The sequence below is a fragment of the Streptomyces tritici genome (genome assembly GCF_048500665.1).
Classification (GTDB): domain Bacteria; phylum Actinomycetota; class Actinomycetes; order Streptomycetales; family Streptomycetaceae; genus Streptomyces; species Streptomyces tritici.
Genome location: NZ_CP183183.1, coordinates 221825 through 278156, shown reverse-complemented (window position 1 = coordinate 278156; position 56332 = coordinate 221825). Strand labels below are relative to the sequence as shown.

General features: G+C 73.5%; 48 protein-coding genes (2 of these 48 cut by a window edge). 31 read left to right on the top strand and 17 right to left on the bottom strand.

The genetic code is table 11. From position 1 onward, the window contains the following. Window positions 1–590, top strand: the 3' portion of a protein-coding gene (locus ACNJ93_RS01335; RefSeq protein WP_418955430.1) for an acyl-CoA dehydrogenase family protein. It extends 589 nt beyond the left edge of the window; only the last 590 of its 1179 coding nucleotides appear in the window; its start codon lies beyond the left edge, outside the window; its stop codon occupies window positions 588–590. 28 nt (window positions 591–618) lie between these two features. On the opposite strand, the gene ACNJ93_RS01330 is transcribed toward ACNJ93_RS01335, so the two are convergent. The 4 genes from ACNJ93_RS01330 to ACNJ93_RS01315 form a co-directional block, all read right to left on the bottom strand. Beyond that, window positions 619–1389, bottom strand: coding sequence for a hypothetical protein (locus tag ACNJ93_RS01330; protein WP_418955429.1), 771 nt, complete (start codon window positions 1387–1389; stop codon window positions 619–621). After that, the gene (locus ACNJ93_RS01325) at window positions 1373–2596 is read right to left on the bottom strand and encodes a hypothetical protein (RefSeq protein WP_418955428.1); all 1224 of its coding nucleotides are present in this window, start codon (window positions 2594–2596) and stop codon (window positions 1373–1375) included. Before ACNJ93_RS01325 ends, ACNJ93_RS01330 begins: the two co-directional genes overlap by 17 nt. Before the next feature lie 172 nt (window positions 2597–2768). Continuing rightward, window positions 2769–5999, bottom strand: a complete 3231-nt coding sequence (gene icmF / locus ACNJ93_RS01320; protein WP_418955427.1) for a fused isobutyryl-CoA mutase/GTPase IcmF — start codon at window positions 5997–5999, stop codon at window positions 2769–2771. Between the two features lie 102 nt (window positions 6000–6101). Next, window positions 6102–7025: a LysR family transcriptional regulator gene (locus ACNJ93_RS01315; protein ID WP_418955426.1), complete on the bottom strand. Its 924-nt coding sequence runs from the start codon at window positions 7023–7025 to the stop codon at window positions 6102–6104. A 79-nt stretch (window positions 7026–7104) separates the two neighbouring features. Between ACNJ93_RS01315 and ACNJ93_RS01310 the strand changes: the two genes are divergently transcribed. Together ACNJ93_RS01310 and ACNJ93_RS01305 are read left to right on the top strand one after the other, a co-directional pair. Further along, on the top strand, window positions 7105–8010 hold the full coding sequence (locus ACNJ93_RS01310; RefSeq protein ID WP_418955425.1) for an EamA family transporter: 906 nt from the start codon (window positions 7105–7107) through the stop codon (window positions 8008–8010). Window positions 8011–8112: 102 nt separating this feature from the next. After that, a complete protein-coding gene (locus tag ACNJ93_RS01305) occupies window positions 8113–8961 on the top strand; it encodes an NmrA/HSCARG family protein (RefSeq protein WP_418955424.1) in 849 nt (282 codons plus the stop codon). 21 nt (window positions 8962–8982) lie between these two features. Here ACNJ93_RS01305 and ACNJ93_RS01300 read toward each other — a convergent pair whose 3' ends face one another. Further along, the gene (locus tag ACNJ93_RS01300; RefSeq protein WP_418955423.1) at window positions 8983–9501 is read right to left on the bottom strand and encodes a hypothetical protein; all 519 of its coding nucleotides are present in this window, start codon (window positions 9499–9501) and stop codon (window positions 8983–8985) included. A 144-nt stretch (window positions 9502–9645) separates the two neighbouring features. Between ACNJ93_RS01300 and ACNJ93_RS01295 the strand changes: the two genes are divergently transcribed. The 3 genes from ACNJ93_RS01295 to ACNJ93_RS01285 all read left to right on the top strand — a co-directional run bounded on the left by ACNJ93_RS01295 (window position 9646) and on the right by ACNJ93_RS01285 (window position 13815). Then, window positions 9646–10974 (top strand): hypothetical protein, encoded by a 1329-nt coding sequence (locus ACNJ93_RS01295; protein ID WP_418955422.1) that lies wholly within the window; start codon window positions 9646–9648, stop codon window positions 10972–10974. Between the two features lie 331 nt (window positions 10975–11305). Beyond that, window positions 11306–12571, top strand: a complete 1266-nt coding sequence (locus ACNJ93_RS01290) for an AAA family ATPase (RefSeq protein ID WP_418955421.1) — start codon at window positions 11306–11308, stop codon at window positions 12569–12571. Beyond that, window positions 12568–13815 carry a DUF2201 family putative metallopeptidase gene (locus ACNJ93_RS01285; protein WP_418955420.1) on the top strand — a complete coding sequence of 416 codons (1248 nt, stop codon included), beginning with the start codon at window positions 12568–12570 and terminating at the stop codon, window positions 13813–13815. The genes ACNJ93_RS01290 and ACNJ93_RS01285 overlap by 4 nt, the downstream gene beginning before the upstream one ends. A 34-nt stretch (window positions 13816–13849) precedes the next feature. Here ACNJ93_RS01285 and ACNJ93_RS01280 read toward each other — a convergent pair whose 3' ends face one another. The 3 genes from ACNJ93_RS01280 to ACNJ93_RS01270 form a co-directional block, all read right to left on the bottom strand. Beyond that, complete coding sequence (locus tag ACNJ93_RS01280) at window positions 13850–14809, bottom strand: LLM class flavin-dependent oxidoreductase (protein ID WP_418955419.1); 960 nt, start codon at window positions 14807–14809, stop codon at window positions 13850–13852. A 22-nt stretch (window positions 14810–14831) separates the two neighbouring features. Then, window positions 14832–15929 (bottom strand): NAD(P)/FAD-dependent oxidoreductase, encoded by a 1098-nt coding sequence (locus ACNJ93_RS01275; protein ID WP_418955418.1) that lies wholly within the window; start codon window positions 15927–15929, stop codon window positions 14832–14834. Window positions 15930–16062: 133 nt separating this feature from the next. Continuing rightward, entirely contained in the window at window positions 16063–16503 is a 441-nt protein-coding gene (locus ACNJ93_RS01270) for a MarR family winged helix-turn-helix transcriptional regulator (RefSeq protein WP_418961279.1), read from the bottom strand. Between the two features lie 310 nt (window positions 16504–16813). Between ACNJ93_RS01270 and ACNJ93_RS01265 the strand changes: the two genes are divergently transcribed. The 5 genes from ACNJ93_RS01265 (at window position 16814) to ACNJ93_RS01245 (ending at window position 24202) form a co-directional block, all read left to right on the top strand. After that, window positions 16814–19186 (top strand): tetratricopeptide repeat protein, encoded by a 2373-nt coding sequence (locus ACNJ93_RS01265; RefSeq protein ID WP_418955417.1) that lies wholly within the window; start codon window positions 16814–16816, stop codon window positions 19184–19186. 127 nt (window positions 19187–19313) lie between these two features. Beyond that, window positions 19314–20864, top strand: coding sequence for a phytoene desaturase family protein (locus ACNJ93_RS01260; protein WP_418955416.1), 1551 nt, complete (start codon window positions 19314–19316; stop codon window positions 20862–20864). Between the two features lie 167 nt (window positions 20865–21031). Then, a complete protein-coding gene (gene tdh, locus ACNJ93_RS01255; RefSeq protein ID WP_418955415.1) occupies window positions 21032–22066 on the top strand; it encodes an L-threonine 3-dehydrogenase in 1035 nt (344 codons plus the stop codon). 1 nt (window position 22067) lies between these two features. After that, complete coding sequence (locus ACNJ93_RS01250) at window positions 22068–23267, top strand: glycine C-acetyltransferase (protein ID WP_418955414.1); 1200 nt, start codon at window positions 22068–22070, stop codon at window positions 23265–23267. A 26-nt stretch (window positions 23268–23293) separates the two neighbouring features. Then, on the top strand, window positions 23294–24202 hold the full coding sequence (locus tag ACNJ93_RS01245) for a LysR family transcriptional regulator (protein ID WP_418955413.1): 909 nt from the start codon (window positions 23294–23296) through the stop codon (window positions 24200–24202). A 12-nt stretch (window positions 24203–24214) separates the two neighbouring features. Here ACNJ93_RS01245 and ACNJ93_RS01240 read toward each other — a convergent pair whose 3' ends face one another. Further along, complete coding sequence (locus tag ACNJ93_RS01240) at window positions 24215–26017, bottom strand: serine hydrolase (RefSeq protein ID WP_418955412.1); 1803 nt, start codon at window positions 26015–26017, stop codon at window positions 24215–24217. A gap of 183 nt (window positions 26018–26200) precedes the next feature. Here ACNJ93_RS01240 and ACNJ93_RS01235 point away from each other — a divergent pair, with 183 nt between their 5' ends. The 3 genes from ACNJ93_RS01235 to ACNJ93_RS01225 all read left to right on the top strand — a co-directional run bounded on the left by ACNJ93_RS01235 (window position 26201) and on the right by ACNJ93_RS01225 (window position 29801). Continuing rightward, entirely contained in the window at window positions 26201–27310 is a 1110-nt protein-coding gene (locus ACNJ93_RS01235; RefSeq protein WP_418955411.1) for an NAD(P)H-dependent flavin oxidoreductase, read from the top strand. Then, window positions 27307–28848: an acyl-CoA synthetase gene (locus ACNJ93_RS01230; RefSeq protein ID WP_418955410.1), complete on the top strand. Its 1542-nt coding sequence runs from the start codon at window positions 27307–27309 to the stop codon at window positions 28846–28848. Before ACNJ93_RS01235 ends, ACNJ93_RS01230 begins: the two co-directional genes overlap by 4 nt. A 149-nt stretch (window positions 28849–28997) precedes the next feature. After that, window positions 28998–29801 carry a hypothetical protein gene (locus ACNJ93_RS01225; protein WP_418955409.1) on the top strand — a complete coding sequence of 268 codons (804 nt, stop codon included), beginning with the start codon at window positions 28998–29000 and terminating at the stop codon, window positions 29799–29801. Between the two features lie 33 nt (window positions 29802–29834). Here the strand turns inward: ACNJ93_RS01225 and ACNJ93_RS01220 are convergent, their stop codons facing one another. Together ACNJ93_RS01220 and ACNJ93_RS01215 are read right to left on the bottom strand one after the other, a co-directional pair. Next, on the bottom strand, window positions 29835–30284 hold the full coding sequence (locus tag ACNJ93_RS01220; RefSeq protein WP_418955408.1) for a sel1 repeat family protein: 450 nt from the start codon (window positions 30282–30284) through the stop codon (window positions 29835–29837). Between the two features lie 181 nt (window positions 30285–30465). Next, a complete protein-coding gene (locus ACNJ93_RS01215; RefSeq protein WP_418961278.1) occupies window positions 30466–31740 on the bottom strand; it encodes a pyroglutamyl peptidase in 1275 nt (424 codons plus the stop codon). A 166-nt stretch (window positions 31741–31906) separates the two neighbouring features. Between ACNJ93_RS01215 and ACNJ93_RS01210 the strand changes: the two genes are divergently transcribed. Continuing rightward, a complete protein-coding gene (locus ACNJ93_RS01210) occupies window positions 31907–33028 on the top strand; it encodes a calcium:proton antiporter (protein WP_418955407.1) in 1122 nt (373 codons plus the stop codon). On the opposite strand, the gene ACNJ93_RS01205 is transcribed toward ACNJ93_RS01210, so the two are convergent. Beyond that, window positions 33018–35411, bottom strand: coding sequence for a penicillin acylase family protein (locus ACNJ93_RS01205; protein WP_418955406.1), 2394 nt, complete (start codon window positions 35409–35411; stop codon window positions 33018–33020). The genes ACNJ93_RS01210 and ACNJ93_RS01205 overlap by 11 nt on opposite strands. Window positions 35412–35566: 155 nt before the next feature. Between ACNJ93_RS01205 and ACNJ93_RS01200 the strand changes: the two genes are divergently transcribed. After that, window positions 35567–37066 carry a fatty acyl-CoA synthetase gene (locus ACNJ93_RS01200; RefSeq protein WP_418955405.1) on the top strand — a complete coding sequence of 500 codons (1500 nt, stop codon included), beginning with the start codon at window positions 35567–35569 and terminating at the stop codon, window positions 37064–37066. A gap of 82 nt (window positions 37067–37148) precedes the next feature. Next, window positions 37149–38111, top strand: coding sequence for a D-2-hydroxyacid dehydrogenase family protein (locus tag ACNJ93_RS01195; RefSeq protein ID WP_418955404.1), 963 nt, complete (start codon window positions 37149–37151; stop codon window positions 38109–38111). Window positions 38112–38130: 19 nt separating this feature from the next. Here ACNJ93_RS01195 and ACNJ93_RS01190 read toward each other — a convergent pair whose 3' ends face one another. After that, complete coding sequence (locus ACNJ93_RS01190) at window positions 38131–38511, bottom strand: VOC family protein (RefSeq protein WP_418955403.1); 381 nt, start codon at window positions 38509–38511, stop codon at window positions 38131–38133. A gap of 218 nt (window positions 38512–38729) precedes the next feature. Here ACNJ93_RS01190 and ACNJ93_RS01185 point away from each other — a divergent pair, with 218 nt between their 5' ends. Both ACNJ93_RS01185 and ACNJ93_RS01180 read left to right on the top strand, forming a co-directional pair. After that, window positions 38730–39839 carry a trypsin-like serine peptidase gene (locus ACNJ93_RS01185; protein WP_418955402.1) on the top strand — a complete coding sequence of 370 codons (1110 nt, stop codon included), beginning with the start codon at window positions 38730–38732 and terminating at the stop codon, window positions 39837–39839. A gap of 71 nt (window positions 39840–39910) precedes the next feature. Continuing rightward, complete coding sequence (locus ACNJ93_RS01180; RefSeq protein ID WP_418955401.1) at window positions 39911–40237, top strand: hypothetical protein; 327 nt, start codon at window positions 39911–39913, stop codon at window positions 40235–40237. Between the two features lie 68 nt (window positions 40238–40305). Here ACNJ93_RS01180 and paaK read toward each other — a convergent pair whose 3' ends face one another. Beyond that, window positions 40306–41595, bottom strand: a complete 1290-nt coding sequence (paaK, locus tag ACNJ93_RS01175; protein ID WP_418955400.1) for a phenylacetate--CoA ligase PaaK — start codon at window positions 41593–41595, stop codon at window positions 40306–40308. A 299-nt stretch (window positions 41596–41894) separates the two neighbouring features. Here paaK and ACNJ93_RS01170 point away from each other — a divergent pair, with 299 nt between their 5' ends. The 4 genes from ACNJ93_RS01170 to ACNJ93_RS01155 all read left to right on the top strand — a co-directional run bounded on the left by ACNJ93_RS01170 (window position 41895) and on the right by ACNJ93_RS01155 (window position 46372). After that, entirely contained in the window at window positions 41895–43328 is a 1434-nt protein-coding gene (locus ACNJ93_RS01170; protein WP_418955399.1) for a family 2B encapsulin nanocompartment shell protein, read from the top strand. A 34-nt stretch (window positions 43329–43362) separates the two neighbouring features. After that, on the top strand, window positions 43363–44565 hold the full coding sequence (locus ACNJ93_RS01165) for a family 2 encapsulin nanocompartment cargo protein terpene cyclase (protein WP_418955398.1): 1203 nt from the start codon (window positions 43363–43365) through the stop codon (window positions 44563–44565). Between the two features lie 59 nt (window positions 44566–44624). Continuing rightward, the gene (locus ACNJ93_RS01160) at window positions 44625–45482 is read left to right on the top strand and encodes a geranyl diphosphate 2-C-methyltransferase (RefSeq protein ID WP_418955397.1); all 858 of its coding nucleotides are present in this window, start codon (window positions 44625–44627) and stop codon (window positions 45480–45482) included. A gap of 98 nt (window positions 45483–45580) precedes the next feature. Beyond that, on the top strand, window positions 45581–46372 hold the full coding sequence (locus ACNJ93_RS01155) for a GNAT family N-acetyltransferase (RefSeq protein ID WP_418955396.1): 792 nt from the start codon (window positions 45581–45583) through the stop codon (window positions 46370–46372). A gap of 8 nt (window positions 46373–46380) precedes the next feature. Here ACNJ93_RS01155 and ACNJ93_RS01150 read toward each other — a convergent pair whose 3' ends face one another. After that, the gene (locus tag ACNJ93_RS01150; protein WP_418955395.1) at window positions 46381–47199 is read right to left on the bottom strand and encodes a pentapeptide repeat-containing protein; all 819 of its coding nucleotides are present in this window, start codon (window positions 47197–47199) and stop codon (window positions 46381–46383) included. A 115-nt stretch (window positions 47200–47314) separates the two neighbouring features. Here ACNJ93_RS01150 and ACNJ93_RS01145 point away from each other — a divergent pair, with 115 nt between their 5' ends. Then, on the top strand, window positions 47315–48148 hold the full coding sequence (locus tag ACNJ93_RS01145) for an alpha/beta fold hydrolase (protein WP_418955394.1): 834 nt from the start codon (window positions 47315–47317) through the stop codon (window positions 48146–48148). Here ACNJ93_RS01145 and ACNJ93_RS01140 read toward each other — a convergent pair. Then, entirely contained in the window at window positions 48145–49779 is a 1635-nt protein-coding gene (locus tag ACNJ93_RS01140; RefSeq protein WP_418955393.1) for an acyl-CoA synthetase, read from the bottom strand. The two genes, ACNJ93_RS01145 and ACNJ93_RS01140, sit on opposite strands and share 4 nt — an antisense overlap. A 181-nt stretch (window positions 49780–49960) precedes the next feature. Between ACNJ93_RS01140 and ACNJ93_RS01135 the strand changes: the two genes are divergently transcribed. From ACNJ93_RS01135 to ACNJ93_RS01105, 7 genes are all read left to right on the top strand, one after another. Then, window positions 49961–50761: a crotonase/enoyl-CoA hydratase family protein gene (locus tag ACNJ93_RS01135; protein ID WP_418955392.1), complete on the top strand. Its 801-nt coding sequence runs from the start codon at window positions 49961–49963 to the stop codon at window positions 50759–50761. 251 nt (window positions 50762–51012) lie between these two features. Then, a complete protein-coding gene (locus tag ACNJ93_RS01130; RefSeq protein ID WP_418955391.1) occupies window positions 51013–51975 on the top strand; it encodes a Zn-ribbon domain-containing OB-fold protein in 963 nt (320 codons plus the stop codon). Then, window positions 51972–53042, top strand: coding sequence for a thiolase domain-containing protein (locus tag ACNJ93_RS01125; protein WP_418955390.1), 1071 nt, complete (start codon window positions 51972–51974; stop codon window positions 53040–53042). The genes ACNJ93_RS01130 and ACNJ93_RS01125 overlap by 4 nt, the downstream gene beginning before the upstream one ends. Next, complete coding sequence (locus ACNJ93_RS01120; protein ID WP_418955389.1) at window positions 53032–54216, top strand: thiolase domain-containing protein; 1185 nt, start codon at window positions 53032–53034, stop codon at window positions 54214–54216. Before ACNJ93_RS01125 ends, ACNJ93_RS01120 begins: the two co-directional genes overlap by 11 nt. A gap of 74 nt (window positions 54217–54290) precedes the next feature. Beyond that, on the top strand, window positions 54291–54533 hold the full coding sequence (locus ACNJ93_RS01115; RefSeq protein ID WP_418955388.1) for a DUF397 domain-containing protein: 243 nt from the start codon (window positions 54291–54293) through the stop codon (window positions 54531–54533). A gap of 298 nt (window positions 54534–54831) precedes the next feature. Beyond that, the gene (locus ACNJ93_RS01110) at window positions 54832–55332 is read left to right on the top strand and encodes a hypothetical protein (protein ID WP_418955387.1); all 501 of its coding nucleotides are present in this window, start codon (window positions 54832–54834) and stop codon (window positions 55330–55332) included. A gap of 19 nt (window positions 55333–55351) precedes the next feature. Continuing rightward, the gene (locus ACNJ93_RS01105; RefSeq protein ID WP_418955386.1) at window positions 55352–55714 is read left to right on the top strand and encodes an RNA-binding S4 domain-containing protein; all 363 of its coding nucleotides are present in this window, start codon (window positions 55352–55354) and stop codon (window positions 55712–55714) included. 53 nt (window positions 55715–55767) lie between these two features. Here the strand turns inward: ACNJ93_RS01105 and ACNJ93_RS01100 are convergent, their stop codons facing one another. Continuing rightward, window positions 55768–56332: the final stretch of a terpene synthase family protein gene (locus ACNJ93_RS01100; RefSeq protein ID WP_418955385.1), read on the bottom strand. Its footprint extends 1631 nt past the window's final position; the window shows 565 of its 2196 coding nt (coding positions 1632–2196); the start codon falls outside the window, past its right edge — the gene reads right to left on this strand; its stop codon occupies window positions 55768–55770.

Here is a 56332-nt window from a genome sequence, read left to right as displayed (position 1 = left end):
GCACGCTGATCAACACCCTCGCCTCGCACGACACCACGGCCAGCTACTACGAGAACGTCAGGGTCCCCGTCTCGCACCGGGTCGGCGAGGAGAACAAGGGCTGGCGGCTGATCACCAACCAGCTCAATCACGAGCGGGTCACGCTCGCCGCGCACGGCACGATGGCGATCCGCGCGCTGCACGACGTCCAGCGCTGGGCCGCCGACACCAAGCTCGCCGACGGCTCCCGCGTCATCGACCTCCCGTGGGTGCGCGGCCGGCTCGCCCGCACCCACGCCCGGCTCGACGCGATGAAGCTCCTCAACTGGCAGATGGTCGCGGCGGTCAAGGACGGCACGCTCACCCCGCAGGACGCCTCCGCGGTCAAGGTCTACGGCTCCGAGGCCCGCCGCGACGCCTACGCCTGGCTCATGGAGGTGGTCGGCGCGGCCGGCGCCCTGAAGGAGGGCTCGGCCGGCGCGGTCCTGCACGGCGAACTCGAACGCGGCTACCGCTCGGCCGTGATCTTCACCTTCGGCGGCGGCAACAACGAGATCCAGCGCGAGATCATCTCCTGGATCGGCCTCGGCATGCCCCGCGTCCGCCGCTGACCGACCGTGCCCGCGGGCTTCGGCCGGGTCAGACGGGCGGCATCAGATCGCTCTCGCTGATCGTGTACGTCAGCGGCGGGTACACGAAATCCGTCTCGTCGTTCTCCCGGCGCCGCAGCCGGTAGAAGGCGCGCCTCTGCTCGTCGTCGGCCGGTGTGAGGGGCGTGCCCTGCGGGAGATGCGCCTGTCCGTCGCGGAAGCGGAGGAGGGTCTTCGACGTTCGGAACGTCACGCCGAGCCACCGGTTGTCGGCCGGAGGGGCGCTCGAGTCCAGCACGATCTTGTGCCTCAGCCGCCGGTTCGCGGCGACGGAGAACACGACGACACTGTGGTGGGCGAGGGGGATGTCCACCGTCTCGCCGGGGGACTCCTTCGAGGCGACGATCAGCTTGCGCGGCGGGCCCGCTTCGGGACACTCGTAGCAGGAGAAGACGGCGATGGACGAGTCGTCGGCCAGATCGAGTGCCTGGTCGCAGTGGCTGCCCATGGTCCGGTAGGCGTTCGTGTACGTCTCGATGAGGGCGTTGTCGAAGGCGACGGGGAGTCCCGCGCGTTCCCGGACCCGTTGCGCCAGCCGTTCGTGCACCGGCCGGAAAAGCTGCGGCGGGCTGCTGTAGCGCGTGGTCGTACGGACGAGAGGCACGGCGCCCGACTCGTCGGTCCTGGTGAGCACGGCGCCTCGTCGGCCCTTTCCCACGTCCTCCCACCGGGTCGACGCGAACAGCTCCGCGAAGAGGTTCTCCTCGGCGGGCACTGCGTACGTGAGGAACTCGTCCGAGATCCTAGAGCCGGGGCGCACGGTAGTCCCCCGTGTTCATGCTGAAGAGGAACCGGTCGCCGTAATCGACGAAGGACGAGCTTCTGTTCTCCTCGGCGTACAGCCGGCGCAGCTCGTCCATGCCGGCCGGTGTGGGAGGTTCCAGCCTCACCCGGTCCGCTCCCCTCGTGAGGAACGTGTGGCCGTCTCTGTGCACGGCTTCGGTGCTCGAACAGCGCACCACGTATCCCAGGCGGGTCGGGAGCAGTTCGGCGTCCAGCGCCGAGGGCCGGATCTCGTGCGTGTACAGGCGGTTGGTGGACAGCGGCATGAAGAACACCGAGCCGGGGTGGAGCGTCAGCGTGAAGTGGGAGGGCAACCCGTCCCGTTCCTCGCTCGGTTCTTTGAGGCGGAAGCGGAGTCGGGTCAGCCCGCTGGAGCCTTTCACACCGTGGTCGAAGGGGTCCTCGGCCAGGGGCTCCAGCTTGTCCAGGCCGTCGTAGAAGGTGCAGAAGGCCATGATGCCGTTGACGGGCATGTCCTTGGTCTTGTCGGCGTGGGCCGAGATCTTCGCCTTGGACTGCTTGCGCTCGGTCGTGGCCAGGGTGTTGTGGTAGATCTGCGCGAGCACGTGATTGAGGGGCGCCTGGTCCCTGAAGACGGCGGCGGCCTCGCGGTTCAGCTCCTCGACGATGCGCGTGTCGGTCGGGCCGAAGTTCTCCGTCGGGCCCGAGAAGTTGGTCGAGCAGCGGAGCAGGCGGAAACGCAGTTCGTCGCCGTGCCGGGTGACCGGCGTGAGATAGATGCCGCTGCGGCGGGCGGTGCCCGGCTTGGTGGACTCGGTCAGGGACTGGAAGGCGTGCTCCGCGCCGATCCGTCCGAAGTGATCGGCGTCGAGCCCGAAGAAGCGAGGGTAGTACACGCCGACGCCGTGGACGCGGCGGGGAACGCGGCCGAGGCCGACGACCGTCCACGGCTCGTCGGCGTCCTCGCGATACCCGTGCGCGAGCTCCCGGACGACGAACACCCGGTCGGCCGCCCGCAGTCGGTGGCCGCTGATCCCGGACAGGTCGCCACACAGGTAGACGGTCTTCCGCGCGAGGCCGGGGGAGCCGGAGGCCAGGTCCTCCGGCGTGATCACGGAGCCGAAGAAGTCCCTGATCGCGTCCTCGTCGTGCAAGGCCGCCGGCGCGACCAGGATGTTGCTCGTCTCGTCGATGCGGGCCTCTGCGAGCCCTGTCGTGTACATCGAGCGGTACCTGCCATTCGCGGATCTTGATGGATGCTCAAAACCTCTCATGGCGCTCGACGGCGGGCAACGGCCCCCGGGTGCGGGGACGGGACGAGCCCCGGCCCGGCGGGATCGACCGCGGGGACGGGGCTCGTCGTGGGCGCGCCGGACCGCGCCGGCGGCGGTGGCGTCAGACGTTGCGGCGGTACTGACCGCCGACCTCGAAGAACGCCTCGGTGATCTGCTGGAGGGTGCAGACCCGGGCGGCGTCCATCAGCACGGCGAAGGCGTTCTCGCCGCTGACCGCGGCCTCCTTGAGGGCGGCCAGCGCCGCCTGGGCCCGGTCCTGGTGACGGTTCTGGAAGTCCCGCACCCGCTCCAGCTGGGACTGCTTCTCCTGCTCGGTGGCGCGGGCGAGTTCGACGGCGCCGAGCTCGGCGGTGTCCGCGTGCGGGTTGCGGAAGGTGTTGACGCCGATGATCGGCAGGGTGCCGTCGTGCTTGCGCTGCTCGTAGAGCATCGACTCGTCCTGGATGCGGCCGCGCTGGTAGCCGGTCTCCATCGCGCCGAGCACGCCCCCGCGCTCGCTGATGCGCTCGAACTCCTGGAGCACGGCCTCCTCGACCAGGTCGGTGAGCTCGTCGATGATGAACGACCCCTGGAGGGGGTTCTCGTTCATCGCCAGGCCCCACTCCCGGTTGATGATCAGCTGGATCGCCAGGGCGCGGCGGACCGACTCCTCGGTGGGGGTCGTGACGGCCTCGTCGTAGGCGTTGGTGTGCAGGCTGTTGCAGTTGTCGTAGATGGCGATGAGCGCCTGCAGCGTCGTGCGGATGTCGTTGAAGTCCATCTCCTGCGCGTGCAGGGAGCGTCCGGAGGTCTGGACGTGGTACTTCAGCTTCTGGGAACGCTCGTTGGCGCCGTACTTCTCCTTCATCGCCACCGCCCAGATGCGGCGGGCGACGCGGCCGAGGACGGAGTACTCGGGGTCCATGCCGTTGGAGAAGAAGAACGACAGGTTCGGGGCGAAGTCGTCCACGTCCATGCCGCGGGCCAGGTAGGTCTCGACGTACGTGAAGCCGTTGGCGAGCGTGAAGGCGAGCTGGCTGATCGGGTTCGCGCCGGCCTCGGCGATGTGGTAGCCCGAGATCGACACCGAGTAGAAGTTGCGGACCTTGTTCGCGATGAACCACTCCTGGATGTCGGCCATCATCCGCAGCGAGAACTCGGTGGAGAACAGGCAGGTGTTCTGGCCCTGGTCCTCCTTGAGGATGTCCGCCTGGACCGTGCCGCGCACGGTGGCGAGCGCGTGGGCGCGCAGCTCGGCCGCCTCCTCGGCGGAGGGCTCGCGGCCCTCGGCGGCGCGGAACCTGTCGAGCTGCTGGTCGATGGCCGTGTTCAGGAAGAACGCCAGCACGGTCGGGGCCGGGCCGTTGATCGTCATGGACACCGACGTCGTCGGGGCGATCAGGTCGAAGCCGTCGTACAGCGCCTTCATGTCGTCCAGCGTGGCGACGGAGACGCCGGAGGTGCCGACCTTGCCGTAGATGTCGGGGCGCTCGCCGGGGTCGCGGCCGTACAGGGTGACCGAGTCGAAGGCGGTGGAGAGCCGGGTCGCCGGCTGGCCCTCGGACAGCAGCTTGAACCGGCGGTTGGTGCGGAACGGGTCGCCCTCGCCGGCGAACATCCGCGCGGGGTCCTCGCCGTCGCGCTTGAACGGGAAGACACCGGCGGTGAAGGGGAAGCGGCCGGGCAGGTTCTCGCGGCGCCAGAAGCGCACCAGCTCGCCGTGGTCGGTGAACCGGGGCAGAGCGACCCGCGGGATCTTGTTGCCGGACAGGGACTCGCGGGTCAGCTTGGTGCGGATCTCCTTGTCGCGGACGACCACGACCTGCTCGTCGCCGGAGTACGCCTCCACGACGGCCGCCCAGCCCTCGATCTGCTCGGCCACCTCGTGCGGGAGCCGCCTGACGGCGTCGGCGAGCAGCGCGTCGACGTTGTCGGCGTCCGAACCGGCCTGGACCAGCTCGGACTTGACCGCGTCCAGGCGCTGCACCCGGCGGGCCGCCTCGGCGAGCCGCTCGGTCTCCGCGTGGTACGTGCGCACCGTCGTGCTGATCTCGGTGAGGTAGCGCACCCGGTCGGCGGGGACCACCTGCCGGATCCCGGAGGAGTGGCGGACGTCGACCGGCGCCAGCGTGCCCTCGTCGAGGGCGAGGCCCTGCTCGGCCAGTGCGGTCTTGAGGTACTGGTGGAGCGCGGTGACGCCGTCGTCGTTGAAGGTGGCGGCCGAGGTGCCGAACACCGGCATGTCCTCCGGCCGCTTGTCGAACGCCTCGCGGTTGCGGACCAGTTGGCGCGCCACGTCGCGCAGAGCGTCCTTGGCGCCGCGGCGTTCGAACTTGTTGATGGCCACGACGTCGGCGAAGTCGAGCATGTCGATCTTCTCGAGCTGCGAGGCGGCGCCGAACTCCGGCGTCATCACGTACAGGGAGGTGTCGACGAACGGCACGATCGCCGCGTCGCCCTGGCCGATGCCCGGCGTCTCCACGATCACCAGGTCGAACCCGGCGGCCTTGACCACGTCGATCACGTCGGACAGGTGCTCGGGCAGCTCGTGGCTGCCGCGGGTGGCGAGGCTGCGGAAGAAGATCCGGTCCCCGTCGAGGGAGTTCATCCTGATCCGGTCGCCGAGCAGCGCTCCGCCGCCGCGGCGGCGCGTCGGGTCGACCGCGATCACCGCGACGCGCAGCTTGTCCTGCTGGTCGACGCGGAGCCGGCGGACGAGTTCGTCGGTCAGCGACGACTTGCCGGAGCCGCCGGTGCCCGTGATGCCGAGCACGGGGGTGACGCGCCCCGCCGCGGCGGCCCGCAGCCGGTCCAGGAAGTCGGGGGACAGCTTGCCGAGCTCGGCGCCGGTGATGGCGCGGGCGACCGCGAACCGGTCGCCCGCCACGACCGCGGCGGCGTCCGCCGGCTTGCCGTCCCAGAGGTCGAAGTCGCAGTCCCGGACCACCGAGTTGATCATCCCGGCGAGGCCCATGCGCTGGCCGTCCTCGGGCGAGAAGATGGTGACGCCGCTGCTGCGGAGCCGCGTGATCTCCTCGGGGACGATCACGCCGCCCCCGCCGCCCACCACGCGGATGTGGTCCGCGCCGCGCTCGCGCAGCGACTGGACGAGGTACTCGAAGTACTCCACGTGCCCGCCCTGGTACGAGGAGACGGCGACGCCGTGCACGTCCTCCTCCAGCGCCGCGTCCACCACCTCCTGCACCGAGCGGTTGTGGCCGAGGTGGATCACCTCGGCGCCTTGGGACTGGAAGATCCGCCGCATGATGTTGATCGAGGCATCGTGTCCGTCGAACAGCGCCGAGGCGGTGACCAGGCGGACGGGGTGCACAGGACGGTGGAGAGCGGTCATGTGGACCTTCCCGGGGGAGGAGTGGGACACGACAGATACTAGGACGTCCTACTAGTTTGGCAGAGTCCCGTGTGACCGGATGCACACCGGGCCGGGTGCCGCTCACACGGACGGTGGCTCCTGCGGCGGCGCCGGGCGGGCCTCGCCCGCCTCCGGGTCGATGCCGACGGCGGTGAGGAAGGCCGTCGCCGCCGGAGTACGGCCGTCCCGGCTCCACACCGCGTACTCCACGCGCTCGGGCGCGTCGGCGACCGCCACCGTCGTCACGCCGGCCAGGCGCGGCGCGTACCGGGAGGGCAGGAGCGCCACCGCCAGGCCCTCCCCGACGAGCCGGGCCATCAGGGAGTCCGCCGTGGTCACCTCGAAGGCGACCTCGCGCCGCAGCCCCGCCGCGGCGAACGCCTGGTCCGACTGGAGCCGCCCCGCGGTCCCGGCCGGCAGGTCCACGAACACCTCGGCAGCCAGCCGGCCCAGCTCGACCACCGGCTCGCCCGCCAGCGGATGACCGGGGGCCACCACGGCCACCAGCGGGTCACGGCCGAGTTCCCGGGCGACCACGCCCTGCGGCCGGGCCGTGGCCGGCAGGCCGAGGAAAGCCACGTCCACCGTCCCCTCCCGGACCTGCTCCGTCAGCTCGTCGCTCGGGCCCACCCGCAACCCGATGCGGACCTGCGGATACCGGCCGCGGAACGCGCGCAGCGCGCCCGGGATGTCGACCGCGGCGACCGTCGGGATCAGCCCCACCGCCAGCCTGCCGCGCACCTCGCCCACCGCCGCGGCCACCTCCGCGGCCGCCCGCTCGGCGGCCTCCAGGCACTGACGGGCGGCGGGCAGGAACGCGGCTCCGGCCGGCGTCAGCCGCACCCGCCGGCTGGTGCGCTCGAACAGCCGCGTCCCCAGCTCCTGTTCCAGCCGGGCGACCTGGTGACTGAGCGCGGACTGGACGACGAGGCACCGCTCGGCGGCGCGCGTGAAGCTGTTCGTCTCGGCGACGGCGACGACGTACCGCAGCTGCTGGAGTTCCATCGATCCATCGTGGATCACGATCGATGAGCTGACAAACATGTGTTGGACTCATTGATCGCCGCGCCGCGAGACTGCGGGCATGACCAGTACCACGGAGCAGCGGGCGGTCGCCGGGGTCGGCCCCGCCGCCCTGCTGACGGCCCTCGCACCCCTTTCCTGGGGCACCTTCTACGTCGTCACCACCGAGCTCCTCCCGCCGGGTCACCCGTTCTTCGCCGGACTGCTGCGCGCCCTGCCCGCCGGACTGATCGCGCTGGCGATCGGCCGGACGCTGCCGCGCGGCCGGACCTGGTGGGGGCGGGCCGCGGTGCTCGGCGTCCTGAACATCGGCCTGACCTTCCCGCTGCTGACCGTCGCCGCCGAACGGCTGCCCGGCGGTGTGGCCGCCACCCTCGCGGCGGCGCAACCGCTCGCCGTCGCCCTGCTCGCCACGGGCGTCCTGCGGGAGCGGCTCACGCTCTGGCGGCTCGGCTGGGGGTTCGGCGGCATGGCCGGCGTCGGACTGGTGGTCCTCGGCCCGGACGCGGCGCTGGACGCGGTCGGCGTGGCGGCCGGCCTCGGCAGCGCGGCCTCCATGGCCCTGGGCGTGACCCTCACCCGCCGCTGGGGCCGCCCCGCCGGCACGGGCCCGACGGCCTTCGCCGGCTGGCAGCTCACGGCCGGCGGGCTCTTCCTCGTGCCGGTCACCTTCCTGGCCGAAGGCGCGCCGCCCGCGATCGACGCCCCGGCCGCGCTCGGCTACCTCTGGCTCGGCCTCGTCGGCGGGCTGCTCGCCTTCGTCCTGTGGTTCCGCGGCCTCACCAGCCTGCCGGTGACCTCCGTCGCCGTCCTCGTCCTGCTGTCCCCGCTGGTCGCGGCGGTGCTGGGGGCGCTGCTGCTCGGCCAGACGCTCGGGCCCGTGCAGCTCGTCGGCTTCGCCCTCGCCCTCGCCGCCATCGTCGCGGGCCAGCTCCCGCCGCCCCGCGCGGCGCGCCCCCGTGACTGACCGCCCCGCGCGGCGCGCCCCCGTGACTGACGACCGCCCGGCCCGAGCCGCGGCAACCCGCACGACCCGAATACCCCGACCGCTCTCCGGAAGGACCGCACAGTGACCCAGGGCAGGACCATCCTCGTGACGGGCGCGACCGGCGCCCAGGGCGGCGCCGTCGCCCGCATGCTGCTCGACGACGGCTGGACCGTACGCGCGCTCGTCCGCGACCCGCACCGGCAGGCGGCCAGGGACCTCCAGGCGCTCGGCGCGGACCTCGTCCTCGGGGACCTCGACGACCCGGAGTCGCTGCGCGCGGCGGCGCGCGGGGCCCACGGCGTCTTCAGCGTGCAGCCCGACCTGGCTGACCCCCGCCCCGGCATCGAGGTCCGCCGGGGCGAGAACGTCGCGGAGGCCGCGGCGGCCGCGGGCGTCGAACACCTGGTGTACAGCTCCGTCGGCGGCGCGGACCGGAAGTCGGGCGTGCCGCACTTCGAGACCAAGGCGCGGATCGAGGCGTCCGTCGCCGCCCTCGGCATCCCGGCGACCGTGCTGCGCCCGACGTTCTTCATGGAGAACTGGACGCGGCTCGTCGCGGCAGGAGGCCGCGAGCGCGTCGGCGCGATCGCCCTGGCCCCCGACACCTCCCTGCAGATGATCGCGGTGGCCGACATCGGCCGGATCGCGGCGGAGGCGTTCGCCCGGCCGGACGAGTTCGCGGGAGTGAGGCTCGAGATCGCCGGAGACGAACTGACCATACGTCAGGTCGCCGAGGCGTTCACCCGGATCGACGGCGTCCCCACCCGCATCAGGCACCAGTCGGTGGAGGAAGTACGGCCGCACAGCCCTGAGTTGGCGGAGATGTTCGGCTGGCTCGACGAGCACGGCTACCGTGCCGACGTCCCCGCACTCCGCGAGAGGTTCCCTGAGCTGCTGTCGTTCGACGCCTGGCTGCGCGGCAACTGGTAGCCGCGGCCGGCCCCGGCCCGGTCACTGGGCCGGGGCGGGCGAGGCGTCCTGCCGGCGCGGATTCACGCAGTCGAAGAGCACCCGGCCGCTGCGCCGGTCGTAGTAGAACCTGCCGCTGTCCGCCGCGATCGTCGCATCGACCCGTGCGCTGGCCCGCCACTCCGCCCCGGCGGGCAGCAGGGCCCGCACCTCGGCGGGCAGGTCGGCGGGCGGCGTCGCGGCCTCGAAGCGCAGCGCGGGATCGTCCAGGTCCCGGCGCACGGCCTTCTCGTCCACGGCCTCGAACAGGCCGACGAACCGGACGTCGGTCGGCCCCGGGGGCCCGAGCCGGTCGCCGTCGCCGCCGCCCAGCGGGTACCCGCACCACGACGCCGACCGCAGCGGCCCGAAGGACGGGAAGCGGGCGGTGACCGGCTCGGTCTTCCGGCTGACCGCGCAGGCCGGACCCTTTTCCTCCGGCCCCCGCTCGGCGCTCCCGCAGGAGACGGCCGAGAGCAGCGTCAGCAGCGCGACCGCCGGCATCCGCAGCGCTCGTCCCATCGTGACCACCCCCTTGGTCCGCGCATCCTATGGCGGTGACGCGGAATTCACGCGACGGGACGGCGTGGCTGTGCATAGGATCGCCCCGATGACGACCTTCCTCTTCTCCGGATTGGGGGTCCCGTCCGCAACAGGTGAGTGCTGATGAACTCTCACCACGCGAACGGGGATCCCCGGACTTCCTTCTGGTCGCGCGTGCGTGCCTACGCCGTGCCGACCACCATGATCGAGACCGCCACCGCGCGCCGCCGCGTCGGGGACTGGGCGGGCGCCTGCGCCGCCGCCGGATACGACGTCGACCTCGACCTGCGGGCCGTGGCACGCACCCACGGGCACGAGCTCAAGGCCCGACTCCGCGACGACCTGCGGCACTTGGCGCCCGACCTCCTGCGCTGGCACCTGCCCAGGGTCGCCCCCGACGGGCTGCTGCGCCCCGGCCTCACCGTGCCGCTCGCCCGGTACGAGCCGCCGGAGCGGCCGGGGTCCGGGCCGCCGCCCCTGTGGCTGGTGGTGCGGACCGCGCCCGCCTGGGCGGACGCCGGCCAGCGGCTCGTCCTCACGGTGTGGGACGGTTCCCGCGACGACGCGCAGGCCGCCCGCCACCCGCATCCCCGGCCCAGCCGACGGTTCCGCCTCGACCTGCACCGGCATCTGTGGGACGCCCGCCGGGCCGGCGAACTGCGGCTCAGGGCCGGGACCGGCGACCCGTCCGACGACGTCCCGCACGAACTGTGCCGCCGCGCCGTCGACCGGTGGGCCGACGAGGCCGCGCTCCTGCTGGCCGCCGAGGGACGGCCCGACGGGCCCGTCGCCGTACGTGCCGGGAGCCGGCGGCTCGTCATCGGCGGCGACCCCGTCCCGGGGGAGTCGCTGCCCCTGCTGCCCGATGCCGCGACCTGGGTGCCGCCCGACGTGGAACTGCTCCGCGCCGGAGCGATCGAGGCCGACCGGCTGCATCCGCTGGTCGCCGCCGCCCTCGTGCCCGGCCACGGCCCGCCCACCGGTACGCGCCCGGCACCGGACCGGGCCGGCGCACCGCGCATCGTGGACTGCCGCGGCGCCCGCCACCGCATCGCCCTGGTCGACGGGGTGCTCGCACCCCTGGACCACGACCCCGCCGAACTCCGGCGCGAGGAGCTGCTCGTCGCGCTGTCCGGCACGCCGCTGCCCTGCCTGCGGGCCATCGACGAGGCCCACCGCCGCCCCGACGGCCTCAGCGGGGTCCGCGAGCGCCTGGACCACGGCGACACCGCCGGGGCGCTCGCCGTCGTCGAGGGCCTGCTCGGCCCCGACGCGGTCCTGCGCCCCGGCCCGCTGCGCGACGCGCTGGAGAACGCGGCACGCCGACGCGTCACGTACGGCCTCTACCGCGCCGGCCTCGTCGACCCACCCGCCGGCTCTCCCCGGGGCCCCCAGCCGCCACCCCGCCCCACCCGGCACCGCACACGGCCGCGCCGCGCCCACCCCGCCTGACCCGGCCCACTCAGCCTGACCGGCCCACACCGCCCGACCCGGCCCACCACGCACGGCCGCGCCGCGCCCACACCGCCCGACCCGGCCCACCGCGCACGGCCGCGCCGCGCCCACACCGGCTGACCCGACCCACCGGGCGCGCGCCGGTACCCCGGGCCCACGACCGACAGAGGAAGCACAGCAGACACCTCGGCGGGACAGCCCTCGAAGCGCACCACACCCGTCTCGACCGGACCGGGCCCGCCCGGTACTCCCCGTCCCCTTCCCTCGGCCCGGATGCCGACCTCCGGCCCCTCCGAGCCTTCCTTCTCACACCCTCAGGTGATGCCGCATGACCTCCTCCACCTCCGCCGCTCCCCCTCCCGCCGCCACACCGCCGCTCTCCCAGCTCGACGTCGCCGACCGTCTGCTGGCCCTGCTCCAAGACACCACCACCGAGCCGCGCCCCGACACCCAGCTGGAGGCGCTGACGCTGGCCGTCGCCGCGGACCTGCCCGTGCTGCTCTGGGGCGAGCCCGGCATCGGGAAGACCGCGGCCCTGACGCAGCTCGCCGACACCCTCGACCTGCCGCTGACCACCGTCATCGCCAGCGTGCACGAACCGTCCGACTTCTCCGGACTGCCCATCGTCGGCGACGACCCCGCCGTCCAGGGCGTGCCGCTCGCGCCGCCGGACTGGGCGGTCCGGCTCGTACGGGCCGGACGGGGGCTGCTGTTCCTGGACGAGCTGTCCACCGCGCCCCCGGCCGTGCAGGCCGCGCTGCTCCGGCTGGTCCTGGAGCGCCGCATCGGTTCGCTCCGGCTGCCGCCCGGCGTCCGGATCGTGGCCGCCGCCAACCCGCGCTCCTCGGCCGCCGACGGCTGGGAGCTGAGCCCGCCCCTCGCCAACCGGTTCGTCCACCTGCAGTGGACCCACGACCAGGAGGTCGTCGTCCGCGGCCTCGGCGGAACCTGGCCGCGGGCCACCCTGCCCCGGCTCGACCCCGAACGGCTCGCGGACGCCGTGGACTTCGCACGCCGCGCCGTGTGCGGACTGCTCACCGCCCGCCCTGCCCTCGTGCACCGGCTGCCCGGCACCGAGACCCGGCGGGGCGGGGCGTGGCCCTCGCCCCGGAGCTGGGACATGACGCTGCGGCTGATCGCCTTCGCGACCGCCGCCGGCTCCTCCCGCGACGTGCTGTCGCTGCTCGTCCGCGGCACCGTCGGAGACGGTCCCGGTCTCGAGATGCTCGCCTGCCTCGACCGCGTGGACCTGCCCGACCCCGAACTCCTGCTCGCCGACCCGGACAACGCCGAACTGCCGGAACGCGGCGACCGCAGGCAGGCCACGCTCGAAGGGGTGGTGGAAGCGGTCCGGGCCCGACCGGACAAGGCCCGCTGGGACGCGGCCTGGGCCGTGCTCGTGCGCGCGCTGGAGACCGGCGCCCCGGACCTCGTCGTCGTCCCCGCCACCACCCTCGCCTCGCTCCGGCAGGAGGAGTGGGACGTCCCGGAGGCGATCGAGCGACTGGCGGGCGCCGTGGAGCTGTCCCGCCGCGCGGACCGCTCCGTGGCACGGGTGTCGGAGGCCGCCGGGACGGCGGGGGCGCGCCGATGACCGGGACGGGGGCCGGGAAGCCGGCCCTGGACCGGGACAAGCTCTTCGCCGCTCGCCTGCACGCCGTCCGTGTCCGCCCGTACCTCGCCACGGCGTTGTTCGCGCTGACGGTCGTGGAGTCCGGCCGGGTGCCGACGATGGCCGTCGACCGGTACTGGCGCTGCTACGTCTCGGCCGCCTTCGTCGCCCGGACGCCGGTCGAGGAACTCGCGGGCGTCTGGGTGCACGAGGTCTCGCACCTGCTCCGCGACCATCACGGCCGCAGCGACCGCCTGGCGCGGCAGCGCGGTCTCACCGGCGCCGGCGACCGGCTGCGGATGAACATCGCCGCGGACTGCGAGATCAACGACGACGTGTACGGCGACGGCCTCGCACGCCCCGAAGGAGCCGTGGAACCGCGGCTGTTGGGGCTCGACGAGGGGGAGCTGATGGAGGACTACCTCCGTCAGTTCCGGCTCGGTCCGTGGCTGGACCGCTTCGCCGCCTGGCTCGACTGCGGCAGCGGCGCGGACGGCCTGGAGCGGGAGTGGGACCTCGGCCCGGACGGCGCCGACGGGCTCAGCGAGCAGGAGCAGGACGAGGTGCGGTTCCGGGTCACGCAGGCCATCACCGGACGGCCCGGGGACGCGCCCCGGGGCTGGCAGCGCTGGGCCGAGGAGGTCTTCCATCCGCCCCAGCCCTGGCGGCAGTTGCTCGGCGCGGCGCTGCGCTCGGCGGCCGCCGGGGCCGGGGTGGCGACGGACTACACGTACGGGCGGCCCGCGCGCCGTGCCGTCTCCCTGCCGGGCGTCGTCCTGCCGAGCCTGCGGAGCCGGCCGCCCCGGGTGTCGGTGATCATCGACACCTCGGGTTCGGTCAGCGACGCGGAGCTGGGCAGCGCGCTCCTGGAGGTCGCCGCGATCTCCCGGGCGGTGGGCGGCCGGCGCGATCTGATCAGCGTGCTGTCCTGCGACGCCGCCGCCGGCGTCGTCCACCCCCTGTGCCGGGCCGAGGGCATCCCGCTGGTCGGCGGGGGCGGGACGGACCTGCGCGAGGGGTTCGCCCGGGCGCTGCGGAGCGCGCCGCGGCCGGACGTCCTGGTCGCCCTGACGGACGGTCAGACGCCCTGGCCCACGGCGGCCCCGCCCTGCCGGACGGTGGTCGGCCTGTTCCCCCGGCCGCTCCGTACGGGGCGGCTGGAGCACTCCGGTGAGTACCGGCCGACGGCTCCACCGGACTGGGCCCGCGTCGTCACCATCGGCTGAGCCGCCCCCGCCCCGCCGCCGGCCGGACCGGTCGTCAGCCGCGCTCCTTCGCCACCGCCTCGCGCACGGCCGGGGCGACCTCCGCGGCCCAGCGGCCGAGAGTGGTGAGGTCGGCGTGGCCGTGGTCGCGGGTGAAGAGGACGAAGCCCGACGCCCCGTGCTCCAGGACCGCTCCGGTCAGCTCCTCGACCCACTGGCCGACGGAGCCGCCGATCCAGCGGCCCTCGTCGTCACGGGTCGCCGCGAGCGGCCGGTCCGTGATCGCGCCGGGGAAGTTGAACACGGTGCGGACCTCGCGCGGGTCGCGTCCCGCCGCGGCCGCGGCTTCGTCGACCAGCGGCCGGGACTCCCGGTACCGCGCGCTGAGCCAGTCCGCCGCGTGTCCGGGCAGCCAGCCGTCCGCCACCCGGCCGGTGACGGCCAGGGACTTGGGGCCGACCGAGCCGGTCCACACCGGGGGAGCGGGCAGCGGCGAGGGCTCGATGCCCACCACCCGGTAGAAGCGGCCGTGGTGGGTGACCGGCGGGCCTCCGCCCGCGAGCGACTTGACCAGGACGATCGCCTCCTCGAAGGCGGCGACCGCATCGCCGGGGGAGAGCCGGTCCACGCCCATCGCGGTGATCCGGTCCCACAGGCCGCCGACGCCCAGGCCGAGGACGACCCGGCCCTCCGAGAGCGCCGACAGCGAGGTGACCATGCGGGCCAGCATCGGCGCTGGCCGGGTCGGCAGGTTGGTGACGTTGGCGAAGCCGGTGATCCGCTCGGTGCGGCCGAGGACGAAGCCGAGCGTCGCGTACGCGTCCACCCGCCCGCCCAGGTAGGGGTGGTCCGACAGCGAGAAGAGGTCGAGTCCCTCGCGGTCGGCCTGCCGGGTCAGCCGCAGCAGGTCCGGCAGTTCGTGAATCCCGGTGGGCGTCCCGAAGCCGAAGAGCGGCGCGGGCAGCGGTGGTGCCTGCGAGGTGTGCGAGGCGTGCGAGGCGTCTGATGCGTTCAAGGGGCTGCCTTTCCGGGCTCGTTCAGGAACGGGCGGTGCCGAACAGTTCGGCGAAGCGGCCGGTGAACAGGTCGGTGCCCTTGTACGCGGAGACCGTGTCGGAGGTGACGACGTCCGGGCCGTCGGGCGAGGGCAGCTGCCCCACGCCGCCCCGCGTGCCGAGCGGCAGCAGGATCATCGGCTCGGCCGCGGGCCGGTACACCGCCGTGGGCCGCTCGCCGCGCAGCTGGGCGGCGATGTTCCGCGCCACGACCTCGGCGTGCTGCATCGCGTACCCGGCCATCTTGGCCTCGTCCAGGTCGGTGAGGTCGCCGACCGCGTACACGTGCTCGTGGCCCCGGACCTGGAGCGTCTCGGTGACCGGCACCTGGCCCCGCGCGGTGAGCCCGGTGAGCCCGCCGTCGGCGAGGAAGCCGCTGTTGACGCTCACGCCGTGCGCGCGGAACCAGATGTCGGCGGTCAGCTCGCTCCCGTCCCCGGTGGTGAGGGTGAAGGTCCCGGAGCGGCCCGGAGGGGTGGCGGGCGGCGCGATCGGCGCCGAGCCGAGGCGCAGCCGGATGCCGAGCTCGTCGAGCTGCCGGTGCAGGTCCTCGCGCAGCTCCGGCCGGAAGCCGGGCAGCAGGCGGGGGGCCGGGTCGACGACGGTGATCTCCTTGTCCGGCCAGACCTCGCGGATCTCGCCGGCCAGTTCCAGGCCGACCGGCCCGGCCCCGAGGATCAGCACCCGTGCGGAGGCGTCCAGTTCCTTGTGGCTGAGGCGCAGGGCGTCCAGCGCCTCGGCGGTGGAGTCGGCCTCGGGCTTGGCCGGGTAGGCGTAGCTCGAGCCGGTGGCCAGGACGAGGTAGTCCGCGTCGACGCGGCGGCCCGAGGCGAGGGTGACGCCGCGCGGATCGGCCGAGACGGCGCGCTCCCGGATCACCTCGCCCCGCGCCAGCAGCGTGTCGAACGGGAAGAAGGCGTTGCCCGCCCAGTCCGGCCGGGCCAGGGCCCGCAGCGAGCCCGCCGCGTTGACGAAGGCATCCCGCGGATCGATCAGGACGACCTCGGCCTCGGTGTCCAGCGCCTTGGCGACCGAGGACCCGCCGTAGCCCCCGCCGATGACTGCGACCGTACGACTCATGATGTGCTCCCCATGCAGACAAGAGTGACAGTTCGTTCCGCGAACCAGTGTGGTTCGCACTACGAACCATAGTAGTTCGTGATGCGAACTGCAATCTTTTCTGTTGTCGGGCACAAGATGCGGCAGACCGCTCTCAGCGTGCGTCGTCGGGCTCCCCGAAGAGTTCCGGAACCGCGTTGTCCCGCACCACGCGGCCGAGCAGCGCCACGAGCGTCCCGCGTTCCTCGTCGCTCAGCCCGGCCGGGAGCTCCTCGATCCGCCGGCAGGCACCCACGTAGAACTCCTCGGCGAGCCGGGCCCCTTCGGGGGTCAGCGCGACCCGCACCGCGCGCTGGTCGCCCGGATCCGGCTCCCGGCGCACCAGGCCGTTGCGCTCCGTGCGGTCGACCAGGCCGGTCAGACTGGACTTGGCGAGCCGCAGCATCGCGCCCAACTCGCCCATGCCGTGCGGCTGGGCCATCAGTACGCACAGCAACTGCCCCTGCTGCGGAGTCAGCCCGTACTCCCGCGCCGACTCCGCGTACACGGCGTTCACCAGAAACGTGGACCGCACCAGTGCGGTCGCCATGGCCATCCGGCCTTCATCATGCTTTGCCACCCCGGCACGGTAACATTCCGGACCCCGAAAATTCGTGGGACGAAGTACCGTCGCCCGCCCGTCGCCCGGCCCGCCGGACGCGCCCGCGAGGCCCGGCGGGCCGGGCAGCGCGACGTGCCCCGACGGGCCGTCCGGGAGGTCGCCGGTCGGTCACAGGTTGAGCGCGATGGCGCGACTCCGGGTCGCCACGCGGCCCGCCCCGTTCAAACTGCACAGGGCGGCGGCCATACTGGTCGGGCCGGGGAGGGCGCAGCAGGGAAGCAAGCGACGGGGGCGACAGCACGCGATGGCGGACACCAGGCTGATCCAGGGCCGGTACCGACTGCTCGAACGGATCGGGCGCGGCGGCATGGGCGAGGTGTGGCGCGCCGTCGACGAGTCCCTCGGCCGCAGCGTGGCCGTCAAGTGCCTCAAACCGCTCGGGCCGCAGCACAACCGCAGCGACGAGAACTTCGTCAAGGTGCTGCGCGAGCGCTTCCGCCGCGAGGCCCGGGTCGCCGCCTCCCTCCAGCACCGGGGGGTCACCGTCGTCCACGACTTCGGCGAGTCGGACGGGGTGCTCTTCCTCGTCATGGAACTCCTCGAGGGGCGCAACCTCAGCCAGCTTCTTGAGGAGAACAAGCAGGCCCCGCTGCCCGTGCCCGACGTGGTCGACATCGCGGAGCAGGTCGCGGACGCCCTCGCGTACACGCACCGCCAGGGCATCGTGCACCGCGACCTGAAGCCGGCGAACATCATGCGGCTGACCGACGGCGCGGTGAAGATCTGCGACTTCGGCATCGCCCGCCTCGGCGCGGACATCGGCTTCACCTCGCGCCTCACCGGCACCGGCATCGCCATGGGCACCCCGCACTACATGTCGCCGGAGCAGATCAGCGGCGCGGAGGTCGACCACCGCAGCGACCTCTACTCGCTGGGGTGCGTCCTGTACGAGATCGCCACCGGTGTGCCGCCCTTCGACCTCGACGACGCCTGGGCGGTCCTGGTCGGCCACCGCGACACCCCGCCGGTCCCGCTGCGCGAGCACCGCTCCGAACTGCCGGACTTCCTGGAGCGGCTCGTCCTCGACCTGCTCGCCAAGACGCCCGAGGGCCGCCCGGACGACGCGGCCGAACTGTGCCACCGCATCGCCGCCGAGCGTTCCGGCACGACCGGCGGCCACCCGGCGGGCGTCCCCGTCCCGGTCCTGCCGTACGTCCCTCCGCAGCACCCCCCGCGCGTCCCCGCCCAGGCCACGCCCCCCGGCCACTCCCAGCCCGGCCATCCCCACCCCGACCACTCCCACCCCGGCCACACCCCGTCGGTTCATCCCCCGGCCCCCTCGCCGGAGTCCCGGCTGCCCGACTGGACGCGGGGCATGACCACCGGGCACAAGGCCGCCGGGAGTTCCCTCGCGGCGCTGCACGCCACCCCGTACGACCCCACCGCCGGCCTCACCGGGGAGTGGACCTCCCCGGTCATGCCGCCGCCGGTCCAACTCCCGGGCGCCGCCCCCGCCGAGCGGCCCACGCCCTCGCCCGAGCTGCTGTCCGTGCTCGCCAGCCGGCACAACGCCGGGCTCAGCCTCGGCCGGCTCGGCCGCTGGGACGAGGCCGGCGAGGTGCACCGGGCCGTCGCCGAGGAACGCGAGCGGGCCCTCGGCGCCGACCACCCCGACACCCTCACCAGCCGCTACGAGGTCGGCTTCACGCTCAGCCGGACCGGCAACGCCGCGGACGCGCTCCGCGAGTTCGCCCACGTCGCCGACGGCCGCGAGCGAACCCTCGGCCCCGACCACCCGGACACCCTCGCCGCCCGGCAGGAGACCGCGTACGTGCTCGGCCGCCTCGGCCGGCACGCCGAGGCGCACCAGGTGTACGCCTCCGTGCTCGCCGCCCGCGAGCGGACCATGGGCCCCGACCACCCCGACACCCTGCGCTGCCGCCACAACCTGGCGTTCAACCTGGGCCGCCTCGGCCGCCTGGAGGAGTCGTACCGCACGGCGCAGGACGTCGCCGACGCGCGCGCCCGGCTGCTCGGCGCCACGCACCCCGACACGCTGGTCACCAAGTACGAGGTGGCGTACACGCTCGGCCGGCTGGGCCGCTGGTCCGACGCCCTGCACACGTACCGCGAGGTGGCCACCGCCCGCGGCGCGGTCTTCGGCGCCGACCACCCCGACACGCTCGCCGCCCGCTACGAGGTCGGCATCTGCCTCGGCCGGCTCGGGCGCAGCGCCGAGGCCCTGGACCTCTACCGGGAACTGGTCGCCGCCCGGACCCGGGTGCACGGCCCCGCGCACCCCGAGACCCTGCGCGCCCGGCACGGCCTCGGCGTCAACCTGGGCCGCCTCGCCCGCTGGGAGGAGGCCCTGCAGGAGTCCCGCGACGTCTGCGCCCTGCGCGAGCGGGTGCTCGGCGCGGACCACCCCGACACCCTGGTCTCGCGGCGCGAGGTCGCCGTCGGTCTCGGCTGGCTCGGCCGCTGGGCGGACGCGCTCGGCGCGTACCGGCAGGTCGCCGAGGCCCGCGACCGGGTCCTCGGCCCGGCCCACCCCGACGCCCTGGCCAGCCGCAACGACGAGGCCCACTGCCTGGAGCAGCTCGGCCGGCACGCCGAGGCCGTCGAGCTGTACCGGCACGTCGCCGCCCTCCGCCGGCAGGTCGCCGCCACCGGCTGACGGCCCCGGCGCGACGTCCAGGTGACGGACCGGCCGCTTCGGCACGACGGACCGGTCGCTTCCGTTCCGGCCCGGCGCCGTGCGCACGCGGGGTACCGCCGGCGATCTCCGCGTGTTAGCAAGAGACATGACCGCACCTGGGAAGCCCTCACTGCACGCGTACGACGTCGTGGTCGTCGGCGCGGGACACAACGGACTGGTGGCCGCCGCCTATCTGGCCCGGGCCGGGAGGAGCGTGCTCGTACTCGAACGGCTCGGCAACACCGGGGGAGCGGCGATCTCCACCCGGCCGTTCGCCGGGGTGGACGCCCGCCTCTCGCGGTACTCGTACCTGGTCTCCCTGCTGCCGAAGAAGATCGTGGACGACCTCGGGCTGCGGTTCGCCGTGCGCAAGCGGACCGTCTCCTCGTACACGCCGCAGGGCGACGGCGGCCTGCTCGTCGCGGACCCCGCGCGTACCCGCGCCTCCTTCGCCGCGCTCACCGGCTCCGACCGGGCCTACGAGTCATGGGAGCGCTTCTACGGGGCGACGGCGCACGCCGCCCGCCGGATCTTCCCCACCCTCACCGAACCGCTGCCCCGGCGCGCCGACCTGCGGGCCCGGCTGGACGACGAGGCGACCTGGCGGATGCTGTTCGAGGAGCCCATCGGCGTCGCGGTCGAGAAGAACTTCGACGACGACCTGGTCCGCGGCGTCGTCCTCACCGACGCGCTCATCGGCACCTTCGCCGACGCCCACGACCCGACCCTCCTGCAGAACCGCTGCTTCCTCTACCACGTCATCGGCAACGGCACCGGCGACTGGGACGTCCCCGTCGGCGGCATGGGCGCCCTCACCGACTCCCTCGCGGCCGCCGCCCGTTCCGCCGGCGCGGAGATCCTCACCGGGCACGAGGCCGTGCGCATCGACACCGACGGCGCCCAGGCCGAGGTCGTCTACCGCACCGCCGACGGCGAGGGCGTCGCCGCGGCCGAGCACGTCCTCGTGAACGCCTCCCCGCAGGCCCTCGCCGCGCTGCTCGGCGACCCGGCCCCGGAGCCCGCCGAGGGCGCGCAGCTCAAGGTCAACATGCTGCTCACCCGGCTGCCCCGGCTCCGCGACCGGTCCGTCGACCCGCGCGAGGCGTTCGCCGGCACCTTCCACATCGCGGAGGGGTACGGACAGCTCGCCACCGCCTACCAGGAGGCCGCGTCCGGGCGGCTGCCCAGCGCCCCGCCCTCCGAGATCTACTGCCACTCCCTGACCGACCCGTCGATCCTCGGCCCCGAACTCGCCGCACAGGGCTTCCACACCCTCACCCTGTTCGGACTGCACACCCCCGCCCGGCTGTTCGCCGCCGACAACGACGCCGCCCGCGAGCAGCTGCTGGCCGCGACCCTGGCCCAGCTCGACGCCTGCCTGGACGAGCCGATCGCCGACGTCCTCGCCCGCGACGCCGACGGCCGGCCGTGCATCGAGGCCAAGACCCCGCTCGACCTGGAACGCGACCTGCGGCTGCCCGGCGGCCACATCTTCCACCGCGACCTGTCCTTCCCGTACGCCACCGAGGCCACCGGCCGCTGGGGCGTGGAGACCGAACGGCCCAACGTGCTGCTCTGCGGCGCGGGCGCGGTGCGCGGCGGCGGGGTCAGCGGCATCCCCGGCCACAATGCGGCGATGGCGGTCCTGGGACGTTGACGCCCGGGGCCCTCCGGCCTGGGGCGTGAAGCCCAGCTTGGGCCGCGCTTAAGAAAACCTCGATGGACCGCGAGCGTGCCGTAGGGAAGATTTCTTCCAGGGATCTTGGGAGCACAGCCGTGCCCCGACCCCCAGGTCACAGGACACGCACATCGGGAGCCATTGCATTGAAGGCGCTGGTCAAGCTGAAGGCGGAGCCGGGACTCTGGCTCACGGACGTGCCGGAGCCGGAGGCCGGCCCCGGCGACGTGCTCATCAAGGTCCTGCGGACCGGCATCTGCGGCACCGACCTCCACATCCGCTCGTGGGACGGCTGGGCGCAGAGGACCATCGCCACGCCGCTCACCCTCGGCCACGAGTTCGTCGGCGAGGTCGTCGAGGTCGGCAAGGACGTCGTCGACATCGACGTCGGCGACCGGGTCAGCGGCGAGGGCCACCTCGTCTGCGGCAAGTGCCGCAACTGCCTGGCCGGCCGCCGCCACCTGTGCCGCGCCACCGTCGGCCTCGGCGTCGGCCGTGACGGCGCCTTCGCCGAGTACGTCGTGCTGCCCGCCGCCAACGTGTGGGTGCACCGCGTCCCCGTCGACCTCGACGTCGCCGCGATCTTCGACCCCTTCGGCAACGCCGTGCACACCGCCCTGTCCTTCCCGCTGGTCGGCGAGGACGTGCTGGTCACCGGCGCGGGCCCGATCGGCATCATGGCCGCCGCCGTCGCCAAGCACGCCGGCGCCCGGCACGTGATGATCACCGACGTCAGCGAGGAGCGCCTCGACCTCGCCCGCAAGGCCGGCGTCTCGCTCGCCCTCAACGTCGCCGAGCAGACCATCGCGGACGGCCAGCGCACCCTCGGCCTCAAGGAGGGCTTCGACGTCGGCCTGGAGATGTCCGGCAACCCGCGCGCCATGCGCGACATGGTCGCCAACATGACCAACGGCGGAAAGATCGCCATGCTCGGCCTGCCCGCCGAGGACTTCGCCGTCGACTGGGCGAAGATCGTCACCTCGATGATCACCATCAAGGGCATCTACGGCCGGGAGATGTTCGAGACCTGGTACGCGATGTCGGTGCTCCTGGAGGGCGGCCTCGACCTCGCCCCGGTGATCACCGGGCGCTACCACCACACCGACTTCGAGGCGGCCTTCGACGACGCCGCGTCCGGCAAGGGCGGCAAGATCATTCTCGACTGGACCACGGGAGCCTGACATGTTCGACTCTGTACGCGACGACCTGCGCACCACCCTCGACGAGATCCGGCAGGCCGGACTCCACAAGCCCGAGCGGGTCATCGGCACCCCCCAGTCCGCCACCGTCGAGGTCACCGCCGGCGGCCGCCCCGGCGAGGTGCTGAACTTCTGCGCCAACAACTACCTCGGCCTCGCCGACCACCCCGAGGTGATCGCCGCCGCCCACGAGGCGCTGGACCGCTGGGGCTACGGGATGGCCTCCGTCCGCTTCATCTGCGGCACGCAGGAGGTCCACAAGGAGCTCGAGGCCCGGATCTCGACCTTCCTGGGCCAGGAGGACACGATCCTCTACTCCTCCTGCTTCGACGCCAACGGCGGCGTGTTCGAGACGATCCTCGGCCCCGAGGACGCCGTCATCTCCGACGCCCTCAACCACGCGTCCATCATCGACGGCATCCGCCTGTCCAAGGCCCGCCGCTTCCGCTACGCCAACCGCGACATGGCCGACCTGGAGCAGCAGCTCAAGGAGGCCGCCTCCGGCGGCGCCCGGCGCAAGCTGATCGTCACCGACGGCGTGTTCTCCATGGACGGCTACGTCGCCCCGCTCGACGAGATCTGCGACCTGGCCGAGCGCTACGACGCCATGGTCATGGTCGACGACTCGCACGCCGTCGGCTTCGTCGGCCCCGGCGGTCGCGGCACCCCCGAGCTGCACGGCGTCATGGACCGCGTCGACATCATCACCGGCACCCTCGGCAAGGCCCTCGGCGGCGCGTCCGGCGGCTACGTGGCCGCCCGCGCCGAGATCGTCGCCCTGCTGCGCCAGCGCTCGCGCCCGTACCTGTTCTCCAACACCCTCGCCCCGGTGATCGCCGCCGCCTCCCTCAAGGTCCTCGACCTGCTGGAGTCCGCCGGCGACCTGCGCGAGCGGCTGAACGCCAACACCGCCCTGTTCCGCTCGCGGATGACCGAGGAGGGCTTCGACATCCTCCCCGGCAACCACGCCATCGCCCCCGTCATGATCGGCGACGCGGCCGAGGCCGGGCGCATGGCCGAGCTGCTCCTGGAGCGCGGCGTGTACGTGATCGGCTTCTCGTACCCGGTCGTCCCGCAGGGCCAGGCGCGCATCCGCGTCCAGCTCTCGGCGGCGCACTCCACCGAGGACGTCAACCGTGCGGTCGACGCCTTCGTCGCCGCCCGGGCCGCCCTGCAGGGCTAGCCCAGGCGGGCTGCGACACTAGGGGCATGATCGAAGCACGGCGGCTGCACATCCTCCGGGCGGTGGCCGACCACCGCACCGTCACGGCGGCGGCCGCCGCGCTGTACCTCACCCCGTCGGCGGTGTCGCAGCAGCTCGCCGCCCTGGAGCAGGAGACCGGGCACCGGCTCGTCGAGCGCAGCGCGCGCGGGGCCCGGCTCACCCCGGCCGGGGAGATCCTGCTCCACCACGCCAACGCCGTCCTGGCCCAGCTGGAGCGGGCCGAGTCGGAGCTCGCCGCGTACGGCTCCGGCGAGGCCGGCACGGTCACGGTGGCGGCCTTCGCCACCGGGATCGGCCTGGTCGTCGCCCCGGCCATCGGCGAGCTGGCCCGCACCTCGCCCGGCATCCGGGTCCGCGTCCGGGACGCCGAGGGCGACGCCAGCCTGCTCATGGTCCTGGACCGGCAGGTCGACGTCGCCGTGGCCGTCGAGTACCGGGGCGCGCCCGCCGAGGACGACGCCCGGCTCACCCGGCTGCCGCTGTACGCGGAGCCGTTCGACGCCGTCCTGCCGCTCGGCCACCGGCTCGCGGACGGCGAACGGGTCGCGCTCGCCGATCTGGCGAAGGACCCCTGGATCGGCCAGTCCGCCGGCAACCCGTGCCACGACGTGACCGTCCTGGCCTGCGAGTACGCCGGTTTCGAGCCCCGGCTCGACCACACGTCGGACGACTTCCGCGCCGTCGTCGCCCTGGCCGCCGCCGACGCGGGCGTCGCGCTCGTCCCGCGCTCGGCGCTGCGCGGCACCGATCTGGCCGGCGTGGTGGTCCGCCCGGTCGACGGCGTCGCCCCGACCCGCCGGGTCTTCGCCGCGGTCCGCCGCGGCTCGGAGGACCACCCGCTGATCGCCCCGGTCCTGGCGGCCCTGCGCGCCGCCGCGGAACCCCGCGGCTGAGGCGTCCGGCCGTCAGTCCGCCGACGCCTCCCAGCCGACCGCCTCGATCCGGGCCGCGTCCGCCGGGCGGGCGTCGTCGAACAGCGGCCGGTCCGCCGCGTCGACGACGCGCGGGCGCTCCACGTACACGCCGCGGCCGACGTAGCGCTGGTCGGTGACGTAGCGCCAGCGCAGCCGGACCGTGGCGGCGGCCCACGCCGACAGGTCGGCCGTCGCGGCGTACCAGGTCCGGCCCGACCAGCCGCTCACCGCGCCGTCCGGATGCGGCCGGGGCTCGCCGCCGGGCCGCGCCGTCGTGAACGGCACCGCCGTCCAGGTCGCCCCGCCGTCCGCCGAGGCCTCCAGGTGCGCCGCGTCCGCCGCCGGTTCGGTGTCCCACCACAGGCCGAAGTCGAGGCGGGCGGCGCCGGTGACCGCGGGCAGCGTGAGCGTGGCCGTGGCGGCGCTCGCCATGCCGGAGAACCAGGCGGTGCCGCCGCGCGCCGGGCGCACCGGCACGGCGCGGGCCAGCGCGTTCGCCGTCGCCACCCGGGGCGCGGAGCCGGAGCGCCAGCTCCGCACCGGGTGCACGGAGTTGCCCAGCACGATCAGGAAGGCGTCGGTCGTGGGGTCGACGACCAGGCTGGTGCCGGTGAAGCCGGTGTGCCCGGCGGAGCGCGGGGTGGCGAGGGCGCCCATGTACCAGTGCTGATTGAGCTCGAAGCCGAGGCCGTGCTCGTCGCCGGGGAAGGCGGTGTTGAAGTCGGTGAACATCAGCGCGACCGACTCCTCGGACAGGATGCGGGCCCGGCCGTACGCGCCGCCGTTGAGGAGCGTACGGGCGAGCACCGCCAGGTCCCAGGCGCAGGAGAAGACGCCGGCGTGGCCGGCGACCCCGCCGAGGCTGTACGCGTTCTCGTCGTGCACCTCGCCCCAGACCATGCCGCGGTCCAGACCCGACCAGGGGAGCCGGGCGTCCTCGGTGGCGGCGATCTTCGGCCGCCACGAGAGCGGCGGATTGAAACGCGTGCGGTGCATCCCGAGCGGAGCAGTGATCTCGTCCCGGAGCAGGGCGTCCAGAGCGCGACCGGTGATCTCCTCCAGGACGAGCTGGAGCGAGATCAGATTGAGGTCGGAGTAGAGGTACTTCGTCCCCGGCGGACTCGCGAGGGCCTCGTTCCACAGCAGCCGCAGCTTCCCCTCGCGGGTGGGCTCCTTGTAGAGGGGGATCCAGGCACGGAAACCCGAGGTGTGAGTGAGCAGCTGACGGACCGTGACGTCCTGCTTGCCGCCGCCGGCGAAGGCGGGCAGGTACGCGGCGACCCGCTCCTCCAGCTCCAGCGTCCCGCGCTCCAGCTGCTGCACCGCCAGGATCGCGGTGAACAGCTTGGACACCGACGCCAGGTCGAAGACGGTGTCCTCGGCCATCGCGATCTGCCGCTCGGGCGGCAGCTCCACCCCGGAGTCGGTCTTCTCGTCGTACGCCGCGTACCGCACGGCGCTGCCGATCGCGCGGTGCAGCGCGACGGTGCCGCCGCGGCCGGCCAGCAGCACCGCCCCCGCGTACCAGGGGTGCTTGGGGGAGGGGCGCAGGAACGCCTCGGCGTCGCCCACCAGCCGGTCGAGGTGCGCGGGGAGCAGCCCCGCCCGCTCGGCGGAACCACGGCGCAGCACGGTCCGCCGCCCGTCCGCCCCCTCGGGCGCCCCGTCGTCCTGCGGTCCGGGGGCCGCGGCGGCCCCCGGGATCGAGCCGACCATCACCGCACCTCCCAGAGCCAGGAGCCCGCCGCCGAACGCGCGGCGGCCGATGCCCCGGCCTGCCGGTTCCTTCGTCATCGCCTGCCTACCCTCCCACGCCCCTGAAAGAATCCTTCGCCCACACCCGCAACGCCTGAAACTTTCTTACCGAGGTGGCGGCGCGTCAAGAAGGCGGGCGCCGCCGTGAGGAACGGCAAAGAATCTGACGCTGCATCAGAAAACCTCTTCCCTCGGCCGATCCGCTGCGGCATCCTGCCGCCCATGAAGACGGAGCTGAGCCAAAAGCTGGGGATCGAGCACGCCATCTTCGGCTTCACGCCCTTCCCCGCGGTGGCCGCCGCCCTCACCAGAGCCGGCGGCTTCGGCGTCCTCGGCGCGGTCCGCTACACCGCCCCCGACGACCTCGCCCGCGACCTCGACTGGATGCAGGAGCACACCGACGGACTGCCCTACGGCCTGGACGTCGTCATGCCCGCCAACAAGGTCGAGGGGGTGACCGAGGCCGACGTGGAGGCGATGATCCCCGAGAGCCACCGGGAGTTCGTCCGCGCCACCCTCGCCAAGCACGGCGTCCCCGAACTGGCCGAGGGCGAGGCATCCGGCTGGCGGATCACCGGCTGGATGGAGCAGGTCGCCCGCAGCCAGCTCGACGTCGCCTTCGACTACCCCATCAAGCTCCTGGCCAACGCCCTCGGCTCCCCGCCCGCCGACGTCGTCGCCCGCGCCCACGACCACGGCGTGCTCGTCGCCGCCCTCGCCGGCAGCGCCCGGCACGCCCGCCACCACGCCGACGCCGGCATCGACGTCGTCGTCGCCCAGGGCTACGAGGCCGGCGGCCACACCGGCGAGATCGCCTCCATGGTGCTCACCCCGGAGGTCGTCGAGGCCGTCGCCCCGCTGCCGGTGCTCGCCGCCGGCGGAATCGGCAGCGGCGAGCAGATCGCCGCCGGCCTCGCGCTCGGCGCCCAGGGCGTCTGGCTCGGCTCCCTCTGGCTCACCGCCACCGAGGCCGAACTCCACTCCCGCGCCCTCACCGACAAGCTCCTCGCCGCCGGTTCCGGCGACACCGTCCGCTCCCGCGCCCTGACCGGAAAGCCCGCCCGCCAGCTGCGCACCGAATGGACCGACGCCTGGGACGACCCGGCCGGCCCCGGGCCGCTGCCGATGCCGCTGCAGGGCCTGCTCGTCGCCGAGGCCGTCTCCCGGATCCAGAAGTATGAGGTGACGCCCCTGCTCGGCACGCCCGTCGGCCAGATCGTCGGCCGAATGAATTCCGAACGCAGCGTCCGGCAGATCGTCGACGACCTGACGCGCGGCTTCGAGCGGGCCGTCGACCGCATCAACCGCATCGCCGGAAGGAGCGGACAGTGACCAACGGCTTCTGGGCCCAGGCGACCGCCGACCCCGACCGCACGGTCCTCGTCGCGCCGGACGGCGAGGAGTGGACGGCCGGACGGCTGCACGCCGACGCCAACCGGCTGGTCCACGGACTGCGCGCGGCCGGTCTGGAGCGCGGCGACGCCTTCGCCGTCGTCCTGCCCAACGGCATCGCCTTCCTCACCGCGTACCTCGCCGCCGCACAGGCCGGCCTCTACCTCGTCCCGGTCAACCACCACCTCGTCGGCCCCGAGATCGCCTGGATCGTCGCCGACTCCGGCGCGAAGGTCCTGCTCGCGCACGAGCGGTTCGGCGCGGCGGCGACGGCCGCCGCCGACGAGGCCGCGCTGCCCGCGAGCCACCGCTACGCCGTCGGCGCCGTCCCCGGCTTCCGCCCGTACGCCGAACTCCTCGACGGCCGGCCGGAGTCCGAGCCCGCCGACCGCACCCTCGGCTGGGTCATGAACTACACCTCCGGCACCACCGGCCGCCCCCGCGGCATCCGCCGCCCGCTGCCCGGCAAGCCGCCGGAGGAGACGCACCTCGGCGGCTTCCTCGGCATCTTCGGCATCCGGCCCTTCGACGACAACGTCCACCTGGTCTGCTCGCCGCTCTACCACACGGCCGTGCTCCAGTTCGCCGCCGCGTCGCTGCACATCGGACACCGGCTGGTCCTCATGGACAAGTGGACGCCCGAGGAGATGCTGCGGCTCATCGACGCGCACGCCTGCACCCACACCCACATGGTCCCCACCCAGTTCCACCGGCTGTTGTCCCTCCCGCAGGAGGTCCGCGCCCGCTACGACGTCTCGTCCATGCGCCACGCCATCCACGGCGCCGCGCCCTGCCCCGACCACGTCAAGCGGGCGATGATCGCCTGGTGGGGCCACTGCGTCGAGGAGTACTACGCGGCCAGCGAGGGCGGCGGCGCCTTCGCCACCGCAGAGGACTGGCTGAAGAAACCGGGCACGGTCGGCAGGGCCTGGCCCATCAGCGAACTCGCGATCTTCGACGACGACGGCGAACGCCTCGCCCCCGGCGAACTCGGCACCGTGTACATGAAGATGTCCACCGGAGGCTTCGCCTACCACAAGGACGAGGCGAAGACGGCGTCGAGCCGCATCGGCGACTACTTCACCGTCGGCGACCTCGGCTACCTCGACGAGGACGGCTACCTCTTCCTCCGTGACCGCAAGATCGACATGATCATCTCGGGCGGGGTCAACATCTACCCCGCCGAGATCGAGGCCGTCCTGCTCGGCCACCCGGCCGTCGCCGACGCCGCCGCCTTCGGCGTCCCGCACGCCGACTGGGGCGAGGAGGTGAAGGCCGTCGTGGAACCCGCCGAGGGCCACGAACCGTCGGACGCGCTCGCCGCCGACATCCTGGCCCACTGCGAGGCCCGGTTGGCCGGCTACAAACGCCCCAAGAGCGTCGACTTCACCACGGCCATGCCCCGCGACCCCAACGGCAAGCTCTACAAACGCCGCCTGCGCGACCCGTACTGGCAGGGCCACGACCGCCCCCTGTGAGCAGCCACCGGCCCCGCTCCTCTGGCCCGCCCGGCGCGTCGCGGGGCGATTGAACGTCCGACGCGGGTCTGTGCGCGGCAGGGGGCGGTACGGAATCCTCGAAGGGCACTCGGACCGTCCGACGTCGCGTCACCCTGCGAGGAGCCCGCATGACCGCCGCTGAGGACCGGCCGCGTCACCTCCTCCTGCCCGACCCGGAGCGCTCCCGCGCGGTCCTGGTCGGCTCCGGCGCCGGCCTGGACCGCCCTGCGGAGGTGACGGAACCCACCCGCCGCCTGGCGGTCGAGGCGCTCACCGGCGCCGGATCGGGCACGGGCGCGTTCCACCCGGAGAACGTCACGCTGCTCCTCGACCCCGAGCGCCCGGAGGACGTGCTGGCCGCCGTCCGGGAAGCCGCCGACGCGGCTTCCGACGTGCTGCTGTTCCAGTTCGCCGGGCGGAGTTTCCTGCGCGGGGACCGGCTGTTCCTGGGCGTCCGGGGCACCGACCCGGAGCGGCCCGAGGACACCGGGGTCGGCGCGGCGGAGATCGCCGGGATCATGGGCGCCGGCCGCGCGGCCCGGGTCGTCGTCGCCCTCGAATGCAGTTGGCCCGACGCGGCGGCGTCGGCATGGACCGAGGCGGCGCCGCGCGCCTCCGTGCTGGCCGGTCCGTCGAGCTTCGAGTACACCGAGGACCCCTTCACCGGGACGCTCGTGCACGCGTTGCTGAAGGGCGTCCAGCAGGGCCCGCAGGTGCTCGACCTGGTGGCCCTCGGGAACGCCATGGAGGCCGCCTACGCCGAGACCCGTTACTGCGTGGAGAACGAGTACATCGGCGCGCCGTCCGGTGTGCTGCTGCGCGGCGGCGCGGACGTCGCGCTGGGTGTCAATCCCGCGTTCGGCGCGGCGAAGGACGTCGGTGCGCTGCCCCCGCACCCGGACGTGGTGGATGAGTGGTGGCGGGTCGACTGACGAACCGTCCCCGGCCCCCGGGCGGCCGAGGCGTCAGAGGGGGTTGCTGCCGTCCATGTTCAGGGCGTGGCCGGGCCGGAAGAAGCGCTTGGCGAAGAAGTGCCCGTGCTCGGCCGCCATGCGGAACCACGGCTCGGAGGCCGGGAGGCCGTCGCGCTGTTCGACCAGCCGGCCCATCTCCCACATCGACTCGACGTCCCCGAGGTCGACCGCCTTGCGCAGGAGCCGTTCGGCCTCCGTGAAGTCGTCGAGGAGCTTGTTGCGCAGGGCGAGGACGCGCAGCGCGCGGGGGTCGCCGGCCTCCGCCGCTGCCTGAAGTTCCTCAAGGGAACGGAACTTGCGGCGGTTGGCGCGCACGCGGACGACCAGAGCGAGGACACCGAGCCCCCAGACCACCCAACTCGCGGTGACGGCCCCGTCGCTGTCGACCGACCAGCCGACGACGCTGAGCACGGCCGCGACGAGAAAGAGAACGTATGCCATGCCCTACCCCCCGGTCGGTGGCGATTCGCCAGCAGCGTAGGACAGCCACCACCCGCTGTCACCCTGCCCGCGGCCCCGGCTCCGTCCCTTCGGGCGCTGTCCGTGAACGCCGACCACCGACCGGGGGCACCTGACCGCGTCCCGGCCGGTCGCCGTGCCGGGCCTCCGACCTACGGTTCCTTCACTGGCGGTCGGCGGCCGCGACGGCGACGATCGCGCGGACCTGGGCGATGATGTCCAGACGGTTCCGGACGAACTCGGGATCGGTGACCGACCCCGTCGCCGGGTCCGTGTTGCCCGCGCCGAACCGGAGCACCGGCGTGTGGACGTGACCGCCCGGCAGGTCCGTCAGGCCGAGGCGGTCGCGCAGCAGGGTGGCGCGGTAGGCGATCTCGTTGGAGAGGTAGTCGCCGCCGCCGCCCGCCCGGGCGGCGGAGCCGGGGGTGGGGCCGTCGGGGCGGACCACCGGGGCGTCCCCGCCGGCCGGGACCTCGGTCACGGAGGTGTTGTCGAGGACGGGGAACCGGCCGGTGGCCGCCGCCGTGATCGCCGCGTACGGAAGCGTGGTCGACGTCCACTGCGGCTGCGTCGCCGGGTCGTCCACCGGCACGGGCCCGGTGCGGGACAGGTTCTCGTTGTCCGGGAAGCCGCCGCGCCACGCCCCGTTGGTGCGCTCGATGTCGAAGCGCCCGGGCCGGCCCTGGCTCACCGTGGTGAAGAGGTCCGCCTTCGCGAGGTGCGGGCGCAGGGTCCGCTCCACGGTGCCGTCGGCGAAGTCCTCCCAGCGGACCGGGAAGACGGCCGTCTCCACCCGCGCGAGCGACCCGTCCGCCGTGCGCAGCCAGGTCCCGTCGAGGGCGAGCGCCGTGGCACCCGAGGGGTTGCTGATCCGCACGTCGCGGTCGAGGGTGAACGGGTCGAAGCCGGTCAACAGGATGCGCTTGACGCCCCGGCCCTCCGGGAGGCGAATGGAGTCCTGGCCGCGCGAGGACCGCTCGAGCCGGTCCAGCAGCCGGGCCCGCGCCTCGGGGGTGAGACCGAACCCCGGCCGCCAGGTGCGCAGCTCCCGGGTCAGCGCGAGCCGCGCCCAGTACAGCGGCCGGTCGTCGTCCCGCGAGAGCCCCGCCCGTCGCCCACCACCACCCTTCCAAGGATGCGCTTCGCGCCCTTCTTCTTTCGCAGGCCCGCGGCCCTGGGCCCGGTCGACCGCCCGCTGCCAGAGCCGCGCCCCGTGCCGTACGACCGTCCGCTCGGCCTGTTCCGGGGAGCCGGCCTCGGCGAGGGCGTCCGCGAACTCCGGGGCCGCCGAGGCGAATCCGCTCCGCGCCAGGATCTCCTGGGGCGCGGCCCGGTCGAGTCTGGCCTCCTCCACCGTGACCGCCTGGGCGGCGGCCGCGGTCGGGGCGAGGGGCGTCGCGGCGACGAGGGCGAGGGCGAGGGCGAGCGTGGTGCGTATCGGGGGCACGGGCGTCCTTCCGTACGGCGGGTGACGGGCCGCCGGAAGTATCCCGTCGCACGGCCGGCCGCCGCTACGGGGCCGCCGGGGCCCGCACGGAGGGCACCCGCACGGGACGGCGGGCGACAACCGAGGAGTTGGGGCGGTTTGTGGCAGTATGGTGATCATGAGTTCGAGTGCGATGGGGACGGCCCGGCAGTGGACCACCTGGGCGCCGGTCGTCGCCGGCGTCGCCCTGGGCGTCGCCTGGGGACGGGGCCTGCCCGGCTTCGGTGTCGCCCTCGTCGGGCTCTGCCTGCTCGGCGCCGTCCTCGCGGCCGTGCACCACGCCGAGGTCATCGCCCACCGCGTCGGCGAACCCTTCGGCTCGCTGGTGCTCGCGGTCGCGGTCACGGTCATCGAGGTCGGACTCATCGTCACCCTGATGGCGGGCGGCGGCGGGAAGTCCGCCACGTACGCCCGGGACACCGTCTTTGCCGCCGTGATGATCACCTGCAACGGGATCGTCGGCCTGTCCCTGCTCGTCGCGGCGCTGCGCACCCGCGTCGCCGTCTTCCACGCGGAGGGCTCCGGCGGCGCGCTCGCCACGGTCTGCACCCTCGCGACGACGACCCTCGTCCTGCCCACCTTCACGACCAGCCACCAGGGGCCGGAGTTCTCCGGGCCCCAGCTGGCCTTCGCCGCGGTCGCCTCGCTCTGCCTGTACGGCGTCTTCGTCGGCGTCCAGACCGTGCGGCACCGCGACTACTTCCTGCCCGTCCCGCGCCCCGGCAGCGAGCGCCCCGGCGGCGAGGGCAAGGAGCCGGAGGAGGAGCACGCGGAACCGCCCACCGCGCGCGCGACCTGGGCCAGCCTCGGCCTGCTGCTCCTCGCCCTCGTCGCGGTCGTCGGCCTCGCCAAGCTGATCTCGCCGGCCATCGAGGACGGCGTCGAGTCCGCGGGGCTCCCCAAGGCCGTCGTCGGTGTCGTGATCGCCCTGATGGTGCTGCTGCCCGAGACGCTGGCCGCGGTGCGCGCCGCCCGTCGCGACCGGATGCAGACCAGCCTCAACCTGGCCTACGGCTCCGCGATCGCCAGCATCGGCCTCACCATCCCGGCGATCGCGCTCGCCTCGGTGTGGCTGTCCGGGCCCCTGGTGCTCGGCCTGGGCGCGGTCCACATGGTGCTGCTCGTGCTCACCGCCGTGGTCAGCGCCCTCACCGTGGTGCCCGGACGGGCCACCCTCCTGCAGGGCGGCGTCCATCTCGCGATCTTCGCCGCCTTCGTGTTCCTCTCGTTCAGTCCCTGACGCGGACGACCTTCAGGGCGGGAGAGCGCATGATGTCCCGCTCGCAGAAGCGGGAGGCCACCCAGCGTTCTCGGGAGTACAGCGCCGTCTGGTCGCTGAAATGCGGCGAGTTCGGGTTCGAGGACTGCGCGTACGTCAGCAGCGTCCGGGCCACCGGGCACCGCCCGCCGTCCCAGCCCACCGCCTGCACGTGACTCGTGCCGTGCGCCACCTCCGTGTAGCCGCCGCCGGCCGGGTTCCACACCGGCTCGGTCTTGTTCCAGATGCCGAGCGACTCCGTGCCGCCGCTCACCGGGATCCGCACCCCGTTCCGCACCACGAACTGGTGCGCGCCCAGTGGGGCGTCGAGCGGGATGCCGGCCGCGCGCAGCTCGGCGACCGCGTCCGCCAGGGCCTTGGCGAAGGCGGGCGAGTCCGTGGCGAGCGTGTGGGGCGTACGGACCGGGTCCGCGGCCGAGAACGGCACCTTCCACTGCTCGGCCGGCTTCGCCGTCGCGGTGAACCTCCGCCAGAACCGGTCGAACAGCAGCGCGCCGCGGCTGCCGGAGCCCACCGTCCGGTCCCAGCCCGCCAGCGCCCGGCACGCCTCCGGATCGTCCGGCAGCACCGCCGGGCAGGCCCGCGCCGTGTCCGCCGCCGCCAGGTCGCCGGCCGGCGCCCGGTTGGCGAACTGCTGCCGCTGCAGGTCGGCCACCGTCAGCCGGCCCCGCGCCGCCATGGCGGCCACGTCCTCGATGCCGCCGCGGGTGCGCAGCGAGCGGGGCGTGTCGATGGTCCCGAAGACCCGCTCGTACCCGCGGATCGGCCGGTCGGCGTTGGTCAGCCAGGCGCTGTCGTTGGAGTTCTCCGCGTACGGGGCGTCCAGGAGGACCGGCATCCGCGACGGGCCGAAGACGCCCGGCTGCACCGCGTCCGGGTCGGAGCCGAGCGCACAGTCGGCGCGCGAGCCGTCGAGCACGGCGACCCCCGACGCCGGGTACGTCGCCCGGCCGAGCGGCGTGGAACAGCGCTGCGCCAGCTCGTCGGTGATCCGGGGGAGCACCTGCGCCTGCGCGAACAGGGTGTGCCCGGAGGAGTCCGCCGCGATCGTGTTCACCCACGGCAGGCCCTGCACGCGCCGCAGCGTGTCGAGCAGGTCCCGCGTGGAGCGCGCCTTGGCGAAGCCGAGGGCGGTGTCCGAACCGCGCAGGTTCGCCGCGTTGGGGTCGTGCAGCGCGTACGCGGTCGTGGTCGTCCAGGGCAGCGGCAGCGAGGCGCCCAGGCCGGTGACGACCGGCCCGTACCGGGTCCACCACTGGGTACGGGTGACCGGATCGCCGCCCTGGACCGGGACGGTGACGGTGCGCCGGGTCATCCGCTCGGGCCGGCCGTCGACCAGGTACACGGTCGGGTCGGCCGGGTCGAGGGCGAGCTGGTGCAGGTTGAGGGTGACGCCGGTGGCGACGGTGTGGCTCCACGCGACCTTGTCGTTGAAGCCGATGTTGACGACGGTCGTGCCGAGCAGCGAGGCGCCCGAGACGTTGAGTTCGCCCGGAATGGTCTGCTGGGACTGCCAGAAGCGCCGGCCGCCGTGCCACGGGTAGTGCGGGTTCCCGAGCAGCAGCCCCCGGCCGTTCGCCGTGGTGTCGCCGCGGAACGCGACCGCGTTGGAGCCCATGTCGGCGCCCTCCGCCGCGAACAGCTCGCGGGCCGCGGTCGCGGCCCGCCCCGGGTCGGGCGCGGCGCCGGGCGTCGCCCCGGCGGCGGGCGGCCGCGCGGCCGTGATCCCGTCGACGGCGCGGCCCTGTCCGCCCAGCACCGCGACGGCGAAGCCGCGCCGCGCCACGTCCAGGGTGGTCACCGGGCGCACCCAGGCGGCGTCCTTGCAGGCCGGGTCGGTGATCCGGTTCTGCCGCAGCCAGGCGTTGTACCCGGCGGCCCAGCCCCGCATCAGCTCCTTCAGCTGCCGGCTGGGGCCTGCCGGCGCGGGGGTGCGCAGCAGCGCCTCGACCGTGCCCGCGTCGCGCACCCCGCGGAAGTACAGGTCGCTGGAGAGGTTCCGGGAGGCCGACGACAAGGACCCGTCGGGCGCCCCGTCGGCACCGAAGTACCGCGAGCGCTCGCCGTTCACGGTCACGAAGCCGTCGGCCAGGACGCAGATCTGGTCCGCGGCCTGCGCCCAGCCGGTGCCGAAGCCCAGGTTCGCGTAGTCCTCGGCGAGGATGTGCGGGATGCCGTACTCGGTGTAGCGGACGACGGCCGACAGGCCCCGGTCCGACGGCCGGGCCTGCCGGTCCGGCCCGCCCCCCGGGTCCGCGACGGCCGCGGCGGGCAGCGAGGCGGTGACGGTGGCCAGGGCGGCGCCGGCCAGAAGCAGGTGTTTCAGGCGAGTGCGGAGCTGCAACGTTCCTCCCGACGGACGGATGGTGCAACGCGGTCGGACCATGCAGTCAGCTGAGCGCTCGCTTTGTCAACATCCCGTTCGGTATCCGAGGTCGCCGAGTTCCGGCGCAGGAGCGGTACTTGACCGCCGTCCGGCCGCCGCCGGAGGATCGCGCCATGGATCGACTCCTCAGCCGCGCCGTCGACGGTGTCCTGCGCATGAGCGCCCAGCGCGTCCCGGACCGGATCGCCCTCCGGTACGCCGACCGGACGTGGACGTACGCCGAACTGGACGCGGCCGTCTCCACCGGAGCCGCCGTGCTGCGGGAGCGGTGGGGCCTGGACGAGTACGACCGGGTGGCCGCCTACGGCCACAACTCCGACGCCTACCTGATCGCCTTCCTCGCCTGCTCCCGCGCCGGCCTGATCCACGTGCCCGTCAACCACAACCTCACCGGCGAGGACCTCGCGTACATCCTGGAGCAGTCCGGGAGTTCGCTGGTGCTCGCCGATCCCGCCCTCGCGGACCGGGTCCCGGCGGACTTCGCCGTGAAGCCGCTGCGCGACGCGCCCCGCTCGTTCCTCGGCAAGCTCGAGCGCCCCGACGCGTACGACACCGACCGCGACGCCCGCGACCTCGTCCAGCTCCTGTACACCTCAGGCACCACCGCCCTGCCCAAGGGCGCGATGATGACCCACCGGGCGCTCGTGCACGAGTACGCCAGCGCCATCGAGGCCCTCGACCTGCACGAGGACGACCGCCCGGTGCACGCGCTGCCGCTGTACCACTCGGCGCAGATGCACGTCTTCCTGCTGCCCTACCTCGCGGTCGGCGCGGAGAACACCCTCGTCGACGCGCCCGACCCGGCAATCCTGTTCGACCTCGTCGAATCCGGCCGCGCGGACAGCCTCTTCGCCCCGCCCACCGTCTGGATCGGCCTGGCCAACCACCCCGGGTTCGCGCGCCGCGACCTGTCCGCCCTGCGCAAGGCGTACTACGGCGCGTCGATCATGCCCGTCCCCGTCCTGGAGCGGCTGCGCGAGCGGCTGCCCGGCCTGCGCTTCTACAACTGCTTCGGCCAGAGCGAGATCGGGCCGCTCGCCACCGTCCTCGGACCGGACGAGCACGAGGGACGGATGGAGTCCTGCGGCCGGCCCGTCCGCCACGTCGAGGCCAGGGTCGTCGACGAGGACGGCGCGGACGTCCCCGACGGCACGCCGGGCGAAGTCGTCTACCGCTCCCCGCAGTTGTGCGAGGGCTACTGGAACAAGCCCGAGGAGACGAAGGCGGCGTTCCGCGGCGGCTGGTTCCGCTCCGGCGACCTCGCCGTCCGCGACGCCGAGGGCTACTACACCGTGGTCGACCGGGTGAAGGACGTCATCAACTCCGGCGGGGTGCTCGTGGCCTCACGGCAGGTCGAGGACGTGCTCTACACCCACCCGGCCGTCGCCGAGGCGGCCGTCGTCGGACTGCCCGACGAGAAGTGGATCGAGGCCGTCACGGCCGTGGTCGTCGCCCGCGACGAGGTCACCGAGGCCGAACTCGTCGCCCACGCCCGCGAGCGGCTCGCGTCCTTCAAGGCCCCGAAGCGGGTGCTGTTCGTGGACCGGCTCCCGCGCAACGCCAGCGGAAAGATCCTCAAGCGGGAGCTCCGCGACCGCTTCGGCACCCCCTGAACCGGCCGAACGGTCCGTCGGCGATCATGGGACGGCGGCCGCGCTCCCGCGGTCGCTCCGATGACCGACCAGGGAGACCGTCATGACCACGCTGCGCTGCGCCCTCCTCGACGACTACCAGGGCGCCGCCCTCGCCTCCGCCGACTGGTCCGTGCTCCACGGACGGGTGGAGGCGGTCCCGTTCACCGCGCACCACGCGAACGAGGACGAACTGGCCGCCGCCCTCGCCGACTTCGACATCGTCGTCACCCTGCGCGAACGCGTCCGCTTCCCCGCCTCCCTGTTCGCCCGGCTGCCCCGGCTCAAGCTCCTCGTCGCCACCGGCATGCGCAACACCGTCATCGACTACGCGGCCGCCGAGGCCCACGGCGTCACCGTCTGCGGCACCGCCAGCAACTCGACCTCCACCGTCGAGCTCACCTGGGCGCTCCTCCTCGGCCTCGCCCGCGGCCTGGTCACCGAGAACGAGGCGCTGCGCACCGGCGGCCCCTGGCAGAGCACCGTCGGCGCCGACCTGCACGGCAGCCGCCTCGGGGTCCTCGGCCTCGGCCGGATCGGCAGCCAAGTGGCCCGCGTCGGCCTGGCGTTCGGCATGGACGTCACCGCCTGGAGCCCCAACCTCACCGAGGAGCGCGCCAAGGAGGCCGGCGTCCGCCTGGCCTCCTCCAAGGACGAACTCCTCGCCGAGAGCGACTTCGTCACCATCCACCTGGCCCTCGGCGACCGCAGCCGCGGCCTCATCGGCGCGCCCGAACTCGCCCTGATGAAGCCGACCGCGTACCTGGTCAACACCTCCCGCGCCGCCATCGTCGACCAGGACGCCCTGCTCGCCGCCCTCCACGAGGGCCGGATCGCCGGCGCCGGGGTCGACGTGCACGACGTCGAACCGCTGCCCGCCGACCACCCGATGCGCACCGCGCCCCGGCTGCTCGCCACCCCGCACCTCGGCTACGTCTCGCGCACCAGCTACCGCACGTACTACGAGCAGGCCGTCGAGGACGTCGTGGCGTTCCTCGACGGCGAGCCGCTGCGCCGTCTGCCCTGACCGGGCCGTCGTACGGACGTCAGCCGGAGCGGTCCTCCATCAGGCAGAGGATGTTGCCCTCGCTGTCCTTGAACCAGGCGCCCCGCATCGCCTCCGTCTCCACGACGCCGTCGACCGTCTTCAGGCCGGGCAGGTCGTAGTCCTCGAACTCCACGCCCTTGGAGCGCAGGTCCTTCATCTCGGCGTCCAGATCGGAGACCTTCCAGCTCGCCAGAGTGTGCTCGGCCTGGCCGCCGTACGGCGTCTCGTAGAGGCCCACCACCGTCCCACCGGACTCGAGCCTGGTGTCCTCCGGCGTCTCCCGCGTGAGCGAGAGGCCGAGCTTCTCGGTGTAGAAGCGCTTCGCCCGGGCGAGGTCGTTGACCGGGATGATCGCGGCTACAGGTGCGTCCGCCAGCATCGAAACCACCTCCTGTCTTCCAGGCTACGCAGCGGCCCGCCCGGCCACAGGTCGAGCCGGCGGGGCGCCCTCGGGCGGTCACCCAGGGTCGCGGAGCGGGTGCGAGGAGCTTCTCCGCGAACCGGAATGGATTCCCTCACATCCGCTCCACCGGCCCTCCTCATCGACCTGCTTCACTCTCTCCGTCCAAGATCAACTTTCGATCCGGAGAGACCGACGTGAAGATCCGCACGCCCCGACGGGCAGCGGCAGCCGCCCTGCTGTCCCTGGTGCTCCTGCCCGTCACGCTCGCCGACGCCGACGTCGCGCAGGCCGGGACGCCGTCCCCCTGGCCGACGCTGACCGTCGGCACGCAGACCACCGACCCGCAGCAGGTGCGGGACTACTGGACCCGCGAGCGCGTCGAGCGTGCCCTCGCCAACGAGAAGAAGGACCAGGCCGCCTTCAACCAGAAGGCCGCGGCCGCGGTGAAGGCCGGCGGCCGCAAGCCCGTCGAGCAGACCCGGCCGGCGCAGTCGAGGGCCGCGGTCGCCGGCCGGACGTACACGACGCTCGCCGGCACCACCGACGTGCCGGAGATGCCGTACGCCCAGCCGGTCCCGTACCCGCAGACCGTGCCCGCCGTCATGGTCGGGAAGATCCTGTTCACGGCCAAGGACGGCACCACCCACGGCTGCACCGGATCCTCCATCGTCACCGCCAACAAGAACACCGTGTGGACGGCCGGTCACTGCATCCACCCCGGTGACGGATCCGGCGCGGAGGGCTTCTTCCAGGACGTCCTCTTCATCCCCGGCTACAAGAAGAACACCCAGGCCCCCAAGGGCTACGACGCCCCGTGGGGCGAGTGGGTCGCCAAGGCGAAGGTCGCGCCCACCTCCTGGACCGCGGACGGCGACGTGTTCTGGGCCGACCTCGCGGCCTTCACGGTCGTCCCGCCGGCCGGCTACACCAACCTGACCGACACCGTCGGCGCCTTCGGCTACCGCTTCGGCTCGGGCCCTGACTGGTCGGACATCATCGACTCCGGCTTCCCCGGCGACGGCTACCAGCGCACCGACATGGACGGCTACACCCAGTTCTACTGCACGGGCAACGCCGAGGACGCCACGCGGTTCTTCCCGGTGGACGACCGGCTGCGGATGGACTGCGACATGGGCCACGGCGCCTCGGGCGGCCCGATGTCCACCCCGGAGGGCCAGATCGTCGGCGCCAACTCGCACGGCAAGGACGACGGCGCCGGCAACATCGTCGAACCCGTCCTGTACAGCTCGGCGCACGCCGACAACGCCGTCGACGTCATCAACAGGATCGGCACGCTCGGCTGACGCGCCGGGCAGCCGTCCGGACGATGGCGGTACGGTCGTTCACCACGGCCGGACCGGAGGAGGGGAGTGAGATGGGGCGCAAGGTGTGGCTGGGCGCAGCGGCGGCCTTCCTGCTGGGCGTGGGAGCCACGGTGACGGTGTTCGAGCTGGCCGAACCCTCGACGGGGGTCACGGTCAGCCCCGCGGTGCCGGCTGAGGACACCCCTCGTACGCGGCAGGCTCTGGTCGCGCAGTGGGAGAAGGAGCTCGCCGAGGCGGGCCTGAAGCTCCCCGAGGGCTGGGAGAAGCTGTCGACGGACCAGATCCGGGCCGAGTACGTGAGCCAGAAACTGGCCAACGCCGGCCCGCCGCCGACGGGCCCGGCGCACGACCCCGGGTTCAACGGCCCGGACGACTGACGCCGAGGAGGCGGGTGCAGGCCATGTAGGCCGGCGCCCGCCTCCTCGTCGCGTGCGCGGCCCGCTCCTCAGCGCGCGTCCCGCAGGTCCACGATCCGCCTGATCTTGCCGACCGAGCGCTCCAGCGTCTCCGGTTCGACGACCTCCACCGCCACCGACACCCCGATCCCGTCCTTCACCGCCGCGGCGATCGCCCGCTCCGCCTCCGCGCGCTGCTCGGGCGTCGCGCCGGTACGCGCCTCCGCCCGTACGGTCAGCGCGTCGAGCCGGCCCTCACGGGTCAGCCGCAGCTGGAAATGCGGGGCGACGCCCGGCGTGCGCAGCACGATCTCCTCGATCTGCGTGGGGAACAGGTTCACCCCGCGCAGGATCACCATGTCGTCGCTGCGCCCGGTGACCTTCTCCATCCGCCGGAACACCCGCGCCGTGCCCGGCAGCAGCCGGGTCAGGTCGCGGGTGCGGTACCGGATCACCGGCATGGCCTCCTTGGTCAGCGAGGTGAACACCAGCTCGCCCTCCTCGCCGTCCGGCAGCACCTCCCCCGTGAACGGGTCGACGACCTCGGGGTAGAAGTGGTCCTCCCAGATGTGCAGACCGTCCTTGGTCTCCACGCACTCCTGCGCCACCCCGGGGCCCATCACCTCCGAGAGCCCGTAGATGTCGACCGCGTCGATCGCGAACCGTTCCTCGATCTCCCGGCGCATCTCCTCCGTCCACGGCTCGGCCCCGAAGATGCCCACCTTCAGCGAGGTGCCCCGCGGATCGACGCCCTGCCGCTCGAACTCGTCGAGCAGCGTGAGCATGTACGAGGGCGTCACCATGATGATCTCGGGCCGGAAGTCCTGGATCAGCTGTACCTGACGGGCCGTCATCCCGCCGGACGCCGGGATCACCGTGCAGCCGAGCCGTTCCGCCCCGTAGTGCGCCCCGAGCCCGCCCGTGAACAGCCCATACCCGTAGGCCACATGGACCTTGTGGCCGGGCCGCCCGCCGGCCGCGCGGATCGACCGGGCCACCACGTCCGCCCAGGTGTCGAGGTCCCGTTCGGTGTAGCCGACGACCGTCGGACGGCCGGTGGTGCCGCTGGAGGCGTGGATCCGGCGCACCTGCGACTGGTCCACGGCGAACATCCCGAAGGGGTACTGGTCGCGCAGATCGGTCTTGGCCGTGAACGGGAACCGCGCGAGATCCGCGAGGGAACGGCAGTCCTCGGGGCGCAGCCCCGCCTTGTCGAACGACTGCCGGTAGAAGGCGACGTTCTCGTACGCGTGCCGGAGGGTCGCCCGCAGCCGCTCCAGCTGGAGCGCCGCCAGCCCCTCCCGGTCGAGCCGCTCGCCCGCGTCCAGCAGTTCCGTCATGCGCCGCACTCCCGTCCACTCGGATCGGCCGACCGATCATTCGGTCGCCACGGGACCAGTAATCCAAGACTCCGCCCGTCCTGGCAAGGGCCCGACGCCGATTTCCCGCCTCCCGCTCCCCGTCACGTCGGGTGACCCCGCCGTTGGGCCGGCCGGCGGAGCGCGTGCGGCGCGCGGGGAGCGCCTGCCCCGGGCGACGCGCAACGGCAGGGCCCGCGGTGCTGCATATGACCTCGGCAACCATGCGTTAGGACTGGATGCGGAGAGTGACGAATCGATCCCCAGAAGGAGCTCCGCTCATGTCGGTCGACACCGAGCCCGCAGCGGCACCGGCGCCCGCCCCAGCCGCCCAGATCAGCAAGGTCCAGCTCAGCCTCAGCACCGCCGCCGCCCGCAACCTCGCCACCACCACCAAGTCCGAACCCCAGATGCAGGGCATCAGCTCCCGCTGGCTGCTGCGCAAGCTGCCCTGGGTGCACACCCCCGGCGGCACCTACCGGGTCAACCGCCGGCTCTCCTACGTCGTCGGCGACGGCCGCGTCACCTTCGTCAAGAGCGGCTCCAAGGTGCAGGTCATCCCCGCCGAGCTGGCCGAACTCCCGCTCCTGAAGGGCTTCGACGACCCGACCGCGCTCGGCGCCCTCGCCGACCGCTTCGTGCAGAAGGAGTACGAGCCCGGCCAGGTCATCGTCGAGTCCGGCCGCAAGGCCGACCACGTCTACCTGATCGCCCACGGCAAGATCGAGAAGATCGGCAACGGCAAGTACGGCGACGAGGCCGTCCTCGGCCGGCTCGGCGACGGCGACACCTTCGGCGGCCAGGTCCTCGCCGGCACCGACGCCAAGTGGGACTTCACCGCCCGCGCCCTCACCGCCGTCACCCTGCTCTCGCTGCCGCACTCCGCCTACGAGGCCGTCGCCGAGCAGTACGAGAAGCTGCGCGACCACGTTCGCAGCCAGGGCGCCAACGGCCACCGCCGCCCCGTCAACAAGGCCGGCGAGGCCGCGATCGAGCTGAGCGCCGGCCACTACGGCGAGGCGACCCTGCCCACCGCGTTCGCCGACTACGAGCCCAGGCCGCGCGAGTACGAGCTCAGCGTCGCCCAGACCGTGCTCAAGGTGCACACCCGCGTCGCCGACCTCTACAACCAGCCCATGAACCAGACGCAGCAGCAGCTGCGCCTGACCATTCAGGAACTGCGCGAGACCCAGGAGTACGAGCTCGTCAACAACCCCGAGTTCGGACTGCTCAACAACACCGACTACGACCAGCGCATCCAGACCCAGTCCGGCCCGCCCACCCCGGACGACTTCGACGACCTGATCAGCATGCGCCGCGGCACCCAGTACATCTTCGCCCACCCGCGCGCCATCGCCGCCTTCGGCAAGGAGTGCAACAAGCGCGGTCTCGTCCTCGGCCACACCGAGCTCGACGGCCACCACATCCCCGCCTGGCGCGGCATCCCGATCCTGCCCTGCAGCAAGATCCCGATCTCCGACCAGCACAGCTCCTCGATCATCGCGATGCGCACCGGCGAGAACAACGAGGGCGTCATCGGCCTGCACCAGACCGGCCTGCCCGACGAGGTCGAGCCGGGCCTGAACTGCCGTTTCATGGGCATCGACGACAAGGCGATCATCTCCTACCTGGTCTCCACCTACTACTCCGCCGCCGTCCTCGTCCCCGACGCGATCGGCATCCTGGAGAACGTCGAGGTGCGTCCGCGTGCCTGACCGCCCGTCACCCCGAGGGAACGGGGGCTGAGCCGTGTCCCTGCTCTCCCGGATGGCCGCCCTCGCGGCCACCCCCGAAGCGGCGGCGCTGCTCGGCGCCCCCCTCGCAGATCCGGGACGCCCCGCCCCGCTGCCGAGCCCGCCGTCCCGGCCCAGCGGCCTCGGCACCTCCGCCGCGGGCCTCGCCGACCGGCTGCGCGGCCCCACCCGCCTCCCCGGCCCGGTCCCCGCGGCCCGCGCGGCGGCGGACGGCGCCGCTCCGGGCCCCGGCACCCCGCCACCGCCCGGAGTCCCCGAGCTGTACTGCCCGCCCGCCGTCCGCGACGACGTCGCCCTCGGCGAGACCGTCAACGAACGGCTGGTCGCCTGGGCCGAGGAGATCGGGATCTACCCCGGCCACCTCGACAAGGTCCGCTCCGCCAACTTCGGCCGGCTGATGATGCTCGCCCACCCCGAGACCGACGACCCCGACCGGCTGCTCGCGGCGGCCAAGTGCGGGCTGTCCGAATGGGCCGTGGACGACCACATCGTCGACGGCGAGGTCGAGGAGCCCGCGCACGAGGTGCTCGGGCAGCGGCTCGCGATCTGCCACTCCGTCATCGACCAGGCGCAGCTTCCCCTGGCGTACGCGCCGCAGCTGGAGAAGGCCGTCCAGAAGGACCCGGTGGCCAAGGCCCTGCGCTCCGCCCTCGCCGGCCTCACCCCGTACGCCTCGACCACCCAGGTCCGGCGGCTGCGCCACGAACTGGCCATCATGTTCGTGGCGTACGGGCAGGAGGGCGTCTGGCACACCACCGGCCAGCGCCCGCCGGTCTGGGAGTACCTGATGCACCGGCACGAGAACAGCTTCATCCCGTGCATGGTCCTGGTCGACGCCATGGCCGGCTACGAGGTGCCGATGGCCGAGTTCTCCGACGTACGGGTCCGCCGGGCGTTCAACCTGGCCGGCACCGCCACCGTGCTGATGAACGACCTCTACTCCATGGGCAAGGAAGACCCCACGGACTACAGCCTGCCCATGCTGATCGCGGCCGAGGAGCGGTGCTCCATGGAAGAGGCCGTCGACCGGAGCGTCCTCATCCACGACGAGCTGATGCACACCTTCGAGGCGGAGGCCTCCGCCCTCTCCCGCACCGGCTCCCCGGAACTGGCCCGCTTCCTCGCCGGAACGTGGGCCTGGGTCGGCGGCAACCGCGAATGGCACGCCGGCAGCGCCCGGTACCGCACCGCGGCCTGACCGCCGGCCGTCTGCAGCCCGACCCCCACTGTCCCCACACCACGTAAGGAAACCCCTTCATGACCACGTCCGCGCCCGCCAGCGTGCTCCGCACGCCCTACCAGGAGTCCGTGGCCGCCTACTGGAACACCAACCAGAACGACCCGGTCAACCTGCGGCTCGGCGAGATCGACGGCCTGTTCCACCACCACTACGGCATCGGCGACTACGACCCGGCGGTCCTCCAGGGCCCCGAGGAGACCCGCGACGCCCGCATCATCGAGGAACTGCACCGCCTGGAGACCGCCCAGGCCGACCTGCTCCTCGACCACCTCGGCGACCGGCGCCGCACCGACCGGCTCGTCGACGCCGGCTCCGGCCGCGGCGGCACCAGCTTCATGGCCGAGCGCCGCTTCGGCTGCCAGGTCGACGGCGTCTCCATCTCGGAGTACCAGGTCGGCTTCGCCAACCAGCAGGCCGTCGAGCGCGGCGTCGCCGAGCGCGTGAAGTTCCACTTCCGCAACATGCTCGACACCGGCTTCGCCACCGGCTCGCGCCAGGCGATCTGGACCAACGAGACCACGATGTACGTGGACCTCTTCGAGCTCTTCGACGAGTTCTCCCGGCTGCTCCAGCACGGCGGCCGGTACGTCTGCATCACGGGCTGCTCCAACGACGTCAACGGACTGCGGTCCAAGGCCGTCAGCCGGATCGACGAGCACTACACCTGCAACATCCACCCGCGCAGCGAGTACTTCCGGGCACTCGCCGAGAACAACCTCGTGCCGATCGAGGTCGTCGACCTGACGGCCGCCACCATCCCGTACTGGGAGCTGCGCGCCAAGTGCTCGGTGGCCACCGGCATCGAGGACCCGTTCCTGACCGCGTACAAGGAGGGCAGCTTCCACTACCTGATGATCGTGGCCGACCGGGTCTGACCGGCCGCCGCCCAGGTGATCCCCGGGTCGGGGCCCGGGGATCACCCCTGTCCGAAATCCGGTTGCCGCCGCCGCGCGTTGCTGTTGGGGTGGCGGCCATGGAACACGACACCACGCTCGCCCGCTACGACCGCCAGCTGCGCCGGGACGCCCGGCCCGACGGCCCCGGCGTCCGCGTCGAGCACACCGGACCCGTCGTCCGCCAGACCGGACCCGCCCACGCCTGGAACGGGGTGCTCTGGTCGGGACTCGACGACCTCGGCCCGGACGAGGTCGACGCCGTCGTCGCCGAGCAGATCCGGCACTACACCGGCCTCGGCCTGACCTTCGAGTGGAAGACGTACGCGCACGACGCCCCCGCCGACCTCCCGCGGCGGCTGCGCGCGGCCGGATTCGCCCCGGACGGCGAGGAGACCCTGATGGCCGCCGAGACGGCCCGGCTCGACCTGGACGTCGTCCTGCCCGAGGGCGTGGAACTGCTGCCCGTCACCGACGAGGCCGGGGTCCGGATGGTCGTCGAGGTCCACGACCGGGCCTTCGGCGGGGACAGCGGCCACATCGGCCGGCAGCTCCTGGACCGGCTGGCCGCCGCGCCCGACACCGTCGCCGCGGTCGTCGCGGTCGCCGACGGCGAACCGGTCAGCGCCGCCCGCCTCGACCTGCTGCCCGGCACCGACTTCGCCGGCCTGTACGGCGGCGGCACCGTCGAGAGCTGGCGCGGCCGCGGCCTCTACCGGGCCCTGGTGGCCCACCGCGCCCGCATCGCCGCCGCCCACGGCCACCGCTACGTGCACGTCGACGCGGCTCCCACCAGCCGCCCGATCCTGCAGCGCCTCGGCTTCACGACGCTGACCACCACCACGCCGTACGTGTACGGGCAGCCGGTCTAGGCCCCGACTCAGCGCGTCCAGTGCGCCGGGCGGTCCAGGCCGGCGGGGATCCTCGTGGCCGCGTCGCCGCGGGCCGCGTTCAGCTGCGGCTGGGTCAGGAACAGCGCGCCGGTCAGATCCGCCTCGGACAGGTCGGCGTCGCGCAGATCCGCGCCGATCATGTCCGCCAGGGTCAGGTCCGCGCCCGACAGGTCCGCGGCGATCAGCAGCGCCCCGCGGAAGTCGGCGCCGCGCAGCTTCGCCCCGCGGAGCCGCGCGCCGAGCAGATCGGCGCCGCGGCGGCTCTTCGGCTTGCCGCCCGCCCGCGCCCGCACCAGCGCGCTGGTCTTCAGGAGCAGCGGGTTCACCTCGGCCCGCACGGCCGCCACGTCCAGCTTCTCCAGGGCGTCGGCCGTGCCCGCCGCCAGCTCCTCCACCCGGGCCAGCGCCGTGCGCAGCTCGCGGTGGAGCGAGCGGGCGGCGTCCCGCTCCAGGGCCTCGGCGAGATAGCGCAGCAGCTCGTGCAGCTGGCGCACCACCGGGAACACCTCGTACATCTGCCGGGCCGTCTCCGGCGCCTCGCGCCACGACACCCCGCCGAAGGTCACCTGCGAGACCCGCTGGCCCGCGCCGAAGCAGTCGTACACCGTGCAGCCGGAGAAGCCGCTGGGCCGCAGCCGCTCGTGGATCCCGCAGCGGAAGTCGTCCCCGAGGTTGCGGCAGGGCTCGCCCGACGGCTTGTTCGCCGCGAAGTCCGCGGACTTCGCGAAGGGCAGGGCGACGCAGCACAGGCCGAAGCAGGCGGAGCAGTCGCCGCGCAGCGCGGTGGAGTCGGGGGAGAGGGACACGGTCGGGCGGTTCCTTCGGTGGGCGGAGCGGCCCCCCACCGTATCGCGGCCGCGGTGCGCTCCGCCGACTGTGAATTGCCTTGCGACGGCCCGCGGCGGTGGCAAGGATCACGCCATGCCGCAGTTCACCTCGTACGACGGAACCCGACTCGCCTACCGGACCCAGGGCCAGGGGGATCCCCTGGTCTGTCTGCCGGGCGGCCCCATGCGGGACGCCGAGTACCTCGGCGACCTCGGCGGCCTGGCCACCCACCGCACCCTGATCGTGCTCGACCCGCGCGGTACAGGCGACAGCGCCGTGCCCGCCGACCCCGCCACGTACCGCTGCGACCGGCAGCTCGCCGACGTCGAGGCGCTCCGCGCCCACCTCGGCCTGGAGCGCATGGACCTGCTGGCCCACTCCGCGGGCGGGAACCTGGCGACCCTGTACGCCGCCGCCCACCCCGAGCGGCTCTCCTCCCTGGTGCTGGTCACGCCCGGCCTGCGGGCCGTCGGGATCACCGTCTCGGACGAGGAGTGGGACGAGGCGACGGCGGTGTTCGAGGACCAGCCCTGGTACGCCGAGACCCGGGCCGCCCTCGACGCGCTCGGCCCCGGGTCCTCCCTGGCGGACGTCTACGCGGCCGCGGCCCCGCTGGCGTACGGCCGGTGGGACGACGCCGCGCGGGCCCACGACGCCGCGGGGCGCTTCAACTGGGAGGCCGCCGCGGCCTTCTACGAGGACGGCGCGTTCGAGCCGCGGGCCACCCGCGCGGCGCTCGCCGCCGTCACCGCGCCCGTCCTCGTCCTCGCGGGCGCGTACGACGGCGGGCCGACGCCCGCCCGCGCCGCCGAGGCGACGGCCCTCTTCCCACGTGGCGAGCTCGTCGTCCAGCCCGGCGGCGGCCACTTCCCCTGGGTCGACGACCCCGCCGCCTTCCGCCGCGCGGTGGCCGCCTTCCTCGGCTAGGACGGCCGGCTCGGGCCGTTCGCCTCCGCCGCCACCGACCGGGCCCAGCGGTAGTCCGCCTTGCCGCTCGGCGAGCGCTGGATTTGGTCGGCCAGCACCAGCTGCCGGGGAACCTTGTACCCGGCGAGCCGGGTCCGGCAGTGCTGCTGCAGCGCGTCCAGGTCCAGCGCCGGCGCGCCCGCGCGCAGCTGTACCACGGCCGCCACGTGCTGGCCCCACTTCGGGTCCGGCACACCGGCGACCAGCGCGTCGTACACGTCCGGATGGGACTTGAGCGCCTGCTCGACCTCCTCCGGATACACCTTCTCGCCGCCGGTGTTGATGCACTGCGAGCCGCGGCCGAGCACGGTCACGATGCCCTGCTCGTCGACGGTCGCCATGTCGCCGAGCAGCACCCACCGCTCCCCGTCCTTCTGGAAGAAGGTCTCGGCGGTCTTCCCCGGGTCGTTGTAGTAGCCGAGCGGCACATGGCCGCGCTGCGCCAGCCGGCCCGGCTCGCCGACGGCGACCGCCTCGTACGTCACCGGGTCCACGACCTTCGTCCGCTCGTTGACCTCCAGACGGAAGCCGGTCGCCGGACCGGAGTCGTCGGTCGCCCTGCCGTTGGAACCGGACTCCGAGGAACCGAAGTTGTTGAGGATCAGCGCGTTGGGGACCAGGGCGTGCAGCTCGGCGCGGACCGTCTCCGACATGATCGCCCCGGAGGAGGAGATGCTGAACAGCGACGACAGGTCCGTGCCGGCGAGCGGGCCGCGCAGCGCGTCGATCAGCGGCCGCAGCATGGCGTCGCCGACCAGGGAGATGCTGGAGACCTTCTCCTTCTCGATGGTGCGCAGCACCTCCTCCGGCACGTACTTGCGGTGGATCACCACCCGCTGCCCGTAGTCGAAGGCGATGAACGCGGTGAGCGTGGAGGTGCCGTGCATCAGCGGGGGAGCGGGGAAGAAGGTGAGCCCCGCGCCGCGGGCGGCGACCCGCTCGGCCAGTTCCTCCGGCCGCTTCACCGGCTCGCCGCTCGGCTCGCCGCCGAAGAGACCCGCGAAGAACAAGTCCTCCTGACGCCACATCACACCCTTCGGCATGCCGGTGGTGCCGCCGGTGTAGATGATGAACAGGTCGTCCCCGGACCGGGCCGGGAAGCCGCGTTCCGGCGAACCGGACGCCTCCGCCTCGGTGAACGGCACGCAGTCCGGGCCGGGCGCGGAGGCGTCCGGGGTCCCCACCCGGACGAGGTGCCGCAGCTTCTCCGTGTGCGGCAGCGCGGCGGCGACCCGGGGCCCGAACTCCGCGTCGAAGACCAGCGCGGCGAGGTCGGCGTCCCGGTAGAGGTAGACCAGCTCTTCCTCCACGTAGCGGTAGTTCACGTTGACCGGGACGAGCCGGGCCTTGAGGCAGGCCAGCACCGTCTGGAGGTACTCGACGCCGTTGTACAGGTGCAGGCCCAGGTGCTCGCCGGGGCGGAGGCCGGAGTCGATCAGGTGATGGGCCAGGCGGTTGGCGGCCGCGTCCAGCTCCGCGTAGGTGAGCCGCCGCTCCCGGCCGGTGCCGGGGTGGTCCACGTACACGAGCGCCTCGCGGTCCGGGACCACGTCGACGACCGACTCGAACAGGTCGGCAAGGTTGTACTCCACCGTTTCGTCCTCCTGACGCGCCGCTGGCCGCTGGTCCCGTACGGACGTGGCGGTCATTAGAGCGCCGAAGGGCGGAGGGTGGAAGGGGGTGCGCAGAAGAATCTGACTAGGCGTCAGCAAACTATTGAACTGAACTCCGCACTCCTGCAACCTGTTCCAGAACTGGAGACGGGAGACGCCCATGACCGGGACCGAGCACCTATCCGTACGGCGCGAAGGCGCCACGCTGATCCTCACGCTCAACAGGCCCGAGGCCAAGAACGCGCTCTCGTTGCCGCTGCTCGTCGGCCTCTACGACGGCTGGCTGGAGGCCGACGCCGACGACAGTGTCCGCTCGGTCGTGCTCACCGGCGCGGGCGGCGACTTCTGCGCCGGGATGGACCTCAAGGCGCTGGCCGGCAAGGGCATGGACGGTGAGCGGTACCGCGAGCGGCTGAAGGCCGATCCCGACCTGCACTGGAAGGCGATGCTCCGGCACCACCGGCCGCGCAAGCCGGTGATCGCGGCGGTGGAGGGGTACTGCGTGGCCGGCGGGACGGAGATCCTCCAGGGCACGGACATCCGGGTCGCGGGCGCGTCCGCGACCTTCGGTCTCTTCGAGGTGCGGCGGGGGCTGTTCCCGATCGGCGGCTCGACGGTCCGGCTGCCGCGGCAGATCCCGCGGACGCACGCGCTGGAGATGCTGCTGACGGGCCGCCCGTACACGGCCGAGGAGGCCGCCCGGATCGGCCTGATCGGCCAGGTCGTCCCCGACGGCACGGCCCTGGACCGCGCCCTGGAACTGGCCGAACTGGTCAACGCCTGCGGCCCCTTGGCGGTCGAGGCGGTGAAGGCGTCCGTCTACGAGACGGCGGAACTCCCGGAGTCGGAAGGTCTGGCGGCCGAACTGAAGCGCGGCTGGCCCGTCTTCGACACGGCGGACGCGAAGGAGGGCGCGCGCGCCTTCGCCGAGAAGCGCCCGCCGGTGTACCGAAGGGAGTAAGCCCCCACCCCGCCCCTTCCCGACACCGGGGCCGGACCCCCGGACCGCGGCCCCGGCCGCGGGGCCGATCCAGCCCGTCCGGCATGTGAGGACACGCCCGGAGCGTGTCCGGGGGCGGCTTCTGGGGGCTTGCCCCCGTTCGGGAAGGGCGGGGTGGCGAAACGGCCCGTCGCAGGACCCCCACCCACGCCCCACACTCCGCACCACCGCCCCGCACCGGTCCCCACCCGCCCCCGACCAGGGAGCCGCCCATGACCAGCACCCCCGCCCCCGAGACGCTCCGCGCCCCCCTCGTCGTCGAGTTCCCGTTCACCCGGTCCCTCGGGCCCGTGCAGTCCGCGTTCCTCACCGGCCTGCGCGAGCGGACCGTGCTCGGGGTGCGGACCGACGGCGGGCAGGTGCTCGTGCCGCCCGTCGAGTACGACCCCGTCACCGCCGCCGAACTGCGCGAGCTCGTCGAGGTCGAGCCCACCGGCACCGTCACCACCTGGGCCTGGAACCCCGAGCCCCGCCCCGGCCAGCCCCTCGCCACCCCCTTCGCCTGGGTGCTCGTCCGGCTCGACGGCGCCGACACCGCCCTGCTCCACGCCCTCGACGCCCCCGGCCCGGACGCCGTCCGCACCGGCCTGCGCGTCCGGGTCCGCTGGGCCGCCGAACGCACCGGCGCCATCACCGACATCGCCTGCTTCGAGCCCCACTCCGAGGAGCCGCGGTCCCCGGAGCCGCGCCCCCACGACGGACGGTTCGCCGACCCCGTCACCGGCATCACCGCCCCCGCCCGCCTCGACTACACCTACAGCCCCGGCCGCGCCCAGACCGCCTACCTGCGGGCCCTCGCCGAGCACCGCACCGTCGGCGAGCGCTGCCCCTCCTGCGCCAAGGTGTACGTGCCGCCCCGCGGCGCCTGCCCGACCTGCGGCGTCGCCACCACCGAACCCGTCGAGGTCGGCCCGCGCGGCACCGTCACCACCTTCTGCATCGTCAACATCAAGGCCAGGAACCTCGACATCGAGGTCCCGTACGTCTACGCGCACATCGCCCTCGACGGCGCCGGCCTCGCCCTGCACGGCCGGATCGGCGGCATCCCGTACGACCAGGTCCGGATGGGCCTGCGCGTCGAACCCGTGTGGAGCGAAGGCGGCCGCTACCCCGACCACTACCGCCCCACCGGCGAACCGGACGCCGACTACGACACGTACAGGGAGCTGCTGTGAGCCGAGCCCCCGGCCGAGACGTCGCGATCGTCGCCTTCGCCCAGAGCGACTGCCTGCGCCGCAGCGACGACCTCTCCGAGGTCGAGCTGCTCATGCCCGTCCTGCACGAGGTGCTGCGGAGCACCGGTCTGAAGACCTCCGACATCGGCTTCACCTGCTCCGGCTCCTCCGACTACCTCGCCGGCCGCGCGTTCTCCTTCACCATGGCCCTCGACGGCGTCGGCGCCTGGCCGCCGATCTCCGAGTCCCACGTCGAGACGGACGGCGCCTGGGCGCTGTACGAGGCGTGGGTGAAGCTGCTCACCGGCGAGGCCGACACCGCGCTCGTCTACGCGTACGGCAAGTCCTCGCCCGGCCCGCTGCGCGACGTCCTCACCCGCCAGCTCGACCCGTACTACGTCGCTCCGCTCTGGCCCGACTCCGTCGCCCTCGCCGCCCTGCAGGCCCAGGCGCTCATCGACGCCGGCGACACCGACGAGCCCGCGCTCGCGGGCATCGCCGCCCGCAGCCGCGACGCGGCCGCCGGCAACCCGCACGCCCAACTGCCCGGCGCCCGCCCGCAGGGCGAGCGGGTCGCGGGGCCGCTGCGCCGGGGCGACTGCCCGCCCGTCGGCGACGGCGCCGCCGCGGTGATCCTCGCCGCCGGCGACCGGGCCCGCGAGCTGTGCGCCCGCCCCGCGTGGATCCGCGGCATGGACCACCGCATCGAGGCCCACTCCCTGGGCGTCCGGGACCTCACCGACTCGCCGTCCACCCGCCTCGCCGCCGAACGCGCCGGCTACTTCGACGGGCCGCCCGTCGACACCGCCGAGCTCCACGCCCCCTTCACCTCCCAGGAGGTCGTGCTCCGCAAGGCACTGCGGCTCGACGACCGCGTCCGCGTCAACCCCTCCGGCGGCGCCCTCGCCGCCAACCCCGTCATGGCCGCCGGCCTGATCCGGCTCGGCGAGGCCGCCGCCGGCATCCACCGCGGCGCGTCCGACCGGGCCCTGGCCCACGCGACCTCCGGCCCGTGCCTGCAGCAGAACCTGGTCGCCGTCCTCGAAGGAGAGCCGCATGTCCGGTAAGGCCGTGACATCGAAGGAGCCCGTCGCCGTCGTCGGGATCGGCCAGACCAAGCACGTGGCCGCCCGCCGCGACGTGTCGATCGCCGGACTCGTCCGCGAGGCCGCCCGACGCGCCCTGGACGACGCCGAGTTGACCTGGGCCGACGTCGACGCCGTCGTCATCGGCAAGGCCCCGGACTTCTTCGAGGGCGTGATGATGCCGGAGCTGTACCTCGCCGACGCGCTCGGCGCGGTCGGCAAGCCCATGCTCCGCGTGCACACCGCCGGCTCCGTCGGCGGCTCCACCGCCCTCGTCGCCGCCAACCTCGTGGCCGCGCGCGTCCACGGCACCGTCCTCACCCTCGCCTTCGAGAAGCAGTCCGAGTCCAACGCCATGTGGGGCCTGTCCCTGCCCGTCCCCTTCCAGCAGCCCCTGCTCGCCGGCGCCGGCGGCTTCTTCGCCCCGCACGTCCGCGCCTACATGCGCCGCACCGGCGCCCCCGACACGGTCGGCTCCCTCGTCGCGTACAAGGACCGCCGCAACGCGCTGAAGAACCCGTACGCGCACCTCCACGAGCATGACGTCACCCTGGAGAAGGTCCAGGCGTCCCCGATGCTCTGGGACCCCATCCGCTACTCCGAGACCTGTCCGTCCTCCGACGGCGCCTGCGCCATGGTGCTCACCGACCGGGCGGGCGCGGCCCGTTCGCCCCGGCCGCCGGCCTGGGTGCACGGCGGGGCGATGCGCAGCGAGCCGACGCTGTTCGCCGGCAAGGACTTCGTCTCCCCGCAGGCCGGGAAGGACTGCGCCGCCGACGTCTACCGGCAGGCCGGGATCACCGACCCGCGCCGGCAGATCGACGCGGTCGAGATGTACGTGCCGTTCTCCTGGTACGAGCCGATGTGGCTGGAGAACCTGGGCTTCGCCGAGGAGGGCGAGGGCTGGAAGCTCACCGAGTCCGGGGTCACCGAACTCGACGGCGACCTGCCGGTCAACCCGTCCGGCGGGGTGCTGTCCACCAACCCCATCGGGGCCTCCGGCATGATCCGCTTCGCGGAGGCCGCGCTGCAGGTCCGCGGGCAGGCCGGCGAGCACCAGGTGCCGGGCGCGCGCCGGGCCCTCGGACACGCGTACGGCGGCGGCGCGCAGTTCTTCTCCATGTGGCTGGTGGGGTCGGAACCCCCCGAGTCCTGAGGTCTGTCGGCGCCCGGTGCCGGTCGCTACCCTGAGGCCCGGATGACGTTGTGGGACGCGGGAGGAGCACGGACGTGGCCGAGAGCACCACTGCCCAGCAGGTCTTCACCGGCTGGGAGAAGCCCGAACTCGACCTGAGCAACGCCGACTGGCGCTCGGGCAGCCACGGCGCGGGCGACGTGCAGATCGCCTTCGTGGAGGGCTTCATCGCGATGCGCAACGGGGGCCGCCCCGAGGCCCCGTCGCTGATCTTCACCCCCGCGGAGTGGCGGGCGTTCGTGCTCGACGCCCGGGACGGCGAGTTCGACCTGACGTAGACCCGGGCCCGTACGGCGGACACCACACCCGGCCCGGCCGGTACGGGCGCTCCGTACCGGCCGGGCCCGGTCGTACGGTCCGTCCAGCGGCGGAGCCAGGGGCTGTCCGCCGTGTCCAGGAACCCGGGCCGGACCGGCCCTCGGACCGGTGTCGCGGGGACGCAGCGTCGTGCCGCCATGACGACCGGTGACCGGCTCGCCCGGGCCCGCGGCGTACGCGCGCCACCCCCTCCCGCGAGGGCGGGACACCCCCGCCCCGGCGCGTCGCGGAGGGGCCGGGGGCACGTACCATGGCCCTATGTCCTTCCTCCGCCGCCGCAGCGCCGCCACACCCGCGGGCCCGGACTTCGACGTCCTGGCCATGGACCCGGGGGACTGGCCCGGCAATCTCGGCGCCGGTCTGCTGCCCGCCCCCGACGGAACCTGTCAGGGCGTCTTCCTCCGGTACGACCTGTTCGGCGGGCGCGGCCCGGCGATGATCATCGGCAATCTGCCCGAGGGCTCCCCGGCGCGGGAGCTCGACGAGGGACAGATCCCCTTCGAGGTCGCCCAGCTCCTCGCCGCGCTGGAGAACGACGAGCCGGTCGAGGTCCTGGACACCGAGGACATCCCGGTGATGCAGGGCGACAACCTGCTGATCGTGCGGCGGCTGAAGCTCTCCGAGAGCCGGATCTCCTGCGTGCAGTTCGACCGCAGCGACAACGTCCTCGTCACCATCGCCAGTTGGGACCGTCCGATCACGGACGACCTGTACGCCCTGCTCAAGCCGCTGCCGGCCGAGTTGTTCCAGGCGGGCTGACGAGAGGGGCGGGGGGCCGATGAGCGCGCGCGTCGACAGCTGGATCTGGGCGGTCCGTCTGACCAAGACCCGCTCCCAGGCCGCCGCGGCCTGCCGGGCCGGGCACGTCAAGGTGAACGGGGAGCGGGCCAAGCCCGCCCAGCCGGTCAAGCCGGGTGACGAGGTGCGGCTGTTCCACGCGGGCCGGGAGCGGATCGTCGAGGTGCGGCAGCTGCTCACCAAGCGGGTCGGCCCGCCCGTCGCCGCCGAGGCGTACGTGGACAACAGCCCGCCCCCGCCCCCGCGCGAGCATGTCGCGGTCGCCGCCGTGCGCGACCGCGGCGCGGGCCGCCCGACGAAGCGTGAACGCCGCGAGATCGACCAGCTCCGCGGCCGCCGCTGAGCCCACCCGCGGCGAAGGCCGCCCCCGGGAGACTCCGGGGGCGGCCTTCCGCGTCACCCGCCGGACGCCACCACGGCGGCGAACCGCGCGGCCGAGGTGCCGATGCCCGTCGGGCCCTGCCGCAGCAGCGGCGTACCGCTGCCGGTGTGCAGGTCCTCGTCCTTGTAACGGCGCACGCTCCGGTGCCAGTTGAGGATGCCGGCCAGCCAGTCCTCCAGCTCCCGCAGATACGCCTCGAACGCCGCCCGGCCCTCCGCGTCGAGTCTGAAGTGCTCGTACAGCATGGGCACTTCGTGCTTCTTCAGATGCTCGTACTGGCGCAGCCGGCCGTGCATCAGGTCGTCGACCATCGACACCGCCGTCGGGTAGTCGCAGTCGAAGAACTTCTGCAGCACCAGCACCCCGTTGTGCACCTCGCCCTCGACCTCGACCTCCTTCTGGTAGGAGAAGAGGTCGTTGAGGAGCGTCGCGTAGTCGGAGACGGAGCTCTCCAGGCTGCGGACGGTGCCCGTGCTGTAGATCTCCGGCGGCAGCGCGTCCGCGTGCCGCAGCTTGCTCAGCAGCATCGTCAGCTCGGAGCCGAAGGTCGTGCGCCGCATCTCGATGTAGTCCACCGGG

What these genes read in the sequence shown, in the direction of transcription:
- ACNJ93_RS01325 (WP_418955428.1), bottom strand. Translation starts at nt 2,596, where the DNA reads ATGTACACGACAGGGCTCGCAGAGGCCCGCATCGACGAGACGAGCAAC.
- icmF (WP_418955427.1), bottom strand. Translation starts at nt 5,999, where the DNA reads ATGACCGCTCTCCACCGTCCTGTGCACCCCGTCCGCCTGGTCACCGCC.
- ACNJ93_RS01315 (WP_418955426.1), bottom strand. Translation starts at nt 7,025, where the DNA reads ATGGAACTCCAGCAGCTGCGGTACGTCGTCGCCGTCGCCGAGACGAAC.
- ACNJ93_RS01310 (WP_418955425.1), top strand. Translation starts at nt 7,105, where the DNA reads ATGACCAGTACCACGGAGCAGCGGGCGGTCGCCGGGGTCGGCCCCGCC.
- ACNJ93_RS01300 (WP_418955423.1), bottom strand. Translation starts at nt 9,501, where the DNA reads ATGGGACGAGCGCTGCGGATGCCGGCGGTCGCGCTGCTGACGCTGCTC.
- ACNJ93_RS01295 (WP_418955422.1), top strand. Translation starts at nt 9,646, where the DNA reads ATGAACTCTCACCACGCGAACGGGGATCCCCGGACTTCCTTCTGGTCG.
- ACNJ93_RS01290 (WP_418955421.1), top strand. Translation starts at nt 11,306, where the DNA reads ATGACCTCCTCCACCTCCGCCGCTCCCCCTCCCGCCGCCACACCGCCG.
- ACNJ93_RS01285 (WP_418955420.1), top strand. Translation starts at nt 12,568, where the DNA reads ATGACCGGGACGGGGGCCGGGAAGCCGGCCCTGGACCGGGACAAGCTC.
- ACNJ93_RS01275 (WP_418955418.1), bottom strand. Translation starts at nt 15,929, where the DNA reads ATGAGTCGTACGGTCGCAGTCATCGGCGGGGGCTACGGCGGGTCCTCG.
- ACNJ93_RS01270 (WP_418961279.1), bottom strand. Translation starts at nt 16,503, where the DNA reads ATGGCCATGGCGACCGCACTGGTGCGGTCCACGTTTCTGGTGAACGCC.
- ACNJ93_RS01265 (WP_418955417.1), top strand. Translation starts at nt 16,814, where the DNA reads ATGGCGGACACCAGGCTGATCCAGGGCCGGTACCGACTGCTCGAACGG.
- ACNJ93_RS01260 (WP_418955416.1), top strand. Translation starts at nt 19,314, where the DNA reads ATGACCGCACCTGGGAAGCCCTCACTGCACGCGTACGACGTCGTGGTC.
- ACNJ93_RS01250 (WP_418955414.1), top strand. Translation starts at nt 22,068, where the DNA reads ATGTTCGACTCTGTACGCGACGACCTGCGCACCACCCTCGACGAGATC.
- ACNJ93_RS01245 (WP_418955413.1), top strand. Translation starts at nt 23,294, where the DNA reads ATGATCGAAGCACGGCGGCTGCACATCCTCCGGGCGGTGGCCGACCAC.
- ACNJ93_RS01240 (WP_418955412.1), bottom strand. Translation starts at nt 26,017, where the DNA reads ATGACGAAGGAACCGGCAGGCCGGGGCATCGGCCGCCGCGCGTTCGGC.
- ACNJ93_RS01235 (WP_418955411.1), top strand. Translation starts at nt 26,201, where the DNA reads ATGAAGACGGAGCTGAGCCAAAAGCTGGGGATCGAGCACGCCATCTTC.
- ACNJ93_RS01225 (WP_418955409.1), top strand. Translation starts at nt 28,998, where the DNA reads ATGACCGCCGCTGAGGACCGGCCGCGTCACCTCCTCCTGCCCGACCCG.
- ACNJ93_RS01220 (WP_418955408.1), bottom strand. Translation starts at nt 30,284, where the DNA reads ATGGCATACGTTCTCTTTCTCGTCGCGGCCGTGCTCAGCGTCGTCGGC.
- ACNJ93_RS01210 (WP_418955407.1), top strand. Translation starts at nt 31,907, where the DNA reads ATGAGTTCGAGTGCGATGGGGACGGCCCGGCAGTGGACCACCTGGGCG.
- ACNJ93_RS01200 (WP_418955405.1), top strand. Translation starts at nt 35,567, where the DNA reads ATGGATCGACTCCTCAGCCGCGCCGTCGACGGTGTCCTGCGCATGAGC.
- ACNJ93_RS01195 (WP_418955404.1), top strand. Translation starts at nt 37,149, where the DNA reads ATGACCACGCTGCGCTGCGCCCTCCTCGACGACTACCAGGGCGCCGCC.
- ACNJ93_RS01190 (WP_418955403.1), bottom strand. Translation starts at nt 38,511, where the DNA reads ATGCTGGCGGACGCACCTGTAGCCGCGATCATCCCGGTCAACGACCTC.
- ACNJ93_RS01180 (WP_418955401.1), top strand. Translation starts at nt 39,911, where the DNA reads ATGGGGCGCAAGGTGTGGCTGGGCGCAGCGGCGGCCTTCCTGCTGGGC.
- paaK (WP_418955400.1), bottom strand. Translation starts at nt 41,595, where the DNA reads ATGACGGAACTGCTGGACGCGGGCGAGCGGCTCGACCGGGAGGGGCTG.
- ACNJ93_RS01170 (WP_418955399.1), top strand. Translation starts at nt 41,895, where the DNA reads ATGTCGGTCGACACCGAGCCCGCAGCGGCACCGGCGCCCGCCCCAGCC.
- ACNJ93_RS01160 (WP_418955397.1), top strand. Translation starts at nt 44,625, where the DNA reads ATGACCACGTCCGCGCCCGCCAGCGTGCTCCGCACGCCCTACCAGGAG.
- ACNJ93_RS01155 (WP_418955396.1), top strand. Translation starts at nt 45,581, where the DNA reads ATGGAACACGACACCACGCTCGCCCGCTACGACCGCCAGCTGCGCCGG.
- ACNJ93_RS01145 (WP_418955394.1), top strand. Translation starts at nt 47,315, where the DNA reads ATGCCGCAGTTCACCTCGTACGACGGAACCCGACTCGCCTACCGGACC.
- ACNJ93_RS01135 (WP_418955392.1), top strand. Translation starts at nt 49,961, where the DNA reads ATGACCGGGACCGAGCACCTATCCGTACGGCGCGAAGGCGCCACGCTG.
- ACNJ93_RS01130 (WP_418955391.1), top strand. Translation starts at nt 51,013, where the DNA reads ATGACCAGCACCCCCGCCCCCGAGACGCTCCGCGCCCCCCTCGTCGTC.
- ACNJ93_RS01120 (WP_418955389.1), top strand. Translation starts at nt 53,032, where the DNA reads ATGTCCGGTAAGGCCGTGACATCGAAGGAGCCCGTCGCCGTCGTCGGG.
- ACNJ93_RS01110 (WP_418955387.1), top strand. Translation starts at nt 54,832, where the DNA reads ATGTCCTTCCTCCGCCGCCGCAGCGCCGCCACACCCGCGGGCCCGGAC.
- ACNJ93_RS01105 (WP_418955386.1), top strand. Translation starts at nt 55,352, where the DNA reads ATGAGCGCGCGCGTCGACAGCTGGATCTGGGCGGTCCGTCTGACCAAG.